Origin of the sequence: uncultured Cetobacterium sp. (genome assembly GCF_947072685.1) — a bacterium.
GTDB lineage: Bacteria > Fusobacteriota > Fusobacteriia > Fusobacteriales > Fusobacteriaceae > Cetobacterium_A.
Genome location: NZ_CAMTIK010000015.1, coordinates 1 through 44,958 on the forward strand (window position 1 = coordinate 1; position 44,958 = coordinate 44,958).

General features: G+C 31.2%; 40 protein-coding genes, 6 tRNA genes and 1 riboswitch. Of the genes, 19 read left to right on the top strand and 27 right to left on the bottom strand.

All coding sequences use genetic code 11. The features are described 5' to 3' along the window. Window positions 1-396: molybdopterin cofactor-binding domain-containing protein (locus Q0V67_RS06610; RefSeq protein WP_297598149.1), on the top strand; the 396-nt coding region annotated here is incomplete at its 5' end. A gap of 28 nt (window positions 397-424) precedes the next feature. On the opposite strand, the gene hydA is transcribed toward Q0V67_RS06610, so the two are convergent. From hydA to coaBC, 5 genes are all read right to left on the bottom strand, one after another. After that, window positions 425-1,771: a dihydropyrimidinase gene (gene hydA, locus Q0V67_RS06615; RefSeq protein ID WP_297598150.1), complete on the bottom strand. Its 1,347-nt coding sequence runs from the start codon at window positions 1,769-1,771 to the stop codon at window positions 425-427. Window positions 1,772-1,828: 57 nt separating this feature from the next. Continuing rightward, on the bottom strand, window positions 1,829-3,319 hold the full coding sequence (locus tag Q0V67_RS06620; protein ID WP_297598151.1) for a DHA2 family efflux MFS transporter permease subunit: 1,491 nt from the start codon (window positions 3,317-3,319) through the stop codon (window positions 1,829-1,831). Window positions 3,320-3,332: 13 nt separating this feature from the next. Beyond that, the gene (locus Q0V67_RS06625; RefSeq protein ID WP_297598152.1) at window positions 3,333-4,472 is read right to left on the bottom strand and encodes an HlyD family secretion protein; all 1,140 of its coding nucleotides are present in this window, start codon (window positions 4,470-4,472) and stop codon (window positions 3,333-3,335) included. Further along, on the bottom strand, window positions 4,473-5,906 hold the full coding sequence (locus Q0V67_RS06630; RefSeq protein WP_297598153.1) for a TolC family protein: 1,434 nt from the start codon (window positions 5,904-5,906) through the stop codon (window positions 4,473-4,475). Between the two features lie 115 nt (window positions 5,907-6,021). Then, complete coding sequence (gene coaBC, locus Q0V67_RS06635) at window positions 6,022-7,200, bottom strand: bifunctional phosphopantothenoylcysteine decarboxylase/phosphopantothenate--cysteine ligase CoaBC (RefSeq protein WP_297598154.1); 1,179 nt, start codon at window positions 7,198-7,200, stop codon at window positions 6,022-6,024. A 138-nt stretch (window positions 7,201-7,338) separates the two neighbouring features. On the opposite strand from coaBC, the gene Q0V67_RS06640 reads away from it, so the two are divergent. The 4 genes from Q0V67_RS06640 (at window position 7,339) to Q0V67_RS06655 (ending at window position 10,453) form a co-directional block, all read left to right on the top strand. Next, on the top strand, window positions 7,339-7,974 hold the full coding sequence (locus Q0V67_RS06640; protein ID WP_297598155.1) for a flavodoxin family protein: 636 nt from the start codon (window positions 7,339-7,341) through the stop codon (window positions 7,972-7,974). 306 nt (window positions 7,975-8,280) lie between these two features. Further along, window positions 8,281-9,468, top strand: a complete 1,188-nt coding sequence (gene gltS, locus Q0V67_RS06645; RefSeq protein ID WP_297598156.1) for a sodium/glutamate symporter — start codon at window positions 8,281-8,283, stop codon at window positions 9,466-9,468. A gap of 58 nt (window positions 9,469-9,526) precedes the next feature. Then, window positions 9,527-9,721, top strand: coding sequence for a hypothetical protein (locus Q0V67_RS06650; RefSeq protein WP_297598157.1), 195 nt, complete (start codon window positions 9,527-9,529; stop codon window positions 9,719-9,721). A 99-nt stretch (window positions 9,722-9,820) separates the two neighbouring features. Next, a complete protein-coding gene (locus tag Q0V67_RS06655) occupies window positions 9,821-10,453 on the top strand; it encodes a hypothetical protein (protein WP_297598158.1) in 633 nt (210 codons plus the stop codon). Between the two features lie 321 nt (window positions 10,454-10,774). On the opposite strand, the gene Q0V67_RS06660 is transcribed toward Q0V67_RS06655, so the two are convergent. The 3 genes from Q0V67_RS06660 to Q0V67_RS06670 form a co-directional block, all read right to left on the bottom strand. Continuing rightward, window positions 10,775-12,064, bottom strand: coding sequence for an MFS transporter (locus Q0V67_RS06660; protein ID WP_297598159.1), 1,290 nt, complete (start codon window positions 12,062-12,064; stop codon window positions 10,775-10,777). 77 nt (window positions 12,065-12,141) lie between these two features. After that, window positions 12,142-12,555, bottom strand: a complete 414-nt coding sequence (locus Q0V67_RS06665) for an Hsp20/alpha crystallin family protein (protein WP_297598160.1) — start codon at window positions 12,553-12,555, stop codon at window positions 12,142-12,144. Window positions 12,556-12,656: 101 nt separating this feature from the next. Further along, the gene (locus Q0V67_RS06670; protein WP_297598161.1) at window positions 12,657-13,421 is read right to left on the bottom strand and encodes an exodeoxyribonuclease III; all 765 of its coding nucleotides are present in this window, start codon (window positions 13,419-13,421) and stop codon (window positions 12,657-12,659) included. Window positions 13,422-13,571: 150 nt separating this feature from the next. Here Q0V67_RS06670 and Q0V67_RS06675 point away from each other — a divergent pair. The 3 genes from Q0V67_RS06675 to Q0V67_RS06685 all read left to right on the top strand — a co-directional run bounded on the left by Q0V67_RS06675 (window position 13,572) and on the right by Q0V67_RS06685 (window position 13,807). Beyond that, window positions 13,572-13,648 (top strand) — tRNA-Pro (locus Q0V67_RS06675). 3 nt (window positions 13,649-13,651) lie between these two features. Further along, a tRNA-Trp gene (locus tag Q0V67_RS06680) sits at window positions 13,652-13,727 on the top strand. Window positions 13,728-13,730: 3 nt separating this feature from the next. Next, window positions 13,731-13,807, top strand: a tRNA-Met gene (locus Q0V67_RS06685). 73 nt (window positions 13,808-13,880) lie between these two features. On the opposite strand, the gene Q0V67_RS06690 is transcribed toward Q0V67_RS06685, so the two are convergent. Genes Q0V67_RS06690 through Q0V67_RS06700 form a run of 3 tightly spaced genes read right to left on the bottom strand, consistent with a single transcriptional unit; the run spans window position 13,881 to window position 16,983 of the window. Next, the gene (locus tag Q0V67_RS06690; protein WP_297598162.1) at window positions 13,881-14,513 is read right to left on the bottom strand and encodes a dihydroxyacetone kinase subunit L; all 633 of its coding nucleotides are present in this window, start codon (window positions 14,511-14,513) and stop codon (window positions 13,881-13,883) included. A 12-nt stretch (window positions 14,514-14,525) separates the two neighbouring features. Next, a complete protein-coding gene (gene mobB, locus Q0V67_RS06695; RefSeq protein WP_297598163.1) occupies window positions 14,526-15,614 on the bottom strand; it encodes a molybdopterin-guanine dinucleotide biosynthesis protein B in 1,089 nt (362 codons plus the stop codon). A 28-nt stretch (window positions 15,615-15,642) separates the two neighbouring features. Then, complete coding sequence (locus Q0V67_RS06700) at window positions 15,643-16,983, bottom strand: TldD/PmbA family protein (RefSeq protein ID WP_297598164.1); 1,341 nt, start codon at window positions 16,981-16,983, stop codon at window positions 15,643-15,645. A 142-nt stretch (window positions 16,984-17,125) separates the two neighbouring features. Between Q0V67_RS06700 and Q0V67_RS06705 the strand changes: the two genes are divergently transcribed. Next, window positions 17,126-18,505, top strand: coding sequence for a TldD/PmbA family protein (locus Q0V67_RS06705; protein ID WP_297598165.1), 1,380 nt, complete (start codon window positions 17,126-17,128; stop codon window positions 18,503-18,505). A gap of 75 nt (window positions 18,506-18,580) precedes the next feature. Further along, on the top strand, window positions 18,581-18,904 hold the full coding sequence (locus Q0V67_RS06710; protein ID WP_297598166.1) for a hypothetical protein: 324 nt from the start codon (window positions 18,581-18,583) through the stop codon (window positions 18,902-18,904). A gap of 41 nt (window positions 18,905-18,945) precedes the next feature. Here Q0V67_RS06710 and mgtA read toward each other — a convergent pair whose 3' ends face one another. From mgtA to Q0V67_RS06725, 3 genes are all read right to left on the bottom strand, one after another. Beyond that, the gene (gene mgtA / locus Q0V67_RS06715) at window positions 18,946-21,597 is read right to left on the bottom strand and encodes a magnesium-translocating P-type ATPase (protein ID WP_297598167.1); all 2,652 of its coding nucleotides are present in this window, start codon (window positions 21,595-21,597) and stop codon (window positions 18,946-18,948) included. Between the two features lie 289 nt (window positions 21,598-21,886). Continuing rightward, window positions 21,887-22,045: riboswitch (M-box (ykoK) riboswitch) on the bottom strand. A gap of 26 nt (window positions 22,046-22,071) precedes the next feature. Continuing rightward, window positions 22,072-22,527, bottom strand: coding sequence for a GNAT family N-acetyltransferase (locus tag Q0V67_RS06720; protein ID WP_297598168.1), 456 nt, complete (start codon window positions 22,525-22,527; stop codon window positions 22,072-22,074). Between the two features lie 68 nt (window positions 22,528-22,595). After that, complete coding sequence (locus tag Q0V67_RS06725) at window positions 22,596-23,300, bottom strand: DUF4396 domain-containing protein (RefSeq protein ID WP_297598169.1); 705 nt, start codon at window positions 23,298-23,300, stop codon at window positions 22,596-22,598. A gap of 144 nt (window positions 23,301-23,444) precedes the next feature. Here Q0V67_RS06725 and Q0V67_RS06730 point away from each other — a divergent pair, with 144 nt between their 5' ends. Then, complete coding sequence (locus Q0V67_RS06730; RefSeq protein ID WP_297598170.1) at window positions 23,445-24,200, top strand: hypothetical protein; 756 nt, start codon at window positions 23,445-23,447, stop codon at window positions 24,198-24,200. A 36-nt stretch (window positions 24,201-24,236) separates the two neighbouring features. Here the strand turns inward: Q0V67_RS06730 and Q0V67_RS06735 are convergent, their stop codons facing one another. Then, window positions 24,237-25,745: a DUF1846 domain-containing protein gene (locus Q0V67_RS06735; protein ID WP_297598171.1), complete on the bottom strand. Its 1,509-nt coding sequence runs from the start codon at window positions 25,743-25,745 to the stop codon at window positions 24,237-24,239. A 136-nt stretch (window positions 25,746-25,881) separates the two neighbouring features. Here Q0V67_RS06735 and Q0V67_RS06740 point away from each other — a divergent pair, with 136 nt between their 5' ends. Then, complete coding sequence (locus Q0V67_RS06740) at window positions 25,882-26,811, top strand: nucleoside hydrolase (RefSeq protein ID WP_297598172.1); 930 nt, start codon at window positions 25,882-25,884, stop codon at window positions 26,809-26,811. A gap of 60 nt (window positions 26,812-26,871) precedes the next feature. On the opposite strand, the gene Q0V67_RS06745 is transcribed toward Q0V67_RS06740, so the two are convergent. The 4 genes from Q0V67_RS06745 to Q0V67_RS06760 form a co-directional block, all read right to left on the bottom strand. Next, complete coding sequence (locus tag Q0V67_RS06745; protein ID WP_297598173.1) at window positions 26,872-27,690, bottom strand: carbohydrate ABC transporter permease; 819 nt, start codon at window positions 27,688-27,690, stop codon at window positions 26,872-26,874. Between the two features lie 9 nt (window positions 27,691-27,699). Next, entirely contained in the window at window positions 27,700-28,581 is an 882-nt protein-coding gene (locus tag Q0V67_RS06750; protein ID WP_297598174.1) for a carbohydrate ABC transporter permease, read from the bottom strand. Window positions 28,582-28,583: 2 nt separating this feature from the next. Beyond that, on the bottom strand, window positions 28,584-29,837 hold the full coding sequence (locus Q0V67_RS06755; protein WP_297598175.1) for a sugar ABC transporter substrate-binding protein: 1,254 nt from the start codon (window positions 29,835-29,837) through the stop codon (window positions 28,584-28,586). 75 nt (window positions 29,838-29,912) lie between these two features. After that, a complete protein-coding gene (locus Q0V67_RS06760) occupies window positions 29,913-30,884 on the bottom strand; it encodes a LacI family DNA-binding transcriptional regulator (RefSeq protein ID WP_297598176.1) in 972 nt (323 codons plus the stop codon). 158 nt (window positions 30,885-31,042) lie between these two features. Here Q0V67_RS06760 and Q0V67_RS06765 point away from each other — a divergent pair, with 158 nt between their 5' ends. After that, on the top strand, window positions 31,043-32,311 hold the full coding sequence (locus Q0V67_RS06765; protein WP_297598177.1) for a Gfo/Idh/MocA family oxidoreductase: 1,269 nt from the start codon (window positions 31,043-31,045) through the stop codon (window positions 32,309-32,311). 57 nt (window positions 32,312-32,368) lie between these two features. Here the strand turns inward: Q0V67_RS06765 and Q0V67_RS06770 are convergent, their stop codons facing one another. Together Q0V67_RS06770 and Q0V67_RS06775 are read right to left on the bottom strand one after the other, a co-directional pair. Beyond that, entirely contained in the window at window positions 32,369-33,709 is a 1,341-nt protein-coding gene (locus Q0V67_RS06770) for an MATE family efflux transporter (RefSeq protein ID WP_297598178.1), read from the bottom strand. Then, entirely contained in the window at window positions 33,699-35,078 is a 1,380-nt protein-coding gene (locus Q0V67_RS06775; RefSeq protein ID WP_297598179.1) for an MATE family efflux transporter, read from the bottom strand. Before Q0V67_RS06775 ends, Q0V67_RS06770 begins: the two co-directional genes overlap by 11 nt. A gap of 169 nt (window positions 35,079-35,247) precedes the next feature. On the opposite strand from Q0V67_RS06775, the gene Q0V67_RS06780 reads away from it, so the two are divergent. Continuing rightward, window positions 35,248-36,705 (top strand): PLP-dependent aminotransferase family protein, encoded by a 1,458-nt coding sequence (locus tag Q0V67_RS06780; protein WP_297598180.1) that lies wholly within the window; start codon window positions 35,248-35,250, stop codon window positions 36,703-36,705. On the opposite strand, the gene Q0V67_RS06785 is transcribed toward Q0V67_RS06780, so the two are convergent. Next, window positions 36,649-37,077 (bottom strand): threonine/serine exporter family protein, encoded by a 429-nt coding sequence (locus tag Q0V67_RS06785; RefSeq protein ID WP_297598181.1) that lies wholly within the window; start codon window positions 37,075-37,077, stop codon window positions 36,649-36,651. The two genes, Q0V67_RS06780 and Q0V67_RS06785, sit on opposite strands and share 57 nt — an antisense overlap. Next, on the bottom strand, window positions 37,077-37,850 hold the full coding sequence (locus Q0V67_RS06790; protein ID WP_297598182.1) for a threonine/serine exporter ThrE family protein: 774 nt from the start codon (window positions 37,848-37,850) through the stop codon (window positions 37,077-37,079). Before Q0V67_RS06790 ends, Q0V67_RS06785 begins: the two co-directional genes overlap by 1 nt. Before the next feature lie 159 nt (window positions 37,851-38,009). Here Q0V67_RS06790 and Q0V67_RS06795 point away from each other — a divergent pair. From Q0V67_RS06795 to Q0V67_RS06805, 3 genes are all read left to right on the top strand, one after another. Then, a tRNA-Leu gene (locus Q0V67_RS06795) sits at window positions 38,010-38,097 on the top strand. Between the two features lie 5 nt (window positions 38,098-38,102). Further along, a tRNA-Tyr gene (locus Q0V67_RS06800) sits at window positions 38,103-38,187 on the top strand. A 15-nt stretch (window positions 38,188-38,202) separates the two neighbouring features. Then, window positions 38,203-38,278: transfer RNA gene (locus tag Q0V67_RS06805), tRNA-Thr, on the top strand. 126 nt (window positions 38,279-38,404) lie between these two features. Here Q0V67_RS06805 and Q0V67_RS06810 read toward each other — a convergent pair. Next, complete coding sequence (locus tag Q0V67_RS06810) at window positions 38,405-39,571, bottom strand: M20 family metallopeptidase (RefSeq protein WP_297598183.1); 1,167 nt, start codon at window positions 39,569-39,571, stop codon at window positions 38,405-38,407. 16 nt (window positions 39,572-39,587) lie between these two features. After that, window positions 39,588-40,760, bottom strand: a complete 1,173-nt coding sequence (locus Q0V67_RS06815) for a hypothetical protein (RefSeq protein WP_297598184.1) — start codon at window positions 40,758-40,760, stop codon at window positions 39,588-39,590. 216 nt (window positions 40,761-40,976) lie between these two features. Here Q0V67_RS06815 and Q0V67_RS06820 point away from each other — a divergent pair, with 216 nt between their 5' ends. Both Q0V67_RS06820 and Q0V67_RS06825 read left to right on the top strand, forming a co-directional pair. Next, window positions 40,977-41,363 carry an META domain-containing protein gene (locus Q0V67_RS06820; RefSeq protein WP_297598185.1) on the top strand — a complete coding sequence of 129 codons (387 nt, stop codon included), beginning with the start codon at window positions 40,977-40,979 and terminating at the stop codon, window positions 41,361-41,363. Then, window positions 41,350-41,820 (top strand): NlpC/P60 family protein, encoded by a 471-nt coding sequence (locus Q0V67_RS06825; RefSeq protein WP_297598186.1) that lies wholly within the window; start codon window positions 41,350-41,352, stop codon window positions 41,818-41,820. Before Q0V67_RS06820 ends, Q0V67_RS06825 begins: the two co-directional genes overlap by 14 nt. A gap of 34 nt (window positions 41,821-41,854) precedes the next feature. On the opposite strand, the gene Q0V67_RS06830 is transcribed toward Q0V67_RS06825, so the two are convergent. Continuing rightward, entirely contained in the window at window positions 41,855-42,712 is an 858-nt protein-coding gene (locus Q0V67_RS06830; RefSeq protein WP_366938445.1) for a DMT family transporter, read from the bottom strand. Between the two features lie 24 nt (window positions 42,713-42,736). After that, complete coding sequence (gene glmS, locus Q0V67_RS06835) at window positions 42,737-44,557, bottom strand: glutamine--fructose-6-phosphate transaminase (isomerizing) (protein ID WP_297598187.1); 1,821 nt, start codon at window positions 44,555-44,557, stop codon at window positions 42,737-42,739. Between the last annotated feature and the right edge of the window lie 401 nt (window positions 44,558-44,958).

Genomic DNA, 44,958 nt, shown 5'->3' on the forward strand with positions numbered 1-44,958 from the left:
GCAACACAAGTTGTAATATTAGGAGAGGATGGAAAAATAAAAAAAGTTGTAGCAGCACACGATGTAGGGAAAGCCATAAATCCTAAAAATGTCGAGGGGCAAATAGAGGGTGGAGTCGTAATGGGATTGGGTTATGCTCTTACAGAGGACTTAAAGGTAGAGAATGGAGTTATAAAATCAAAATTTGGAACGTTAGGATTGTTGAGATCAACAGATATTCCAGAGATAGAATCAATAATTATTGAAAAAAATACAGAAGAATTGGCGTATGGAGCTAAAGGGGTTGGTGAGATTGTAGTTATTCCAACAGCACCTGCAGTTCAAGGAGCCTATTACAAATATGATGGAAAATTTAGAACAAGTTTACCATTGAGAGAAACAGCATATAAGAATTAAAAAAGAAAAGGAGTGGTCTCCTTTTCTTTTATTTTCTAGGAAGAAAAACTCCTGTGTAAGCATTTTCAATTAATTTATACTCATCTAAAACAATATTGCCTCTAATAAAAACAGAATGGACCCTAGCTAAGGAGGTGATATCTTTAAAACAAGAGTACATTGCTTTAGATTTTGGATTTTCAAAATTGAAGTTTTCTAAGGAAAGAACAACTATATCGGCGTCACCTTGAGGAGATAAAGTACCTTTTTGGGGATATAGTCCAAAAATTTTAGCTGGATTTAAACAGCAACTATTCAAAAATGATTTGGCTGTTATATTCCCTTTTAAAAATTCGGAAAACATCAGAGGGATTCTTTCTTCTATGCCTGGAGCTCCATTTGGGCATTTTGTAAAGTCTAATTTCCCAGAATTTTTATCTGTCAAAGAAAAAGAGCAGTGATCAGTTCCAATAACATCAATTAAACCCTTGGTTATCCCGTCAATAATGGCGACATTATCCTCTTTTTTTCTCAAGGGAGGGCTCATTATATAAAGGTTTCCATCTTCTTCTAAGTATTTGTTTTCATTTAATAGAAGATACTGAGGGCAAGATTCTACAAAAAATGTTTGTCCATCGTTCTTTGCCTTACTTAAAATATCTAAACTTTTTTTACAAGAGATATGTACAAAATATAGCTTATTAAAATTTACAGTTTTAGATAAAAAAAGAAGTCTTTGTACTGCTTCGGATTCAGAATAATCAGGTCTTGATTTAGCATGATAGATTGCAGAAAGTTTTTTTTCATACTTAAATTTATTTTTTAAAAATTCAATAATACCGTGATTTTCTGCATGTACAGCTATAGTCAAATCAAGATTTTTAGCAATTTCAAAAACTTTTAAAACATCTAAATCGTTCATTAGATATGTATAAGTCATATATAATTTAAAGCTAGTAATGCCTTTTGATTTTAATTTTTTCATCTGTTGCTCCATATCAAAATGTATATGCTGTATAACACCGTGAAAAGAGTAATCAATAGGAGAAGCTTTAGCATTTTCCATATAGAGATCAATTTGAAAATCAAGGGGACATTTATCTGGACCAAATCCAGGGTGGTCTATAATTGTAGTTGTTCCACCAAAAATTGCGGCATAGCCTCCAGACACAAAATTGTCGATAGATTTTGTACCCACATCAATATTTAAGTGTGTGTGTACATCTATTCCACCAGGAATAATAAATTTGTTTGAAAAATCAAATGTTTTGTCAATTGCTTCTGAAATTACAATGTTTTTAGAAACTTGTTTTATTTTAGAATCAGATATGTGGATATCTGATTTTTCTAAACCATTTTCAGTTAATAAAAACCCATTTTTTAATAATATATTCATAAAAACCTCCAAAATAAAATTGCTTGTCATATAATAACAAGCAATTTCTATTCCAAATTATAAAATTTTACCAGGAACTGGTTTTGTAGATTTAGCTAAGAATAAAAATGGAATAAGCAGAAGAGAGATAACTCCACCACCGATCAAGATATCATTCACTCCCATAATAGATGATTGAAGAACCACTTGTTGATTTATCATCGCTAAATATTTAGGAGAACTTGCTAAGGTGTGACTTATATTAGGATTAGCTGCATTTATAGCGGAGGCCATTGTAGTATGATGAAAAGCCATAGTATGATTCCAAGCAGGAATAACAAGGGATGTCCCAAGACTACTTCCTATATTTCTCATAAAATTATAAATCCCAGATGCACTTGCCAAATTGTCATCACTAATATTGGAAAGAGTTAGCGTGTTCAAAGATATAAAGAATATTCCAACTCCAAAACCATTAAAGAATCTAGTCATAGCTACATATTCTGGAGTGATTTGTGGAGAGTAATTAGAAGTTAAAAAAGTTGAAATTCCAAGGGTAAAAAATCCCAAAGCAGCCACTTTTCTAGCATCGAGTTTATCTATTTTTTTTCCTAAAATTGGTGCGACCATCATAATGGCAATTCCAAGAGTAGCTGTAGATTTACCACTTATAAAAGCTGTATATCCCATATAGTTTTGTAACCATAAAGGAATGACGACGACCCCACTAAAATATGCCAATACAGAAAACATTAGAGCAAAAGACCCAACAAAAAAATTTCTATCTAAAAATAATCGCACATTGACGATAGGATTTTCGTGGTACCATTCCCATATGACCAGAAGAACTAAAAAAACAAATGCGGATATTCCCAGTGAGATGATAGTATTACTGGAAAACCAATCTAAATCATTACCTTTATCCAGCATTAATTGTAAAGAACCAACACCAATGGCCAAAAATACAAATCCAACAATGTCAATAGGTTCTTTTATGCTTTTTTCTTTAGCTATATCTTTTTTAAAGATATAGTAAACAATTAAGCTAGAAAGTATTCCAAAAGGAAGGTTGATATAAAAACACCATCTCCAAGAAGCGGTGTCTGTAACCCATCCTCCTAGAACAGGACCAATAACAGGAGCAATAACAATAGTCATTGACCAAATCCCTAGAGCAATACCTTTTTTTTCTTTTGGATATAGTTGTAGCATAAGAGTTTGAGAAAGAGGTATCATACTTGCACCAACAATACCCTGTAGAATTCTCATTGTTAGAAGAAATTCATATGTTGGACTAATTCCACAAAGCATACTAGCTAAGGTAAATAAGAGAGTAGCCCCAATATATTGCTTTATAATACCCAGTCTTTTTGTTAGCCATCCGATAAGTGGTAGAAAAATAGCTTCGGCAACAGCGTAAGATGTAATAACCCAAGTACCTTGGTCAGGAGCTACTGCAAAATCCCCAGCGATATGGCTTAAAGAAACATTTACAATAGTCATATCAAGGACATTCATAAAAGAACCAATTGCGAGAGCAAGAGTAGCTAAAATAACAGATGAGTTCATATTAACCTCCCGTTTATAGACTGTTGTCTTTTATTGTTTGTTCTATTAGGTTATTCAATTCCTTTAAATTTATTTGGTAAAGAGTTGATATCTTTTCTTGAAATTCATTGGGAATATCAATAGTTTTAACAGTATTAACTTTGACAGTTAAACTTGTACCAATAGGAAGAACACCATTCTTGGCAAGACTTTCTTTAAAAATATCTATACGAACAGGAACTCTTTGAACAATTTTAATCCAATTTCCAGTAGCATTTTGTGTTGGGATAAGAGCAAAAGCACTACCTGAACCACCAGCAATTCCAGAAACAACCCCGTGGTATACTTTTCCATTTACATCACTGACAATTTCTACAGGATTTCCAGCTTTAATATTTCCTAATTGAGTTTCTTTGAAGTTAGCATTAACCCAAGTACTATTCAAATCAACGACTGTAAACAATGGTTGCCCTGTACTGACCTGCTGTCCAAGAAAAACTTGTTTTTGAGCAATAATACCAGATATAGGTGAAGCTATTTTTGTTTTCTCTAAATTGTAGAAAGCGGTCTTTAAATTTTCAATAGCACTAGCTACAAGAGGATGAGTTAGCATACTGCTACTTTTAGCATCAGTAAAACTATTTTCTAAGTTAATTTTACTTTGCTCTAAATTAATTTGACTTTGTAGGTAGTTAAAAGTTATATTATCAAATTTTTCAGCACTACTAATCCCAGCTTTGTTAGAAATACTTTCTCTTTGGAAAGTCTTTTCAGACAGTTTAAAATTAGCCTGTGCATCTTTTAAGTGTTCTTTATTTGTCAGAATATTATTTTGTAATAAATAATATTTTCTAATGGAATTACCAAGTTGAGCTTGCGCATTTCTAAGAGCAATTTCATAGTCGATGGAATCCAGTCGAATAACTGTATCACCTTTTTTGATAGATTGAGTATCTTCAACGTTGATTGAGTTTATAACACCATTAATTTGAGAAGTAATAACTGTTTGATTTCCATGAATATAAGCATTTTCAGTCTCTTCATAATTTTTTAGAAAAACAATATAATATATAATATAAAGAATTCCAACAATAATAATTCCTAAAAGAAATAGAGTTATTTTTCTTTTAACCTCTTTTTTTTTGTCTATTGTTGAATTAGTAGTATTTTCCATTTATTTCACCTCTTCTTTGTAGTAACCACCAAGGGCATTTATCATATCTATTTGATTTTTATAGAGAGTATAATTAGTTTTAATAAAATTTAATTTATCACTTAAGTATTGATCTTTAGAAATCAAATAGTTGTATTTTGAAATACTTCCAATACTATAAAGTGTTGAATTATCATTGAGAATCTCTTTTGAATTAAGGAGATTTTTCTTTTCTAATTGGTTATTTCTTTCTGATATCTTTAGACTATTTAAGCTATTATTTGCTTTTAAATAACTTTCAATTAAATTATTATTATAATTTTCAATAAAAATATTTAAATCGATTCCAGCAATTTTATAGTTTTGTTTAAGAATATTTCTATTGAAAAGAGGTAAGTATAAACTAGGACCAATTCCCCAGAGATTTGAACTTCCATTTATTATGTTTAGAATATCTATCGATTGATACTCATATTTTCCGCTTATAGAGAATCTAGGATAGAAATCAGCTTTTAAAGAGATAATGTTTTCTCTTTGAGAGTTGATTAAAGTTAAAAAATATTGAATGTCAGGTCTGTTAACAATCATATCAGAGTCTATATATTCAGGAGTATTTAAGAAGTAAGAGAAGTCACTTCCAGTTGAATTAATTTTATTTAAAGTTTGTTCAATAGTAGTTGAATTAATATTTCCAATCAGTGAAAAGAAACTATTTCTTAAAGCATATCTACTATTTTGTAAATTTGAAAGAGCTTGTTGTGTAGACTGCGTATTATTTTCAGCTTTTAAAAGAGAACTTTTTTCGCTAAGTCCTGTTTCATGAAGTATCTTTTGAAGGGACTCAATCTCTTTTGAAATTTTTAATTTTTCTTCATAGATATTTATTTCTTTAGATAAAAAAATGTATTCACCATAAAGATTAGAAACTAATGTTGAAATATTTAAAACAGTCCATTTTGCTTGTAATTCATTAGCTAATTTTGAATATTCAGCTTGTTTTGTCAAAGCTTCAAACTTATCCCAAAGATCGAGGGTATATTGTGCTTCAACACTTAAAGATCCTATGTAAGTTGTTCCGTTGCTTTTTACATCGTCAGTCATATCAAAATGGGTATTGACACGAGTATTTGTCATATGATTTCTGGCAAAACTTCCGGATAATGTTATAGGAGAAATGTTAGATGATTTAGTTGATTCAAGAGTATATAAGGCCTTTTCTATATTCAATCTTGCAACTTTTATTTCACTATTTTTAGAAAGGATTTCTTTAATAAGCAAGTTTAATCCTTCGTCTTTGCTATTTAACCACCATTGGTCTGATTGGAAAATAACTTTAGTACTCTGTGGTATATTTGTTTGAACTAAATTTTTTGTAGGATTCTCTTTTAATTCTGGAATTCCAATACAGCTAATAAGGCTCAAGGATAAAAAAATTATGAGTATATGATTTTTCATATTCCCTCCTCGTATAATGATTTAAAACTACATAACTTTATTCTAAAATAAATAAAAAATCCTCTTAAAAAATAAAAAAGAGTTCTTAAATATAGAACTCTTTTTAGAATTAATCTTATATAAGTTTAATAATTTCATTGAAAATAGTTTTTGCGACTTCATTTTTAGGCTGCTCACTAAAGGATAAAATTTCTCCATTTTTTTTAATAATCTGAATGCTGTTTGTAGATTTTTGCATATTTTCAGCGTTGTTAGCAACAATAATATCCAAATTTTTTTTCAGTAATTTTTTCTTTGCATTTTCTTCGATGTTTTGAGTTTCTGCTGCAAATCCGATAAGAATTTGTTCTTTTTTCTTATTTCCCATATTTAAAAGAATGTCTGGATTTCTTTCTAATACAATAGTTAATTCTCCATCAGATTTTTTTATTTTCTCAGTTGAGTATATTTTAGGTCTATAATCTGCAACGGCCGCACAAGCGATAGCTATATTTTGACTATCAAATCGCTCCATAGTAGCTTCAAACATATTTTCTGCACTTCTTACTCTAACAAACTCTTTTAATCCGTGTGGAATCTCTAAGTTTGTAGGACCAGAAATCAAGGTGACATCAGCCCCTAAATCTATAGCAACTTTTGCAAGTGAATATCCCATTTGTCCACTAGATCTATTTGATAGATATCTTATTGGATCGATAGGCTCCTCTGTTCTACCAGCGGTAATTAAAACTTTTTTTCCGGATAACAATTTAGGAAGAGGGGGTAAAATATCGGTTTCAATAATTTGGACAATATCTAGTTCATTCTTTAATCTTCCCTTCGCAGTTACATTACAGGCTAAGAATCCTTCATCAGCTTCAATAAATTTATAACCAAGACCTTCTAGTTTTTTGATATTTAGTTTTAGTATAGGATTTTCATACATATTGATATTCATAGCCAGAGCAAAATAAACAGGTTTTTTACAAGCTGAAATAACTGTAGATAACATATCGTCCGCAATACCATTAGCAATTTTGCCAACAATATTATATGTTGCAGGGGCAATAAGAATAACATCGGCCCAATCAGAAAGAGAGATGTGTTCAACTTCTAACTGATGATTTCTTTCCCACATATCGGTGATAACTCTATTTCTAGATAAAGTTTCTAATGTCTGAGGGGTAATAATTTTTGTGGCACTTTCCGTCATAATTACTTTTACATTATAGCCTCGTTTTTTTAAAATAGATACAATGTTTGCAGATTTATAAGCTGCTATTCCACCAGTAACACCAATTAAAATATTTTTCATTTATTCCTCCTAGATAAATACAATATAGTACAGTTTTTCTATATTATACTATAAAAAGGGTAAGAATATCTATAATTAATAGTGACAAATCTTCTTATATTATATATAATAGGAGAAAATTACTAAGGAGGAATTTAAATGAAAGTTGTTGCATTTAATGGAAGCCCTAAAGAAAAAGGGAATACATATCATGCCTTAAAAATGGTAGGAGAAGAATTAGAAAAAGAAGGAATTGAATTTGAAATAGTTCATGTTGGGAATAAAATGGTTAGAGGATGTATAGCTTGTAATGGGTGCGCAAAAAATAGAAATGAAGAGTGTGTTTTAGCAGAGGATGATGTAAACGTTTGGATTCAAAAATTAAAAAATGCTGACGGAGTTTTATTGGGTTCTCCTGTTCATTTTGCCTCATTAGGAGCTACGATGAAAGCATTTTTGGACAGAGCTTTTTATGTTGCATCTGTGAATGGAGGAATGTTTAGACATAAAGTAGGGGCTTCGGTAGTTGCGGTTAGACGTTCTGGAGGAGTTCCAACATTTGATCAATTAAATAATTATTTAAACTATTCAGAAATGGTTATGCCATCAACAAATTATTGGAGTGTAATCCATGGATTAAAGCCTGGTGAAGTAGAACAAGATGAAGAGGGAAAACAAATCATGAGAATCTTAGGTAAAAACATGGCGTGGTTGTTAAAAATGTTAGATTACACAAAAGATAAGATTGCTCCTCCAGAAAAAGAGGGTAAAAAATATACACATTTTATTAGATAATTTAGCTGTACTAGAAGAAAAGAGAGGGTATATTTCTTTATTCTAGTACTTTTTTTTGATTTTTTTTGAAAAAAATTATATAATATAAGAATATTATTGTTTTTTTAAAAATAATTTTTTCACAAGTACATGTATATACAATAGGGGGTTAGGGGTAGTTCGTAGTTATACTAGTGAATAATATATCAATAATTTAAATGGAGAAACATTTAAATTATTGATATATTCTATTTCTAAAATGAATGATAAAGTGCTATAATCGATTAACACACACACTTTATAAACATAAAACAAGGAGGGTATGAGATGACAATAGAGTTATCAACTATTCAAACTATAGCAATGTCAGTTGTGGTATTGTATATAGGAAAAGTTTTGAACAAAAACTTTAAATTTTTAAGGGAAAATTGTATTCCCGAATCAGTAACAGGAGGAACAGCGTTTTCAATAATTACATTTATTGGCTATAAAACAGGTATGTTCAATTTTATATTTGAGGATTCTTTAAGAAATCTGTTTATGATTGCATTTTTTACAACGGTGGGGTATTCAGCAAGTCTAAAACTATTAAAAAAGGCAGGAATGCCTGTATTTATGTTTTTAATGGCATCTGTAGGATTAGCAATATCTCAAAATGTTGTGGGGGTAGGATTGGCTCAACTTCTTAATTTAAATCCACTGATTGGATTAGCAACAGGGTCGATGTCTACAACAGGTGGACCAGGAACTGCAGGAGCTTTTGCCCCTATACTGGAAAGTTATGGTGCAGAGGGTGCTACAGTTGTAGCTATGGCGACGGCAACATATGCGTTGATTATGGGAAGTTTAATAGCAGGTCCTTTAGCTAATAAGCTTATAAAAAAACATAATCTTCTAAACAAAAGGGATGAAAACTCTCTTTATGAATCAGATGATGATAAGAAGAAACCGTTAGACCCTAAAAATGTTTCAACAGCATCTTTTCAGATTATCATAGCTATGGGAATAGGAAGTCTAATTTCTAATTTTTTATCAGGAGCAGGGATAGTATTACCTTCTTATATAGGAGCTATGTTTGCAGCTGCAATAATAAGAAATCTATCTGATTTTACAGGCGCTTACGAAGTACATCTAGATATTATAAATATAATTGGAGGATTCACTCTTACAATATTTTTATCTATGACTTTGATGAGTTTTAAATTATGGGAGCTTCAGGGATTAGCATTGCCTTTAATCATTATGCTATTAGCTCAAACAGCTCTGATAGGAGTATTTACTTATTTTATAACCTTTAGACTGACAGGGAAGGACTATGACGCTGTTGTTATGACTAGTGGGCATTGTGGTTGTGGTTTTGGAACAACACCTAAGGCGTTAGCGAATATGGAAGCGTTAACAGCTAAATATTTCCCTTCACCCAAGGCATTTTTCGTAATTCCCATTGTTGGAGGATTGTTTATAGATTTCTTTAATGCTGGAATAATAACTTTATTTATGAATATATTACATTAAAAAAAAGAAAACCATTTTTTTTTTGAAGAAACTCTTAAGATAGCTTAGGAGGTGTAGTATGAAATTAAAAAAAATTATTGTAAGTCTTGAAGAAAAAATAAAAACAGAAAAAAATGTTGAACTTGAAAAAGTTTTAGAAGAGTTAAAAAAAATAGATGAAAATATAAAAGATAGTGAAGCTAGAGATAAGGCAGTAGAAGAGATCAGAAGAAAAAATGATCGAATAGAATGGATAAATATAAAAGAAGTTTAGGAACCTAGGGAGTGAAGACTCCCTTTTTTCTTACAATTAAATATAAAATTATTTTGGGAATTATGGTATAATCTATAAAAATGTAAATGGAGGGTTTGAATGCTTAGAATTTTTAATGATAGAGTTTACGGGTTAGAAGAGAGTTTAATAGCAAGCGGTTATCCAATGGTAGCTGAATCGATAGAGGAATGGAATGAAGATTATAGTTTAGAGGAAAAGGATTATAAAAGAGCATCAAAATTAGGAAATGTGGCGACAGGAACTGGACACGACAATTTTTTAAAAGGAATTATAGTTCAATTTGATGTTACATATCCAAACTATTGGACACCACAATTTCAAAGATATCACTTTGCAGATATTGTATCTTCAACATCAAAAATGCACAGACTTACAAAAATGGATTTAAAGAAATCATGTAATGAATATGTTGATGATGTAGTGATTGAAAATTTAAATAAATGGATTGAAATTTTTAACTCTTTTGAAAAAGATGAAAAAGAAAGAGTGATTGAAGAGAAAGTTTATACAAAATATGAAATCTATATGAAAATAATCTCAAACTGTCCAATGGGGCTGGAGCAAACGATGAGAGTTACAACATCATATTTACAACTTAAAACAATATATCTTCAAAGAAGGTATCATAAGTTAAAAGAGGATTGGGGTAATTTTTGTGATTGGTGTTTGACTCTTCCTCATTTTGAAGAGTTTTGTTTGAATAATAAATAAGAAAAGGCTGGAGTTCAGAGTAACTCCAGCCTTTTCTCAGGGCAATCTTTTTAGTTTTCAGTTCCTTTAATCGAATATATAGTTTCTATTGTTTTTTCCTAAAAAATGATATAATCAGACCACATAAATTTAATTTTAAGGAGGTGAAAAATTAAGTTCTCACAAAATTGGAATAAAGCAAAATTAAAAGTTGCTAAAATCTATAATCTTATCAAAAACAGAACTAGCACTTTCTGAAAGGGCCTACAAATGTGATTAATATATCTGACATGAGTCAGATACTTCCCACGAAGCCCCGCCCTCTATTAGGGCGGTGGTAGTTCACCGTCGATTTCTTAGAAGATAGACGATAGAGGGATAAAAGCCAGGATAATAAAGCCTCTTTTGATATGCTTTAACTTTTGTTAGAAGAAGAACACAGTAAAATCTTAAAAATAAACTGATTAGAAACATTAATTTAAGTCCAGCATAGGAATCGCCAAAAATAAAAATAGTTTTACCGTTTAAAAAATTTGCCAGATATCCTCCTAAAAAAGCGCCCATAAGTCCTAATACTCCAACGAATAAGGAATATGCAACAATATATGAATCTCTATCTGGAGAGGAAAGCTCTAAAAGAAGGCTAAACAGTGCTAAATTTATAGCGGACCATCCAATGGCGGTTCCAATAGCATCCAACATAATTAGACTATTTACAGTTTCTTTTGTCATTAAAAAGTAAAAAATAACAACGTAGGTAGTGACCGTTATTCCAAAGGATAATAGTTTTTTATATCCTATTCTTTCTACAAGTTTACCATAAATAAAAAATGCAAAAATAGAAAGAATTGCAGTTAATGATGATGAAAGTCCTAAAATTTTATAAGACGCATTCAAATCTACTACTGCAAAATAATAAAAATAAGGTTTTGTAAATTCAATAGAAAATGTCCATAAACCAATAAAAGAGAGGAAATTGAAAAAATTTGGATCTTTTAATGGTCTAGAAATAGTTATATTTTTTTTCTTTTCTTCAAAATTTGGAATATCATGAAAAAATAAAAAGAATAGAGTGAGTAGAGCGGATATTGCAATAATTGCCGTGAGTATTAGCATACTGGGTTTACCGGGTGTAAAATTTAAGGCTTTCGAAACGGTATAGGAAAAAAATACAGTTGATAATGATATAAGAGTAAATCGTTTTGAAAAAAATGAACCACGATCTTCTTTTTTTATAATATCCCCTATTGAACTTGTCCATATTCCACTTAAAAAAGCTGAAAAAATAGAATAAATAAGAACGATGGTGACTAAAAATCTGTAATCATTTAAATCGAATAAAACTATAAAAAATAAAAAACACATCGGTATACGAGCAGCAAATGCACTAAAAAGTAAAGCTTGTTTTTTTGTTTTGAAAATTTTGTAGTATTGTCCTAAAAAAATTTGGAGCAGTTGTAAACCTAAAGGAAGTGTTGTGATGACAGAAATCCAAAAGGGTTCACATCCAAAGTAAAGAGCAAGTGCAGTTAAAGAAAACCCTTGTATACCTAAAGATAACATATTGGCGCTCATGCCTTCTACAGTTATAAGAAATTTATTTTTATTATATGTATTACTAAAAGAAAGCATAAAAAATTCACCTCCAAAGAATAAAAACAGGCAATGTTAAGTTGAAAAATAACACTGCCTGTTGATTTTTGCAAAGATTAATCTATAGGGATTGAAGTGGTATCAACTTTTTTACTTTGGTCTTTAGAAATCGTTATATTTAAAATACCATCTTCAAATCTTGCTTTTATTTGATCTTCCAAAATATTTTTAGGAAGAGTCATTTTACGTTCAAAAGAACTATAAGAAAATTCTTTTTTAAAATAAGTTTTATTTTTTTCTTCATTTGAAGCTTCTGTTTTATAAGAGATAGTTAAAATCCCTTCGCTAACATCAAGCTTTAAATCCTCTTTTTTTATACCAGGAGTACATACTTCAATAAGGTATTCAGTTTCATTTTCAGAGATATTGACAGCTGGAAAAGATTTTTTAAATGGATTTTGTAGTTTGTCCTCATCAAAAGGATCAGATAAAAGATTAGAAAACCACTCGTTTTTCTTAATTAAACTCATAAAAAACCTCCTTAAAAATAAAAAGTATCTTAAATATATATTTACTTAAAAAAATGAATTATCCTTTATTAAAAAAGATCATCTTGATAAAAAAATAAAAATTAAGATGGATTTTTTAGTATTAGTTCTATTGGACAATGATCCGAGCCCATAATCTCATTATGAATGTTGGCTTCAACAATAGCATTTTTTATTTGATTGGATACTAAAAAATAATCTATTCTCCATCCAGCATTATTTTTTCGGGCACTAAATCTATAAGACCACCATGAGTAGGCACCAATAAGTGTTGGATTTTTATATCTAAAGCTGTCTGTAAATCCAGAAGATAAAAGCTCTGAGAGTTTATCTCTTTCAAGTTGAGTAAAACCAGCATTGTTTTGATTAGGTTTTGGATTTTTTAAATCAATTTCTGTATGTGCTACATTTAAATCTCCACAGATAATAACTGGTTTTTTAGAGTCAAGGGATAGGACATAGTCTCTAAAATCATCCTCCCAGTTCATTCGATACTCAATTCTAGCCAATTCTGATTGTGAGTTAGGAGTATATACATTGATAAGGTAGTAGTTTTGAAACTCAAGAGTTATAACTCTTCCTTCTTTATCGTGGTGTTCAATCCCAATATCATAAGATACAGAAATAGGATTTTCTTTTGTAAAGATAGCTGTCCCAGAATAACCTTTTTTTTCAGCATAGTTCCAAAATAAATTATAACCATCAATTTTTAAATCAAGTTGTCCTTCTTGTAGTTTAATCTCTTGTAAACAAAAGATATCTGCATTAACCTCTTTAAAATAATCCATAAAATTCTTTTGTAAAATAGCCCTAAGCCCATTAACATTCCAAGAAATTAATTTTGTCATTTTAAACCTCCACTTTATAAAAAAATAAAAATATTATTTTAATTATAACATAAATTAAAATTTTATAAAAAAATAAAAAAGTTTATTGACATACGTGATAATTTATGGTACTATTATTAAGTAGCAAACAACCAGCTACAAGACATTAGTCGGAATATAGCGCAGTCCGGTAGCGCACCTGCCTTGGGAGCAGGGGGCCGCAAGTTCGAATCTTGCTATTCCGACCATGTAGGTCAATGGCTCAATTGGTAGAGCATCGGTCTCCAAAACCGAGGGTTGGGGGTTCGAGTCCCTCTTGACCTGCCATTCGCCTAGATAGCTCAGTTGGCTAGAGCACTCGGTTCATACCCGAGCGGTCGAAGGTTCGAATCCTTTTCTAGGCACCATTTAAAATTCAAAGCACTTAGGTGCTTTTTTTTTTTTTTCATTTTTTGCAACATGTACTAGTTGAAGATTTATCTAATTTGATGAAGCTTTTAAAAATCCTTGAAATAAAAGGGAGATTGAGTATGAACTTACATCTATAAAACCAATTGTTTTATCTCCAAATTTTTTTGCTTTTCCAAATTTAGCAGCATACAATTTTGTATTATTGCATCCTTTTATAGCGGCTTCAGAAGCGAATGTAAACATTTCATCTAAACGTTCCCCTTCATATAAAGAAATAGATTCAACTGCAGGTATAAAAGAATCCATCATTGTTTTATCTCCAACTTTCGCCAAAGTGATTTCAGATAGTTCGTCTAAAGAACTTTTAAACATTTTTTTAAAAATTTTAACGGAAAGTTTGGTTTCATTAAATAAGGGGAGAGACAACCCTAAAAAAAGGGTTCCCCATAGAGGACCAGCGGCTCCACCGCTAACCCCCATAATATCATCTCCTAAGTTTTCAATGAATTTTTTAATAGAACGATTATCCTCCCAATTATCAACGTTCATTTTAATAGTATGACAAATTTTAGAGATAGTTGTCCCGTAATCTCCATCTCCAAATTCTGAATCTAGTTGATTAAGTTCACGTGAGTGTGCCATTAAAAAATTCGCAGTTGTATAAAATATAAATTTAATCTCTTTTTTATCAATTTCTAGCATTTAGCTACCTCCTCAATTAAGACTTGCTATTTTTAAAAGCTTTTTAAAAATAGCAGTAGTATCTTCAATATTTATAGAATTAGAATTATTTTTTTCTAAAAGTTCTGGGATATCTGTGACATAAAAAAGAAGATTTTGAGGATTAGCACTTGGGTGGATGGAGATATCTTCCTTTAAAATCTCTATTTTAGGAAAAGGCTCATGTTTGAAATCCTCTAATAATATGATATCAAAATCTTTAAAAAGATTTAAGTATTGAAAGAAACTTTCGTTTGATCTATTTTTTAATAAAATATAATTATCTTTTGAAAAAACTAATGAACCTGATGCACCAGCAGTTTTATATTTATTGATATCGGGATCTAAAGAGTTTAAATCAAGATTAGGGTTATATTTTATTGTAGCCACTTTATAACTAGCATCTTTGAAATGTTTTATTAGTTCTTGAATTAACCAAGTTTTCCCACTATTTTTGGCTCCACAAATAGAAATAAACGGACGATTTCCCATAAAGATAGAGAGATGTTTAAGCTCTTCTTGAGTATCAATACTTTTTAATAATTTTTTATAATCAAATGTAGTGTTATTTAAGGAGATATATTTAACATTGAGTTCAGCTAAAACATCTTGTAATCTATAATTTTTATCCATTAAAAAACCTTCTATAGTGGTTAAAGCACTTTTATTATATAAGCCGAATAAAGGATAAGTTTTTCCTAGAGTATCTTTTATTATGATAGCGTCATAATCACTTGAAAGAAATAGCATAACAAAATCTATAAATTCTTTAGTTATATTTGGCATATCGCAGGTTGTAACAAAAATAAAGTTTGATTTTGCATTGAGAAGACCTTGGTGTATTCCTTCAAGAGGTCCAATATCAGGAGTACTATCTGTAATAATTACACCTCTTGGGACAAGGAAGTTTTGTTCTGGATTTAGAGAAACCATCAAATTTTCAAAATTATACATCTCATCAGATATTTTTTCTAAAAAAGTTCGGGTTTTATCAAAATTTAGTAAGGCTTTATCAGTAAAATTCATTCGAGAGCTTTTTCCCCCAGCAAGTATTAAAGCATCTACATTGTTTATTTTATTCATAATATAAACCTCCTGCAACTACTAGATTTTACGAAGAAATGCTTAAATTTTTAACAACGACTGAAGGAGAACCTACAGCGGATAGATTGAACTTGGTATCTGTTCCAATTTTTTCGATATCTTTTAAAAGGTTAAAAAAGTTTCCTGCAACAGTTATTTGATCTAGAGGGGTTTTTATTTTTCCATTTTTGATCAAAAATGCTTCTGTAGCTAATGAAAAATCTCCTGAAATTGAGTTCAACCCAGAATGTAATCCAGAAAAACCAGTTATAAGAACTCCATTCTCAACAAATTCTAAAAGATTTTCAAAAGGTAGGGTTCCCTCTTTTAAAAAAAGATTGAAAGAAGAGATTCCCATTGTTCCTTTATACCCACCTTTAGAGGCATTTCCTGTTGTTTTAAGACCATCTTTTTTTGCAGTTTTAAGATTGTGGAGATATGTTTTCAAAATTCCATTTTCAATTAATTTTTTCTCTTTTGTAGGAACTCCTTCAGCATCAAAAGGAGAGCTGTTATATCCATTTTCTAAATGAGGATTGTCAATAATTGTGACAATAGAACTAGCAACAGAGGTATTTAATTTACCTTTAAATTTAGAAACACCTTTTTGAATAGCTTCAGCAGAAAATATTCCACTCATTGAACCGAGTAAATCAGCAAAGGCATCATTTTGGATAACAACCTTATAATTTTTGCTTTCGATAGATGTTGAATTAAGTTTATTTAAGGCGTTTTGAACAGCTTCCTTAGATAGTTTTATAGGATCCATTTCAGAGAATTCTCTCGTAACAATATACGCCGAATCATTTTTTATAGAGTCCTTATCCTGCACTACAACAGCAATATAGGCATAGATAGAGTTAGAGTTGTGAAAAAGTTCTAAGCCTTTAGAATTTTTTATAATATTTTCACTGTATCCACTTCCAAGCATACAATAATTTACACTTTTAACTCGTGGATCCATCTCTAAAGCAGTTTTTTCAGCAGTTAAAAGAAAATTGATTTTATCTTCAACAGTTATATTGGACAGCTTTTCATTGAATGAATTGATAGTTGCATACTCATCTTTATCCTCGTAGATATCAACAATATCTAAATTTTCAATGATTTTAGCATTTGCAATGGCAGTATTTATTAGTGGTAAAATATCTTCTTCCTCTAGAGATTCAGTGTAAGAATATCCCATTTTTTCATTTATTTTAACTCTAAAAGATATTCCCATATTCTGAGAGTTGGTATATGTCTCTACCTCTCCCTTAAAAACTTTGATTGTCTCATTTTCTGATGATAAAAAATATATTTCAAACTCATTCAATTCTAGAGATTTTGCTTTTTCAAAAACTTTATCTATAAATAATTTTATTTCCATGTTATTATCCTCCAATGTTAATAGTTAGTAGATTATACCCCCTAATTATAAAAATATGAAGGGAAAATTAAAAAAAATTAAATATTTTCTAAAAAATTATTATTGTGGTATACTCTATTAAAAACAGAGAAGGAGACTAAAAATGTTAGCTAAAAGTTTAATTGAAGATATATTAAATGAAGCATTATTAACAGGTGGAGATTTTGCTGAAGTTTTTGTAGAAAGTAAAAGTGGAGACTCTTTTTATCTGGTAGATGGCAAGATAGAACAGGCGCTTTCAGGAAAAGATTATGGTATAGGAATCAGGATTTTTAAAGGACTTTTTTCTGTCTATGCTTATACGAATGATATGAGTCGTATAAATCTTATAAAGACTGCTCAAAAAGCTTCAAAAGCTATAAAAGGAACTAGAGAAGATATAGTGATTAATCTTATAAAAAAAGAGGTAGAGGATAGAAATAAAATTTTAATAGCTCCTGTAAGTGTGTTGAAGGAGGATAAAATATCAGTGATGAAAGAAGCTTATGAAGCTGCCAAAAAATATGATGAATGTATAAGTCAAGTTAGAATAAATTATAGTGATTATTCACAAAATGTTTTAATAGCAAATTCAGAAGGAACTTGGGCAGAGGATGTAAGAACTAGAAGCAGAATAGGGATTGAAAGTATAGCTTCAGATATGAATGATATGCAGACAGGCTCTTACAGACCTGGGGCATCAAAGGGATTTGAATTTTTTAAAGAGATAGATATAAAAGAATATGCTGAAGAAGCTTCGAGAATAGCTAAAACAATGTTGGGGGCAAAATATGCACCGAGTGGAAAAATGCCTGTAATTATTGAAAATGAGTTTGGTGGAGTTATATTTCACGAAGCATGTGGCCATGGTCTAGAGGCAACGAGTGTAGCGAAAGGGTTATCTGTTTTTGCAGGGAAGATAGGTGAAGAGGTAGCAAGTCAAGCAGTTTCAGCTGTAGATGATGGAACGTTGGCAAATGAATGGGGATCTTCAAATGTAGATGACGAAGGAACTCCAACTTCAAGGAATCTTTTAATTGAAAATGGTATTTTAAAAGGATATATGATTGATAAATTAAATGGAAGAAGAATGGGGATGGAAAGTACTGGAAGTGCAAGAAGAGAATCGTATAAGTATGCTCCAACTTCAAGGATGACAAATACATTTATTTTAAATGGAAAATCGTCTCTAAATGAGATGCTAGAAGGAATTGGAGATGGAATCTATGCAAAATATATGGGTGGAGGGTCAGTAAATCCTAGTACAGGAGATTTTAATTTTTCAATTATGGAAGGGTATATGATTAAAGGTGGGAAAATTCAAGAGCCGGTTAGAGGAGCAACTCTTATCGGAAATGGACCTGAAATTTTAAAAAAAATAGATATGGTAGGAGATAATTTAGCTCTTGGTCAGGGTATGTGTGGCTCAGTTTCTGGAAGTATTCCGGCAAATGTAGGACAACCACGGGTTAAGATTAGGGATATCGTAATCGGGGGAAGATAGAAATATAGTTTATAAATAAGCGATGTTTAATATTTTATGATATAATAAACAATAACTTATTATATAGGAGAAAAAATGAACAATAACGGAGAAATTAAAGAGTTAGAAAAGCAAAAAAATGAAATTTTAGATATTTTAAAAGCTCAATATGAAGAGATATTTCAATTGAATTCTCAGATAAAAAAAATATCATTAGAGTTCCCAGAAGATTTTAGAGAGAGAAAATTTCAAGTAACAACTGAAAATGGAAAAGTTTTAACTTTTGGAAAAGTAAGTTTAAAAAAAGTTAACTTGTTTGAATGTGAAATCTCAGCTTTTCAACTGAAAAGAAATGGTCTATACTATACGTATTCAGAGATAGTTCAAGTGGAAAATTATTCGAACTTTATCTGGTTATAAATTAAAAGGATTGAATTTCAAAATGAAATTCAATCCTTTTTTTAAAGCAGTTCGCCATGCTTTTTTATAAATCGTTTTTTTAATATTGTAACAAGTATAATATAAAGAAGAATAGTAATAATTAAAAATGGAAAATATATAAAAGGTAATGGCATCATACCAAGATTTTCACCTAAACTTGTAAATGGAATGATAGTTCCAATAAAAATACCTAAAGTTGTTAGTAGAGATAATGGTAAAGATGCTCTACTTTGAATAAATGGTATTTTAGGAGTTCTAATCATATGAACAACAAGAGTTTGAGACCAAAGAGATTCTACAAACCATCCTGCGTTGAATAAAGCAATAAAACCAACTTGCTGAGTTTCATTCAATGTGTTAAAACTACCACCAAAAACCATAGGGCAGATAATAAAATACATAACACCAAATGTAGTTATATCAAATACTGAACTAGAAGGGCCTATGGAAATCATAAATTTTTTAATAGATGAAGCATCCCATTTTCTAGGTACTTTTAAAAAATCTTCATCAACATTATCCCAAGGGATAGCAATACAAGATAAATCATAGATTAGATTTAGCATTAATATTTGTATAGGATACATAGGAAGAAACGGTAGGAAAGCACTAGCAATAAGAATTGAAAACATATTTCCAAAATTAGAACTAGCAGTCATCTTGATATACTTAATAATATTTCCATAAATTTTTCTTCCTTCAATAATTCCCTCTTCTAAAACCATGAGATCTTTTTCTAATAGAATAATATCGGCAGACTCCTTAGCAATATCTACAGCACTATCTACAGATATTCCAACATCAGCTTCTTTCATAGCGGGGGCATCATTGATTCCATCTCCCATAAACCCAACAATATGACCATTGTTTCTAAGAGTTTTAACTATAATTGTCTTTTGATTAGGAGAAAGCTTAGCAAAAATATTAACTTTTTCTACAACAAGTTTAAGTTCTTCAGCTGACATTTTTTCAATATCTGAACCAAGAATTATATTGTCAGAGGCAAGACCAACTTGGTTACAAATACAACGAGTTACAATGTCATTGTCACCAGTCAATATCTTAACATTGACATTATATTCCAGAAGAGTTTCAATAGCTTTTTTAGTACTAGCTTTAGGTGGATCTAAAAAGGCAAGATACCCTATCAGAACCATTTCAGACTCATCAGCCACGGAACATTCTTTTTGTTTGATATTTTTTTGAGAGACACCTAAAATTCTTAGTCCTTTGCTATTGTAAGTTTGAACTTTTTCTAAAATTTCTTTTTTTATTTCATCTGTTATAGGTTCTATATTCCCCTTATATTCCACAAAAGATGAAACAGAAATCATCTCTTCGATAGCACCTTTAGTAATAAGTTGAGTTTTCCCATTGATATCTTCAATTAAAACACTCATACGTCGACGAGCAAAATCAAAAGGAATCTCATCTATTTTTGTATAATCATTGGAAAGTTTTTTTAAATCATCCTCGTGGGCATGATTTATAATAGCAATATCGATAAGGTTTTTAAGCCCTGTTTGATAGAAGCTATTTAAAAAAGCATGACGTAAAACACGCTTATCTTCTTTTCCTTCAGTATCTAAGTAATACTCTAAAACAATCTTATCTTCTGTAAGAGTTCCAGTTTTATCAGTACAAAGAACATCGATAGCTCCAAAATCTTGAATAGAGTTTAAATTTTTAACAATGACTTTCTTTTTAGCCATTTTAGCAGCACCTTTAGCGAGATTGGCAGAAACAATCATAGGGAGCATTTCAGGTGTTAATCCTACAGCTATTGAAAGAGCGAATAAAAAAGCTTCAAACCAATCACCCTTTATTAAACCATTAATCATAAAGATAAAAGGAACCATGAAAAGCATAAAAGTAATCAAAACTTTAGAAACAGAATTTACTCCTTTTTCAAAGCTAGTTGTAACTTTTTTACCATTTAATTGTTTTGCGATACCTCCAAGAATCGTATCATCTCCAACAGCTATAACCACTCCGATAGCCGAACCACTAATGACATTACTTCCCATAAACACTAAATTAGTAGATTCTAATATTGCTAAATCTGAACTATTTTGTAAAGAGAATTTCTCAATAGCATCACTTTCACCAGTTAGTGATGATTGACTAATAAATAAATCTTTTGCCTGAATTATTCGGATATCTGCAGGAATAATATCTCCCGCTGTAAAATAGACAATATCTCCAACAACAATTTCATCTACAGGAATCTCTTTTTTCTCATCACCGGACCTTTTAATAGATGCCGTTGTTTCAACCATTTCATTCAATTTTTCAACTGCACTACTAGAACGTTTCTCTTGGATAAAACGTAATAGGCCACTAGCTAAAACCATTGCTGTTATAATAACCACCCCAGTATATTCTTTTTCACCAGGTTCAGCTAGGCTAACATCGGTAACAAAAGATACAAAAGCCAGAACAAACAATATCACTGTAAATGGATTGATAAAAGCTTCAAAAAAGTGTTTAAGAGTAGACGTTTTTTTCTGTTGAGTGATACTATTTATTCCAAATGCTTCTCTCATAGATAAAATAGTCTCTTTATCATAACCTTCAAGAGATGTGTTTAACAGTAAAAAAATATCCTCTTTGCTGTGAGTCATAGCCCACTTAAGTCTATCATCGGTATTTTTTAATATAGATTTTTTCATTTTAATTCCTCCTCGATCTCTTTAATTTTGAAATAGAGAAGTACTATCTTTTATTAGGCGAGCTTAAAAAAGAGCAGAGTTTGAAAATCATTGATAATAAAATCTGGCTCAAATTTGTTTTCAAAATATAATAAAACTAAAGTACTCCTCCTACTATCACTGACTCCTGCGTCCATTCTTTTTCACCTCCTAAAAATTTAATAATAAAAAAATCCCTTGAAGCTTAATTGCAACAAGGGAAATAATTCAAATTAAATATTGTAAAAAAAATAAAACAATATTAAAAAAAATTCCTTATTACCGTTCAAGCTTTAACTTCACAGGGCAATGAAATTACATTATTCGACGCCTTGAATTCGACGAAGACTGTTAACCATCTCATAGTGTCTCCACTATTTTGCGGCAGTAACCCGTATCCCTGTGGTAGCCTCACCTACCAGTATATGATTCTCCACTATAATACTCTAAATAAAATTATTTGTCAATAGCTTTATTTAGAGTCATATCGATATGTGGAATATTATCTTCTAAATAAACTTCAGAGATAGCTTTAAAGCCAAGAGATTCGTAAAAATTTTTTAAATAATTTTGAGCTCCGATAGTTATTGAATCTTCGTTTAATTCGTTTAAAATATAGTCTATACCAGTTTGAACAATTTTTTTTGCAAGTCCTTTTCCACGGGCAGATTCAGTTACAAGAACTCTTCCCAAAGAACTTTCCACATATGATACACCAGGATTTAAAACTCTTAAATACGCAAGGATTTGATCACCTTCTTCCATGAATATATGAGTGCAATCGTAGTCTTTACCATCTAAATCATTGTATGGGCAGTTTTGTTCAACAACAAAAACTTGAACTCTAGTTTTTAATATTTTATAGAGTTCTTGTGTTGAAAGTTCATCGAATTTTTTAATTTTTAATTTCATAATAGACCACCTTTAAAATATGTTTGTAATATTATATGATAAAAATAAAGAGATTAAAAGGGTTTTGTTCACATTCCCATTTTTATTCCTTTTTTTACAAGCCACCAGTTGACAGGATAGGCAGTTAAAAAACCAAAGCACATAGCAATTTGCATCATAAACCAAAATTCAGGAGTAGTAGGAGACAGTCTGCCTAAAAATACAAAAATAATTATCGCCATCCAACCGTACATTCCCACTTGCCAAGCTGTAAGAGATAAAAAATCAATTTTAAGAGCGGTTAACCAAACCTTGATTCCTTTCTCCTTCATCATAGGAGAGATAGCAGCATATTGAAAAGTAACACCAGTTATTAAGGCCAAGATATATTCGAGTGTCCATTCCCCAAAAGTTAAATTTTGAAAAATAGAAAAAGGAAAGAAAAAGAAGATCCAAGATCCAATAAGGTCTGCAAGAGTACATCCAGCACCACAATGTAGCGTATCAGCAACGACTCCTTGCCAAAATTTAGAGTATTTATTACTCGACATATCCATATTCATATCCATGTTCATATCCATATCCATATCCATATCCATGTTCATTTTTCTATATTTTCCAATTGTAAAATAAGCCCATAAACCAAATACACCTGCCCATAAACCATTTATAGGCCAAACAAGATTCATAATAGGCATTTCTTTTTGAGGATGCCTAAAGAGATCGATTGTTATTATAATAGTTGAAATGAGTCCAATAAATAAAAAAAATTTAGAAATAGTATTAAAAAACATAAAATCACCCCATATAATGTTAATTTAGTTTACTGTTTTATTTTTACATAGAAAAAAATCTAATTCCTTTAAAAATATTATATTTTACCAAAGGATTATAAATGTATCTTCAGTAGAAAGAATAAAACTATATTGGGAGGTTTTATGGAAAAAGTTTTAGTTTTATTTAAATACTACAATGATGCAAAATTAGCAATAAAAAATTATAAAGCTTTAAAAGAAAAATTCGGATTTAAAATATTACCACTGTATATAAAAGATTTAAAAATAACAATTCCTATAGGAAATACATTTTTAAATTCAGGTGTTGTTATAGATACTGTAAGAGAGTATGAGGATGATTATATTGAAAAAGTAAGACAGCTTTTAGAAAACGAAAAGATAGAGGAAGAACTTAGCGTAGAAATGGGATTAAATAAAGATATAATTGAAGACTATTTGAAAAAAACAGACCTTTTGCTTATAGAGGAAACTGGGCATTTAGATGATGAATTTTTAGAGATATTAAAGATAACATATAAGCCAGTAATTATTGTCAACAGAGAAGTTTCGACATTTAAAAAGGTAGCAATAGTTTCAGATAATGGGATAAAAATAAATAAAAGTACAACAATTTTTTTGAAATTATTTCCAGATTATAAAGATGTAACAATTATAAGTTGGAATTATAATGAAGAGGAAAATGAACTCTATACTTTTTTAAAAGAAAAAGGAATGGATATAAAAATAGAACTTTTTAATTCAAAGTTTAATACAAAAAATGAGTTTTTTGAAAGAGTAAATCAATTTGATTTTATAGTCATGGGGAATTTAAGTAAGTCATTTTTCTTTGAAAAGATAACTAAAAGAATGGGGGTAGATTTAATTGAAAAGTTGGAAAAACCTATTTTTATTGGATAAAAAAGTAGAAGTGTTTTAAACTTCTACTTCAGTTATTTACTCATTGTAGTATAAATTTTCTGTAGGGAATACAGGGTCACAAGTGACATCGATACCAAGTTTTCTAAGAGTTTGCTCATCACCTTTTCCTAAAATAGTTGTTGAGTGAAGTTGAGCTCCTTTTAGAGTTGATAAATGATCAAGAGCAGCTTGTGCCATAGGATTAGTTGAAGCAGAGATAGTAAGTGCTATTAGCATCTCTTCGCAATCTAAACCTAAGTTTTTACTTTGTAGAGTATTTTCTTTTAATTTAGAGATATCTTCAATTATTTTAGGAGATATCAAGTGTATTTTATCATTAATTCCTGCAACAGTTTTTAAAGCGTTGATTAAAACTGCTGAAGATGAATCTAAAACATTAGATTTTTTTCCAGTTAAAATAACTCCATTAGATAGTTCCATAGCAACTGATGAAAGCAGTTCGTTAGTTTCGCAAAGTTGCTTTTGTTTTTCAAGATGCTCCCTAGAAAATGTAACTACTTTTCTATCACTTTCTTTTAAATTTAGCTCTTCCATAATAAGTCTTGCTCTTTGGAAAGTGTCTTTGTCTACATAACCTTTTTTATATTCACATCCAGTTTTGAAGAATCTTCTTATAATCTCTTGTTTAGAAGCTTCTCTGACAACTTCGTCATCAATAATACCAAATCCAACTCTATTAACACCCATATCCGTTGGAGATTTATATATAGATTCTTTCTTTGTAATCTTTTCAATAATTCTTTTTAATACTGGGAATGCTTCAATATCTCTATTATAATTAACTGAAGTTTCTCCATAAGCTTCTAGATGGAAAGAATCTATCATATTCACATCTTTTAAATCGACAGTTGCAGCTTCATAAGCTATATTTAAAGGGTGCTTTAGAGGCACATTCCAAACTGGAAAAGTTTCAAATTTAGAGTATCCAACAGCATTTCCTCTTTTATTTTCATGATATAATTGGCTCAAACAAGTTGCAAGTTTTCCGCTTCCAGGTCCAGGTGCAGTTACAACAACGATTGGTTTACTTGTTTTTATATATGGATTTTTTCCATATCCTTCTTCACTAACGATAGTATCCACATCAGTAGGATATCCTTTAGTTGCTCTATGTTGATAAACTTTGATTCCTCTTCTTTCAAGTTTTGTTATAAAAAGAGATGTAGATGGTTGATCATCATATCTTGTGATAACAACACTATTAACTTCAAGTTCACGTTCTCTTAAATCGTCGATTAATCTGAATACATCCATATCATAAGTTATACCGAAATCTCCTCTAATTTTGTTTCTTTCGATATCCCCAGCATAAACGCATATAATAACTTCAACTTTTTCTTTAAGCTTTTGAAGAAGTTTAATTTTTGCATTTTCATCGAAACCAGGTAAAACTCTTTTTGCGTGTAAGTCAAATAACAGCTTTCCACCAAATTCAAGATATAACTTGTCAAAATTGTTAACTCTTTCTAGAATATACTTAGATTGTTCCTCTAGATACTTATTGTGATCAAAACCTATTTTCATGACTCACTCCTTTATCATTATCATTATGTCAGAGCGATTTCTGACTCTATATCATAGCATATTGTCGAAAAAAAATCTAGATTATTTTTTTGTTCATATGTTATAATTATTAAAAAATTATAGGAGGAATCAAAGAGTGAAAAAAATACCGGTGATAATAGATTGTGATCCTGGATGTGACGATACAATTGCACTTTTATTAGCTTTTGCGAACAAGGTTTTAGATATAAAAGGGATAACAGTATCTGCTGGGAACGTTCATATTAATAATACTACTGAAAATACACGTAGATTAGTAGGAAATTTTAGTTCTGAGATAAATATAGCAAGAGGGTGTGAAAAACCGCTATTTAAAACAATAGTTACTGCTCCTGAAGTTCATGGAGAAAGTGGAATTGGGAATGTTACTTTACCCGAAACAAAAAAAGAAATAGAAAAATTAAATGCTGTAGAGTATCTAGCTAAAACTTTAAAAGAAGCGACAGAAAAAATTACGATTGTTATAACAGGTCCAATGACAAATATAGCAGTTTTTTTGATGACATATCCAGAACTAAAAGAAAAGATAGAGAAATTTGTAATAATGGGAGGATCATCAATAGGTGGAAATGTAACTCCTACTGCAGAGTTTAACATATATGTGGATGCAGAAGCTGCCGATATAGTTTTTAAGTCGGGAGTTGAGATTATTTTATGTCCATTAGATGTGACAATGAAGGCCTTTATAAAAGATGATGAGCTATTAAAAATAAAATCAATAGGAAGTTTAGCTTCAGAGGTAGCTTTTGGAGCAATAGATCACGCACTATCTTTTTATAAGCAGACATATGGAAGAGATAGTGTTCCAATGCACGATCCCTGTACGATAGCATATCTTTTAAATCCAAATATATTTGAAGGGAAAAAAGCGTTTGTGGCAACTGAATTGAGAGGTGAATTTACTTACGGTGAGACGATTATAGATTATAATGATAAATTGAAGAGAACAAAAAATGTTTTGGTTTTAAACAATATCAATAGAGAAGCATTTGTAGAGATGCTCTATGATTCGATAAAGAAAATTTAGAAAAAAGATGGACTTAAAATTTTAATTTTAAGTCCATCTTTTTTGATGTATCTAGCTTGTCTATTTAATCCCAGTAGATGCTAGACCTTCAATGAATTTTTTTTGAAAGATTATAAACATAATTAACATAGGGAGAACACCTAATATTGCTCCAGCCATAGCCAAAGGATAATCTGTCCCGTGTTGTCCAGATAAAGCTGCAAGACCAGCAGATAAAGTCATCTTATCGGTAGATGTATTGACAATAAGAGGCCACATCAATTGATTCCAGCTAGCGAGAGCTGTAATTATAATTAAGGCTATAATACCAGGTTTAACAAGAGGAAGCATGATTTTATAATATATTTGAAAGTGATTGCATCCATCTATAATAGCTGCTTCTTCGAGCTCTTTGGGAAGGGTCATAAAAAATTGTCTCATTAAAAAAGTTCCAAAAGAACTGAATAAACCGGGAATAATAAGACCGCTTAAAGTATTTAATAGGCCCATCTTTTGAATGATAACATATTGTGGAAGAAGAAAAATTTGTCCAGGAACCATCAGGACGGCTAAAAGAAGTAAAAAGATAGTATTCCTAAATGGAAATTCAATTCTAGCAAAAGCATAAGCAGCCATAGAGCAAAATATAATCTGTCCAATAGTTCTAACCACAGTATAAACAATCGTATTATAATAAAATTTCATAAAAGGCATTGTCGCCATAACCTCTTTATAGTTACTCCATTTGAATTCAGAAGGAAATATAACAGGTGGAACTTGAATACTTTCCCCTAAAGTTTTAACAGATGTTAGAAACATCCAGATAAATGGTATTAAAGTAAAAATAACTCCGATTATAAGAACAACATGCAAAAAAATATTTTCTTTTTTGTCTTCCATATTTTCCTCCTAATAGTTAACTAACTTTTTCTGTAGTTTGAGTTGAATCCAAGTAAAAGCCATTATGATGATAAATAAAATAACAGCGATTGCAGCTGCATAACCTTGTTCTGACATTTGGAAAGCGTTTGTATAGAAGTAATATACGATGGTCATACTGCTTTCAAATGCTGGGTTAGTTCTGTTTATCATCATGAAAACCAAGTCAAATATTTGGAAAGCACTTATAAAAGACATAACAGTTACAAAAAATAGAGAAGGACTCAATAGAGGTAGTGTTATTTTAAAAAAACAAGTAATAGGACCGGCACCATCTATTTTAGCAGCCTCATAATACATTTTTGGGATACCTTGTAATCCTGCTAATAAGATAACCATATTATAGCCAACACTTGACCAAATGGCTACTATAATAACAGCATATAAGGCAGTTTGAGGATCGGACAACCAGGCACGTGGTTCCACACCAAAATTTCCTAAAAACTGATTTAAAATACCAAACTCTTTGTTGTACATCCATCTCCAGACCATAGCTATTGCTGTTGGCATTGTAACAGCTGGTAAGAAATATAAAACTCTATAAATAGTGAGTCCTTTAATTTTACTATTTAGCATAGTTGCAACTAATGTAGAGCATGTTACACCCAGAGGAACAGAAAATAAAACATAGACAAAAGTATTTTTTAAAGCTTTATACATTTTAGGATCATACATTAATTTTTCATAATTTTTAAAACCAATATACTGAAATTGTCCGAAAGAACCTAGGTTAGTTAAACTAAAATATAGATTTTGAAAAAAAGGTAATATGTAAAATATTCCAATTCCTAAAACTAGAGGTGCAATCATAAGATAGGCCCAGACATTATTTTGAAGTTTATCCTTCCTCATAACTAAGCTTCCTCTCTCAAGATAATATTCATTTTTTCATTTATAATTTCACAAGCTTTTTCAGGTGTTAAATCTCCCATCCAAACTTTATTTAAGTATTCGTTCATTACATCTTCCCACTTTCCAGTATTTAAAGAAGCGGGATATTCTATACCACTAGGAAGCATATTAGAATAACCATGCAAATTTAAATTCGGGTATGAATCGGTCCAAATCTCTTGAGATTCTATATAAGCAGGAATTACAATACCACTTTTGGCTTGAACATCATGAGAATCTTTGGTAGAGAGATATGCCACTAGTTTTTTAGCTTCTTCCGGATGTTTTGTTTGAGAATAAATAGCGTAACCAAGACCATGTATAATAGCAGCATCTTTATTTTTTAATGGCAATTTAGCTAAATCAACTTTATCTTTAATAATTTCATTTTTCATATACTGTTTAACCATCCATGAACCCGAGTACGTCATTGCGACCTTTTGGGATTGGAAAAGATCAGAGGAACGAGTATCGGCTATTTCTCCGAGACTAGGAATAATTTTTTCGTCTAGAAGTTGTTTTATCTCTTTGACAGCGGCTAAAGTATTAGGATCAGAAAACCCACTACTTTTTTTATCAGAAGATATGACTCTCCCACCAAATTGAGAGATAATCTCATAGTAATCCTCTTGTCCTGAAAATCCTAGAGCCAGTCCATAGTTACCACTTTTTATTTTAATTTCTCTAGCAGTGTTGATCATATTATCCCAAGTCCAATTATCATTAGGGTGTTCCAGCTGTAAGGAATCAAAGAGTTCTTTATTGTACCAAAGAGCAGTGGTATCAATATCTTTTGGTGCAGCCATAAGTTTGTTGTCATAGGTATACATCTTTATCATTCCTTGAGGAAAAGCTTCCGCATTTAGAGTTTTATTTTCAACCAAATCTTGAATGGGAAGAATCATATTGGCTTTGGCATATTTTGTAAAGTTGGGCGCATTAATCCAAAATATATCTTGAAGTTGTCCACCTGTAGCCGCTGTTTCCAGTTTAGTCCAGTATTGTGAAAAAGGTGTAATTTCAACTATAACTTTAACCCCAGGATGTTCTTTTTCAAACCCACTGATAATGCTTTCAATAACTGGTTTTTGATTAGCATCCCAAAGAGCTAATTTTAATATTTTATCTTTGTTAGCTGAAGAATTATTCTCACCGCCACACCCAGTAAGAGAAGTTAAAAGACCGAAACTTAGTAGTGATAAAACAAATTTTTTCATAATACCCCCTTAAAATTGCATACGTATTCATAATTATTTGATAAAATATACCTCACAGAATGAGTTTTGTCAAATTTATTTTAAACTGCTTTTTCTAATTTCAATCCCAGGAGAAAGTTGTAGCACCTTTTTTCTTTTTTCACCACTGAGAATAAATTCAATTCCATTTTTAAGCATCTTCTCTGTAGGTTGAGTAATACTTGTAATGTCAAGAAGCTTAGACACGATGGTGTTATCAAATCCAACAAGAGCTATATCTTCAGGAAATTTATAGCCTGCTTCTATAGCTTTTTTCATAAATAGACAAGCAACTTCATCATTAGATGCAATATATGCTGTGCAAGGCAGTTTTTTATTTTTTAAAACATTTTCGAGATCATCTCCATGCAATTTAACAGTGTCCACTTTGATAAAATATTCAGTCTTAAAGTTAAGGTTGTTTTCTTTTAATATTTTTTTCACACCTTCAAGCTTAGGGTTGTATCTTTTGTGGTTTCCACCGATGTAGCCTATAGATTTGTGTCCTTGGTCGATCAGGTGTTTACAGGCGATCTCCCCACCTTGAGTGAGTGAAGTCGTGATGTAGCTATGCCCTGGAAAATCTTCGTTTAAAGCTATAAAAGGGATTTCTGTGACCTCCAAAAAATTGAGATTTTTTTCATCAACTGGCGCTATAAGAATTCCTTCAACATTTCTTGCTAACATCATTTTTATATGTTCTAGTTCAAATTTAGCATTTTTTTCTGAATTCATAACAAGAAGACTATAACCTTTTTTTCGAGCTAATTTTTCAGCATATTTTATCATGTCTAAATAGTAATGATTGGAGAAGCTAAACACAATAAACCCCAAAATTTTGCTTCCTATTCCCCTCATAGTTTTAGCGTTTTCATTTGGAATAAACTTATATTTATCAATAAAATACTGAATTTTTTCTCTGACCTCTGGTTTTACTTTTTCGGGTTGATTTATGGCTCTTGAGACAGTTGCTTGGGAGACACCGACTAAGTTTGCAATCTCTGTCATAGTGATTCGTTTGTTTTTCATATGTTCTCCTTATAAAATTAGATTAGATATAAAAAATAATACCCTATAAAATTCATAGAAGCAAATTTTTCTGAAAAAAAAATTGACAATTTAAAAATCATATATTATACTCACATTAAAATAAAATGTATACGTATTCAAAAATAGGAGGATGTTTTATGTTGAAAATTGCAGTAATAGGAGCAGGGAATAGAGGGAAAGATGTCTATGCTAATTTTATTTTAAAAAACAGTGATGAGGCAGAAATTGTAGCTATAGCGGAACCAAACTCTATAAAAAGAGATCAGATGATAAAAGCACATGGAATTTTACCAGAATATGTTTTTAATTCATGGGAAGAGCTTTTAGAAAAAGATAAATTTTGTGATGCCATAATTTTGGCAACTGGTGATGACATGCACTTTGAGCCCATGGAGTTAGCTATGAAAAAAGGTTATGATGTGCTTCTTGAAAAGCCTATGTCAAATAGAGTAGAAGAGTGTGTTGACATAGTTAAAATGGCGGAAAAATATGGTGTAAAAGTTATGGTTTGTCATGTTCTTAGATACACTCCGTTTTTTAGCAAATTAAAAGACTTGATAGATAGTGGTATTATTGGTGAGGTTGTGGATATACAACACAATGAAAATATTGGGAATTTCCACTTTGCCCATAGTTTTGTGAGAGGGAACTGGAGAAATTCCGATGAAACAAGTCCACTTATTTTACAAAAAAGTTGTCATGATTTAGATATTTTATCTTGGCTTTTGGATGGAAGTTCTTGTAAAAAAATAGCTTCTTTTGGTAATTTAAAATATTTTAGAAAAGAAAATGCTCCAGAAGGATCGGCTGAGAGATGTTTAGAGTGTAAATATATAGATAGTTGTATATATTCGCCTAAAAAAATATACTATAACAATATTGGGGCTTGGCCAACTTTAGTAGCCAGTGAAATTCAAACTGAAGAGGCATTGACAAAATCTTTAGAACACAACCAATATGGAAGATGTGTTTACAAGTGTGATAATAATGTTGTAGATAACATGGTTTCTATAATAGAGTTTGAAAATGGTGTGAATGTAACTTTTAATCTTTGTGCTTTTACTGATGAGGTTTGTAGAACTATAAAAATTATGGGAACTAAAGGTGAAATAAAAGGGAATGATGCAAAAAATAGCATAGAAGTTTATGAGTTTGGTAAAGGGGAAGGTCGTTTTGCCAACGGTAAAAAAGATGAGATAATTCCAGATGTTTTGGAAGGAGGACATGGAGGAGGAGATACAGGTCTTATGAGAGATTTTATAAACCTTTGCTTAGGAAGGCAAGAAAGCTCTAGAACTAGTCCAAGAACTTCTTTAGAAAGTCATATAATGGCTTTTGCAGCAGAGGAATCAAGAGTTAATGGAAATGTGGTTTATATGGATGAATACTTAAAAAGATTTAATTAAAAAAAGGGTTAATCAGTCTATTTACTGATTAACCTTTTTTATTTTAAAAAAGTTTTTTTAAATGCTGGATTTTTTTAAATTTTTATTTATTTCAAATATTTTGAAAATAATACAAGTTAAGAAGAACGTCATAACGTCAGCAAAAGGAAGCGTAAGCCATATTCCGTTAACACCTAAAAATTTAGGAAGAACAAGGATACCTATTCCCATGAAAACCACCCCTCTGCAAACGGATATAAAATTTGCCAAAAGAGCTTTGTCCATAGCCTGTAAATATGATATGTTCATGAAGTTAGCTCCCACAAAAATTATAGCACTTGAGTATAAAAATAAACCTTTAGCTGTATATTCAAAAAGATGAGCTTCGGTCGTAAAAATTTTAACAACATCCAATGCTAATAATTTTGCTAAAAGAAGAGCAATAGTACTAGCTATAAAACAAAATTTATGAGCGAATTTAAATATTTCCAAAACTTTTTTAAAGTTTCGTCTTCCATAGTTAAAACTAACAATGGGTTGTATTCCTTGAGCTAATCCTGTAAATAACATTCTGTAGATAACAAAAGAATAGGAGATAATCCCGTACGCAGCAACACCAATCTGCCCTTCTGTTCTTGAAAGAGTTATATTTAATAGGATTGTAATCACCATAACTGCAAACTCGAGGATAAAAGATGAAAACCCTAAGGAACAAATTTTTCCCATTAAATTCCATTGGATATCTTTTAAATTAAAATCAAATTTAAAAGATGAATTTGGAAAATGCATACATAGATAGATTGCAGAAAGTATCTGTCCAATGGCAGTGGCGTAAGCTCCGCCTTCTATTCCCATTTTAAATCTAAATATAAAAACATAGTCTAGAACGATATTTGTTATAGCTCCAATAAAAAGTGAGTTCATAGCTTTTTTAGGGGCATTATCATTTCTTACTACAGCATTTAATGATATTGATAACATTAGAAAAAAAGAAGCTATAATACATGGATACATATAATCCTTAACCATAGGAAGTAAAAGTTCTGTAGCTCCTAAAGATTTCATAATTTGATTTGGAAACATAAAAACTAGAGATGCTATTAAAATATAGAAAAAAAGATTTAATATAATTGTATATGTAAAACTTTTATTCTTAAAGTTTTGATTTTCACTGTTGAGGGAGATTAAAGTTGCTCCACCAGCTCCAAACATTAAACTCAGTGCGGCAGTTAAATTTATAATAGGGTACCCTATATTTACAGCGGCTATTCCAACACTTCCAATTCCTCTAGAGATAAATACTCCATCCGCAACAACATAGAGTGAATTTACAAGCATACCTATCGAGGCTGGAATTGCGAATTTATAAAACAGTTTACTGATAGTTTGAGATTCTAATTGATTTTTATTATTTGACATTTGTTTTCAAGTCCTCTTCTTTTTCTAAAGTTTTTAAGTTCAATAATTCTCGTTTGGTCATTATAAATGTAAGTACAGTAGAGAGTGCATCTGCACAGGGAACAGCCATCCAAACTCCTTTGACTCCCCATAGTTTTGAGAATAGCAAAACGATAGGGATTAAAAATATAAATTGTCTAGATAGACTTAAGAACATTGTGGTTTTAGGTTTTCCAATAGCTTGGAAATAAACAGCAGCAATTATTTGAAAACCAACAACAGGAAACATCAGTGTAAAAATTCTTAGTCCATTCGACGCTGCTTTTAAAAGTTCTGGATTGTTGGTGAAAATAACTATAAAATATTTTGACAAAAATTGAATAGTTAAAAATCCAAGAGTAGAGATTGCGACAGCACCTTTAACAGCTAATATAAAGGCTTCTCTAACTCGATGATAGTGTCTGGCTCCGTAGTTAAATCCAAGAATAGGTTGTACTCCCTGATTAATACCGAAGATAGGCATTAAAATGAAGGTGTTTACAGCATTTACAATAGTCATGGCTCCGACTGCGATATCACCACCATACTTCATAAGTGAACTATTTACAATTAGAGTAACAGCACTCGAACCCATTTGTAAAACGAAAGGACCAGCTCCTATGATAAAAATATTCTTAACTCTACTCCATTCAAGAATAAAATTTTTAGAATAGAGTTTGATTCCACTCCATTTGGATTTGAAATAGCAAAAGGTCCAAATAGCAGAAATTATTTGGGAGATAATAGTAGCGATAGCGGCCCCCTTAACTCCTAAATCCATCCAAAATATAAAGATAGGATCTAAAATTATATTTGTAATAGCTCCTAAGAGCAAAGTTATCATAGAAATTTTTGGATTTCCATCGGATCTAACTGCGGCATTAGTTACGTAACCGACCATTAAAAAAGGGAATCCAAGTGCTACAATGGTAAGGTAATCTCTAGCATAAGGTTCTGTGATTGGACTCGTGCCCAGTTTTGTGATATAAAAATTCATTGTAAAAATAGTGACAAAAGTTAAAATAAGACCAAAAATAATTGCAAGAAAAGTAGCATTTCCTAGATATTTTTCTGCTAAATCTTTCTGTTTTTTACCTAAAGAAATAGAGATATTTGTAGCTCCACCCATTCCAATAAGAAGACAAAATCCAATAGAAATAATCATAATCGGAAAAACGACTCCAACCCCCGCGATAGCGTCAGCTCCAATTACTGGAATATTTCCGATGTAAATTCTGTCGACGATATTGTAGAGCGCGTTAACAAACATTCCTACCATAGCTGGTAGTGAGAATTTTAGTAAAAGTTTACTAATGGGTTCTTCGCCCATCTCTTTGTGTTTCTCTTTCATTTACTCCCCCTGTTTCATTTTTAAAAGTAATTTATTAATTATTTATTATAGCTTAAAAGTCTAGGAAAATCAATTTTGTTTATATATAAATAAAGAATTGGAATATGAATAAAATAGTAGTATTATATATTATGAAAATTAAAGGCAGTTAATTAGAATAGAGGTGACTATGTTAAAAATAAGTGTAAATATAAATAAAGATTCTAAAGAGACTATTTATTTACAGATTTATAAAAATATAAAAAGACAAATATTAAATGGGAATGCAAAAAAAGGGGATAAATTACCATCGATAAGACAGGTCGCTATAAAATTAGACGTGAACCAAAATACAGTAATTCAGAGTTATAAGATGTTAGAGGAAAAAGGGTATATAAAGAAAATTTCAGGAAAAGGTTGTTTTGTAAATAGTGTTTCTGAATTTCGAGTAGAAGAGAAAGAAATGCCACTGATTGAAAGTTTTAAATATGGCCAAATATCGGATGAGAATATCATTAACTTTTATAATGGAACACCTCATCCAAGTTGTTTTCCTGTTGAGATATATAACAATCTAGTAAATGAGATTTTAAAAAAATATGGAGGAGATATCTTTCAATATCAAAGTATTCAAGGAGTTGATAGTTTGAGAGAGCTTTTAGCTGAAGAGTTTGAGAAAGAGGATATTTTTATAAAGAAGGAAAGCATTCAAATAACTTCAGGGACTCAGCAAGCTTTGGATATAGTGATAAAACTTTTTTCTAAAGATATTCGACCTACCGTAGCTTTATCTGACCCAACTTATCCAAATGCTTTAAATATATTTAAGGGATGGTGTAATACAAAAACTTTGGATATAAAAAATGACGGTTGGGATATGGATGAATTTGAAAAACTACTTAAAGAGGAAAGAATAGACTTTGTGTATGAAATTATAAACTTTCAAAATCCTACCGGAGTAACTTGGAGTTTGGAAAAAAGAAAAAAAATGCTGGAACTTGCAGAAAAATATAGATTTTATATAGTTGAAGATGATAGTTTTTCTGATTTTTATTATGACTCTGAAAAGCCTAAAACATTGAAAAGTTTGGATAAAACAGGAAAAGAAAGAGTGATCTATATAAAAACATACTCAAAAATATTGATGCCAGGAATAGGGCTTGCTGCAATGATTGTTCCTGAAAAATTAATACAAAACATTTTATTAATAAAATATGGATTGGACACAACAACCTCTGGTTTAAATCAAAAAATATTGGAAAAATTTATATCTAGAGGCTACTTAGAGGAGCATTTATATAGATTGAGAAGTGAGTTTAAAGAGAAGCAAAAATTGTGCATAGACATGCTTGAAGAGCTTCCTAATTTAGAGATAATGTATAAACCAAAAGGTGGTTTTTTTATTTGGATTAAGCTATCTGAGAATATAGATGGCGAAAAATTTTATAAAAAGTCTAAGGAAAAAGGTGTTGCTCTTTTACCAGGTGCAGTGTTTTATAGTGATAAAAGAGATGTCTGTAAGATAAGATTGAGCTTTATATCTCCATCCCTAAATGAAATAAGGTTAGGTATGGAGATATTAAAAGAATTGTTACTTGCTTCTGTGGTGGAAGATTCTAAAACAAGTTGTAATCAGTATGATACCTAGTGCCATAGAGCCTGCAATGATAGATGTTTCCATACCTTTTAACATTGACTCCTGATAATTATTTTCGATCAAGTAGAGCATAGTGTAGTATACTCCCCCCCCTGGCGCCATGGGAATAAGAGCTGCAATAAGAAGAGTTGGAACTGTAGTCTTAAGCTTTTTTGCCATAACTTCTGAATAAAAAGCTGTTATAGCGGTAGCTAAAAGATAACATGTGGAATAGGAATATCCCTTTTCAGTAAAAAGAAGATAGAAGAACCAACTTATAGCCCCACCAATTCCGGAATAAAAAATCAATTTTCCTCGAACATTAAAAATTATCGCAAAACTAGCGGTTATAAAAAAAGCGAATAAAACTTCTAAAAAAAACATTATAATCCTCCAAAATTAAAAAAAAGTTTAATTATTAAACCTGCTCCAATAGCTATGGACCCACCAATCATAAGAACTTCCATGGCTCTGGATGTCCCAGAAACCAAATCTCCGGCTATTATATCTCTGATAGAATTTATAAAAGAAACTCCAGGAACTAGAAGCATCAATGCGGATATAATACTTATAGAAGGATTTGTGATAATGCCTGCTACATAGAAAAGGTTTGAAACTAGAGCACATATAGCTCCAGATATAAGATTGATAAAAAAGCTATTTAATTTTAATCCGGAAATAATATAACTGAAAAGTGATACTAAAGCTCCGGAAATAAAAGCGGCTGCAAAGTCATGAGAGTTTCCTTTAAAGGATAATACAAAGCAAGCACCACCAAGGGCAGATGCTAGAAAATTCATACCAAATCCATAAGGTTGAGATCTATCTATTGCCTCTAATTTTTCTTTTAAAGTTTGGAAAGAGTAACTGTCGATATCGTTTAAAACGCCGTGTACTTGGTGTATCTTGTCCAAATTAGTGGATCTGGAGTTGATCCGTTCCACCAAGGAAAAGACTTCTCCATTAGAATTTTTACCAGAAACAATGATGCAGGTCAATGTGGCAAAGCAATCAATTTTTAAGTTGAAATATTCTCCAACTTTATTGATTGTGTCTTCAACTCTATAAACTTCTCCACCACTTGTGAGTATTATTTTTCCGGCGGATGTTGCTAGTTGAAGAACGTGGTGTTCTGAAAATAAGTGTTTTTTTATCATAAGTTTCTCCTGTTGAATAAAAGTAAAAAATACATTTAATATTATCATTAAAGCTTTAAAAAAGCAATAATGACATTTTTTTTAAAAAATAAAAAATGTTGTTGACATATTGTAAAAAAAATGGTATTATTATTTTGTTCGCAACAAGATGTTGAAAACGCCTGGGTGGCGGAATAGGTAGACGCACAGGACTTAAAATCCTGAGCTATCTGATAGCGTGCCGGTTCGATTCCGGCCCCAGGCACCATATGTGGTGAGGTTCCCGAGCGGCCAAAGGGATCAGACTGTAAATCTGACGGCTCTGCCTTCGAAGGTTCGAATCCTTCTCTCACCACCATTAATTTAATAAAAAGCCGCTTTAGCTCATCTGGTAGAGCAACTGACTTGTAATCAGTAGGTGATTGGTTCGACTCCGATAAGCGGCACCATATAAAAACATCAAAATCCTTTTTTTAAAAGGTTTTTTTTATTTTTTGTAGAATTTAAGTGATTAGCTGAATGGTTATAAAAAAAGATCCATGGAGTTATTCCATAGATCTTTAAATTCACTTTACTTATATAGAAGTATTTAAGAAATCGATTGCATATTGAGCATAAAGAGCGGTTCCAATCTCTAGAGAGTCTTCATCTATGTTAAACTTCTCATGATGGTGAGGATAGTCAGCATTCTTTTTTGGATTTCTAGCTCCAACAAACGCTAGGACACCAGGTACTTTCTCTAAAAAATAGCAAAAGTCTTCTCCACCAGTAATCTTTTCCATTTTTATGACTCCTTGTTTTCCTAAAAGCGTTTCAACAGATTTTGTAGCTATTTTAGAACAAGTGGAATCGTTTATGCAAGGAGCAGTTCCGTATACATAATCTAAAGTTCCTTTAGCTCTGTAGGTTTCGCATGTCCCCTTTAAAACTCTTTCTAAAATATGTTTAAAATTATTCCTTACTTCAGGATTGAAAGCACGTGTAGTCCCATCTAAAATAGCTTGATTTGCAATTACGTTGAATCTAGTTCCAGAAGAAAAAGCTCCAACAGTAACAACAGCAGCTTCAAGAGGACTAATTTCTCGACTTACAATAGCCTGCAAATTCATAACTAGTGCTGATCCAACAACAACAGAATCTACTGTTTGGTGAGGGAGAGAGCCATGTCCACCTTTTCCATTGATAGTTATTTTAAAGATATCTGCCGAGGCCATTCTAGGGCCCTCTTCAACAGATACGGTACCAATAGGAAGATCACTCCAAAGATGTATACCAAAACATCCATCTACATTTTCTAAAGGTTCTTCTTCAATCATTTTTAGTGCTCCTTGAGCAATCTCTTCAGCGGGCTGAAAATATAGTTTAACTGTTCCATCTATTTTTTGTTGTATATCCTTTAAAATTCTTGCTGCTCCTAAAAGCATAGAGGTATGACCATCATGAGCACAAGCGTGCATAACACCTTTATTTAAAGATGAATAATCTACACCAGTGCATTCCTGAACCTGAAGAGCATCCATATCAGCTCTTAATACAATTGTTTTTCCGGATTTATTTCCGCAAATAGTCGCAATAACTCCAGTTTTAGCGACTATTTTAAAAGGAATATCCATTTTAAGCAGCTCCTCTTGAATTCTTTTGCAAGTCCTAAACTCTTGGAAGCTTGGTTCTGGATGTTGATGGAAATCTCTTCTCAATTCAATAACATAATCTTTGTATTTTTTAGCAAAATTCTTTATCATTTAAATTCCTCCGTTATTATAATAAATTAACAAAAATACCTGCGATGATAACTGAAACGATTGTAACAGAAGTAAATCCTCCGACTAACATTTTCGGAAGCATTCGATTTGTTAAAAATTCAATTTCTTCGTCATTTTTTCCTAATGCTTTTATAGTTTCAGTAGTAATTGCAAAATTAGCAGGGAAACCATAAAGAGCATTTAGAGCTATAGCAAATGACATAGGAATTGATTCTTTTAAAATTTTTCCTAAAAACATAGAGAAAACAGCCATACCTATAACTCCAAAACCAATAATTCCAATAAAAGGAATCATTAATTCTTGTAGCATTTGAGGAGTGGCTTTAGACAGACCACCAAAAATAAAAGCCATAAGTCCAGTCATATAAAACCCGAAAGTTCCAGAAACATTAAGAGGTTTTCTTTCTATAAAACCACTTTCAGCTCCAATAACTCCAACAACTAGACAAAGAACATATCTTGAAACTGTTTCACCAGTGGATTCAGCTATGAATACACTTATTCCTGAGAGGATTGCAAGTTTTAGGAGTACTATATATGTAGTTTGGTATTCTTTAGGGAGAGGTGGTATCAGTTTTTTCTTTTTTTCATCAATTATTTCAAATCTACCTAAATCTTCAATAGTTCCACTTCTAAATTTAGTGATCAATTTGCTTCCTTCCATTCTAAGAGCAATAGAGGTTAAAGGATAACCTACAAACCCTTGCATAACGTACATAACAACTGCCAAAACTGCAAGATGGGTTAATCCTTTAGCTGTTGCTGCTTCAGACATGATTATTGAAGCTACAACTCCGCCGGTAAGAGGAGGAGTTGCAATAACAAGCATTTCCCAAGAAAAAAATAATCGTCCTAAAAATAAAGTCCCAAAACAAACACCCAAAATTCCAGCAGATGCTATACAAAAAGATTTCCACTGTTGTGCTAGCTCTTTTAAACTTAGCATAGTACCGAGATGAGTTACCAAAAATAGCATAGATATTACAACAATAGGATTAACAAATCCGGCAAGTTCTAAAATATTAGCTGGAAAAATTGTCCAATATCCTAAAAGAAAGATAATGGCAGTTATAAAAACAGATGGAACGAGGGCCTTTGTTTTTATAGAGACGACCTCTCCTAAAGATAGTGCTATTAGAATACAAATGATTGATGTGGTTAAACTCATAATACCTCCCAGTAAAAAATATGTTATTTAATGTACTTAAAAAATAGTACTTTATTACTTAAAAATAGAACAAATTATTTGTAGTATTATAGCAGTTAAAAAATAAAAGTCAACAAAAAAATAAATTACTTGAGATAGAAGTTGAATAGTTTTTTTCAAAATGTTAGAATAAGGCATCAATTCTATTGATAATAAATTAATAAAAGAGGTGAAAAAATGAAAAAAATGATTTTGTTCGTAATTACGAGTTTAATGTTTGGAGGATGTTTTGGAAAGGGAGAGGATATATCTTCTAGGGTGCTTGGAAACACATATATATTACAAAAGGTTGTTGATGGAAGCGAAATAGATATAACTTTTGAAAAGGAGAGGTTATCTGGAAAAGCTGGAGTAAACAACTATTTTGCAGGTTATAAAATTGATGGACAAACGATTAAAGTTGAAGCTATTGGGGCAACAAGAATGATGGGACCAGAAGTATTAATGGTGCAAGAGCAAGAGTACTTAAAAAACTTGAATGAAGCTAAAAAAATTGAAGTAACCGAAAAAGGAATTGTAATAACTACAACCTCTGGAGTAGAGTTAGATTTTGATAAAAAATAAGAAAAAAATAGTCTTTTTACTTTTGCTAGTATTAATTTTTGTTACAGGGTGCTCATCAGCAAGAATAAGTGAAAAAGAAAGAGCTAAAAGAACAGGAGAGATAACTCGTTTTTATAGGGTCTGGAAAGGGACTCCTTATAGATTGGGAGGGACAACTAAAAAAGGTGTGGATTGCTCGGCTCTTGTTCAGAATCTATATAGAGATAGATTTGAAAAAAAACTTCCAAGAACAACTAAGAAAATGGCTGAAGAGGGAGAGAAAGTTAAAGATCGTAGTGAGTGGGAAGTTGGAGATTTAGTGTTTTTTAGGATTGGTTGGAAAAAAACCCGACATGTAGGAGTTTATCTAGGAAATAACAGATTTTTACACGCCTCCACCTCTAGAGGAGTTATTATATCGACAATGGACTCGTATTGGGTTGGGCATTTTTGGCAAGTTAGAAAAATATTGGAATAAATAAAAAAATGTGGAGTTTAAATACTCCACATTTTTACATTCTATTTGAAACTTTGTAGTTGAAAAAAGCAGCCCCAAGTATGATAATTCCACCGATTAGGCTCAATAGATCCGGAATTTCCTTCCAAAATATAAAGCCGATTATAGCAGAAAAAATAATGCTGAGGTATTGATATATTGAGACTTGACTAGCAAGAGCATATTTATAGGCATATGCCAGAGCGACTTGTCCAATAGTGGCAAAAATACCAGTAAGAACTAAATAAAATAGCTGCGTAGTACTTGGAACAACAAATCCTCCAATTAACATTGGTGGAATCATTCCAAGTGTAGAAAAGGCAGAAAACCAAAGAACCAATGTTGTGGGTTCTTCCATAGTTCTTAAATATCTAACGAGAGTATACGCTGCACCTGCAAAAATAGCGGATAAAAAACCAGCAAGAGCAGGTAACATCTCAAAACTAAATTTAGGTTTGATAACTAATAATGCTCCAAATAAAACAACGAGTAAAACTGGAATCTGGTGTCTTTCTAGCTTTTCTTTCAGAAATATTGTAGCAAAAATAGTTACAAAAAACGGTGAAAGTTTATTTAGTAGAGATGAATCCGCTAAATAAAGTTTATTTATACAGTAGAAATAGAGAACTGCTCCAGTTAGACCCAAAGTGCATCTGTATATCATAAGCAATCGACTACGATTACTACTTCCTAAAATGTTAATATTTTTACCTTTGAGCGAAAAAAGTAAAATGAAAACACCTATTAAATTTCTAAAAAAAAGTTTTTCAAAAGTTGAAATATCACTTCCGATAAATTTAACAGTTGCTCCCATTAAAGCCATCCCTAGAGCTGAAATACACATCCAGATAGCGCCTTTTAATGTATGATTGATTTTGAATCCCCTCCCTTTTTTTCTTTACTCAACAGTGACAGATTTTGCTAGATTTCTAGGTTTATCAACATCAATTCCTTTAGATAAAGATGTGTAATAAGAAAGTAATTGTAAAGGAATAACAGATAATAGACCTGAAAAAATATCATCGATATCTTGAATTCCGATAAAGCTATCTGAAACATTTTTTAAATCCAAACAATCTTCTCTTCCAACAGAAATAATATAAGCTCCTCTAGCTTTTAACTCTTTTATATTAGAGATTGTTTTTTCTAGTAAGTCTGATTGCATACCAATAACAACAACTGGTGTACCAGGTTCGATAAGAGCTATTGAACCGTGTTTTAACTCTCCAGCAGGAAAGGCTTCGGTATGAATATATGAAATTTCTTTCATTTTTAGAGAACCTTCAAGGGCTATATTGAAATCAAGTCCTCTTCCAATATAAAATCCATTTACTTTATCCTTTAAACCTTCAGATATAGGTTTGATTTTATCCGATTCATTTAAAGTAAATTCTATTTTTTTAGGAATACTATATAAAGTATTGATTGCTTCTTTAACCTCAGTTTTAGTCATAACTTCTTTTTTTTCAGCTAAGTATATGGCTAAAAGCTGTAGCATAACAACTTGTGTAGTATAAGCTTTGGTTGAGGCCACTGCAATTTCTGGTCCTGCCATTGTATAAATGGTGTTATCAGCTTCTCTAGAAATAGTTGATCCTACAACATTTGTAATTGCAAGAGTCTTAGCTCCTCTAGCTTTTGCTTCTTTTAAAGCGGCTAAAGTATCCAAAGTCTCTCCTGATTGACTGACAAAAATAGCTAAAGTGTTTTCTGTAACAAAAGGATCCATATATCTATATTCTGAAGCTATCTCCACGTAAGAGTTTGTTTTTGCTAATTTTCTAAGAGCGAACTGTCCTTGAAGACCAGCATGATATGCAGTCCCACAAGCAACAATGTGAACCATATCAATTTTTTTAATCTCTTCTTCAGTTAAAACATCAGAAAAATCTGGCATAGAATTTTTTATTCTTCTATTTAAGGTTTCCTCAATAGATTTTGGTTGTTCAAAAATCTCTTTGATCATAAAGTGGGGATATCCACCTTTTGTAGCTTGTTCATAGTCCCATTCAATAACTTTAATCTCTCTCTCTACAGGAGTTAAAGTTTTATCAAAAATTTTAATAGTATCGGCACTAATTTTAGCAATATCTCCGTCTTCTAAAAAATACACATTTTTAGTATGTTTTAAAATAGCTGGAACATCTGAAGCAATAAAGTTTTCGTTATTTCCAATACCTATAACAAGAGGACTATCTTTTCTTGTACATATAAGTTCCTTAGGAAAATCTTTGTGAATAATTCCTAAAGCATAACTCCCTCTTATAACTTTTAACATTTTGGTAACAGCATCAAACAGGTCACCCTCATAAAGAAAGTCTAAAAGGTGGGCAACTACTTCTGTATCAGTATCTGATTCAAAAATATAACCTTTTTCTTTTAAATCTTTTTTAATTAAAGAGTAGTTTTCAATAATTCCATTGTGAACTACAGCAATTGTCTTATCTCTGTTGTAATGAGGGTGTGAATTTTTATCAGATGGTTCCCCGTGGGTTGCCCATCTTGTATGACCTATTCCTATATCGGAATCTAAATCTATATCTTTTAGATGGTTTTCAAGATTTTGAAGTCTTCCTTTTTTCTTTTCAATGATAATTTCAGAATCTTTAATAACTGCAATTCCGGCAGAGTCATATCCTCTATACTCCAGTTTTTCTAACCCTTCAAGTATAACAGTTTTAGCCTTTCCATGTCCTACATAACCTACAATTCCACACATAAAAAATCCTCCTTAAAATATTTAGTTTTCAATGTTCTTTTAAAGAGAATTACTACTTACTTTTCTTTGTCCTAAAGGTTACCCATTTAGTTTTGTAAAAAGTCTTAGGTTGTAGTCACCTCTGGAATACCCGCCGAAATTTCGATAATCCCAGTCCTCGTCAACTTAGTATGTAAGTTCTGGCGCTTTTGTTCTTCTAATTCTCTTCTAAAAGTCACTTTATAGTATCATAACTAGTATAAAGTTTCAATAAAAAAAAACTAAAAAATTAAAAAAACTTATTGACTTTTACTGAAAAAAATGGTACTATTATTTTGTTGAGAGCGAAAGCGAACAATAAATTCCTGCCTGGGTGGCGGAATAGGTAGACGCACAGGACTTAAAATCCTGAGCTATCTGAT

Coding starts and splice junctions, on each gene's coding strand:
- Q0V67_RS06785 (WP_297598181.1), bottom strand. CDS start 37,077: ATGTTTTTTTTAGAAGTTTTATTCGCTTTTTTTATAACCGCTAGTTTT.
- Q0V67_RS06780 (WP_297598180.1), top strand. CDS start 35,248: ATGTTAAAAATAAGTGTAAATATAAATAAAGATTCTAAAGAGACTATT.
- Q0V67_RS06705 (WP_297598165.1), top strand. CDS start 17,126: ATGTTAGCTAAAAGTTTAATTGAAGATATATTAAATGAAGCATTATTA.
- Q0V67_RS06745 (WP_297598173.1), bottom strand. CDS start 27,690: ATGGAAGACAAAAAAGAAAATATTTTTTTGCATGTTGTTCTTATAATC.
- gltS (WP_297598156.1), top strand. CDS start 8,281: ATGACAATAGAGTTATCAACTATTCAAACTATAGCAATGTCAGTTGTG.
- Q0V67_RS06620 (WP_297598151.1), bottom strand. CDS start 3,319: ATGAACTCATCTGTTATTTTAGCTACTCTTGCTCTCGCAATTGGTTCT.
- Q0V67_RS06810 (WP_297598183.1), bottom strand. CDS start 39,571: ATGATAAAGAATTTTGCTAAAAAATACAAAGATTATGTTATTGAATTG.
- Q0V67_RS06770 (WP_297598178.1), bottom strand. CDS start 33,709: ATGTCAAATAATAAAAATCAATTAGAATCTCAAACTATCAGTAAACTG.
- Q0V67_RS06790 (WP_297598182.1), bottom strand. CDS start 37,850: ATGATAAAAAAACACTTATTTTCAGAACACCACGTTCTTCAACTAGCA.
- Q0V67_RS06670 (WP_297598161.1), bottom strand. CDS start 13,421: ATGACAAAATTAATTTCTTGGAATGTTAATGGGCTTAGGGCTATTTTA.
- Q0V67_RS06815 (WP_297598184.1), bottom strand. CDS start 40,760: ATGAGTTTAACCACATCAATCATTTGTATTCTAATAGCACTATCTTTA.
- Q0V67_RS06820 (WP_297598185.1), top strand. CDS start 40,977: ATGAAAAAAATGATTTTGTTCGTAATTACGAGTTTAATGTTTGGAGGA.
- Q0V67_RS06630 (WP_297598153.1), bottom strand. CDS start 5,906: ATGAAAAATCATATACTCATAATTTTTTTATCCTTGAGCCTTATTAGC.
- mobB (WP_297598163.1), bottom strand. CDS start 15,614: ATGAATAAAATAAACAATGTAGATGCTTTAATACTTGCTGGGGGAAAA.
- Q0V67_RS06765 (WP_297598177.1), top strand. CDS start 31,043: ATGTTGAAAATTGCAGTAATAGGAGCAGGGAATAGAGGGAAAGATGTC.
- Q0V67_RS06665 (WP_297598160.1), bottom strand. CDS start 12,555: ATGAGTTTAATTAAGAAAAACGAGTGGTTTTCTAATCTTTTATCTGAT.
- coaBC (WP_297598154.1), bottom strand. CDS start 7,200: ATGAAAAATATTTTAATTGGTGTTACTGGTGGAATAGCAGCTTATAAA.
- Q0V67_RS06625 (WP_297598152.1), bottom strand. CDS start 4,472: ATGGAAAATACTACTAATTCAACAATAGACAAAAAAAAAGAGGTTAAA.
- Q0V67_RS06640 (WP_297598155.1), top strand. CDS start 7,339: ATGAAAGTTGTTGCATTTAATGGAAGCCCTAAAGAAAAAGGGAATACA.
- Q0V67_RS06650 (WP_297598157.1), top strand. CDS start 9,527: ATGAAATTAAAAAAAATTATTGTAAGTCTTGAAGAAAAAATAAAAACA.
- Q0V67_RS06655 (WP_297598158.1), top strand. CDS start 9,821: ATGCTTAGAATTTTTAATGATAGAGTTTACGGGTTAGAAGAGAGTTTA.
- Q0V67_RS06690 (WP_297598162.1), bottom strand. CDS start 14,513: ATGCTAGAAATTGATAAAAAAGAGATTAAATTTATATTTTATACAACT.
- Q0V67_RS06725 (WP_297598169.1), bottom strand. CDS start 23,300: ATGTTTTTTAATACTATTTCTAAATTTTTTTTATTTATTGGACTCATT.
- Q0V67_RS06775 (WP_297598179.1), bottom strand. CDS start 35,078: ATGAAAGAGAAACACAAAGAGATGGGCGAAGAACCCATTAGTAAACTT.
- mgtA (WP_297598167.1), bottom strand. CDS start 21,597: ATGAAAAAATCTATATTAAAAAATACCGATGATAGACTTAAGTGGGCT.
- Q0V67_RS06730 (WP_297598170.1), top strand. CDS start 23,445: ATGGAAAAAGTTTTAGTTTTATTTAAATACTACAATGATGCAAAATTA.
- Q0V67_RS06735 (WP_297598171.1), bottom strand. CDS start 25,745: ATGAAAATAGGTTTTGATCACAATAAGTATCTAGAGGAACAATCTAAG.
- Q0V67_RS06750 (WP_297598174.1), bottom strand. CDS start 28,581: ATGAGGAAGGATAAACTTCAAAATAATGTCTGGGCCTATCTTATGATT.
- Q0V67_RS06720 (WP_297598168.1), bottom strand. CDS start 22,527: ATGAAATTAAAAATTAAAAAATTCGATGAACTTTCAACACAAGAACTC.
- Q0V67_RS06760 (WP_297598176.1), bottom strand. CDS start 30,884: ATGAAAAACAAACGAATCACTATGACAGAGATTGCAAACTTAGTCGGT.
- Q0V67_RS06755 (WP_297598175.1), bottom strand. CDS start 29,837: ATGAAAAAATTTGTTTTATCACTACTAAGTTTCGGTCTTTTAACTTCT.
- Q0V67_RS06700 (WP_297598164.1), bottom strand. CDS start 16,983: ATGGAAATAAAATTATTTATAGATAAAGTTTTTGAAAAAGCAAAATCT.
- glmS (WP_297598187.1), bottom strand. CDS start 44,557: ATGTGTGGAATTGTAGGTTATGTAGGACATGGAAAGGCTAAAACTGTT.
- hydA (WP_297598150.1), bottom strand. CDS start 1,771: ATGAATATATTATTAAAAAATGGGTTTTTATTAACTGAAAATGGTTTA.
- Q0V67_RS06710 (WP_297598166.1), top strand. CDS start 18,581: ATGAACAATAACGGAGAAATTAAAGAGTTAGAAAAGCAAAAAAATGAA.
- Q0V67_RS06660 (WP_297598159.1), bottom strand. CDS start 12,064: ATGCTTTCTTTTAGTAATACATATAATAAAAATAAATTTCTTATAACT.